Below are 57,671 nucleotides of genomic sequence, written 5' to 3'. Positions count from 1 at the left end.
AACCTTGGCTGGTCAGTAAATCCGAATTATCGATTTTTTTCTCGGGTATTACTTCGGCTTCCTGAACAGTGGCTTCTTCCTCATTAATTTCCAGCATCATATTAGACTCAAGAGCCTGTTGAATCTCCTGCTGCAACTCTAATGTCGACATCTGCAACAACTTGATCGCCTGCTGCAATTGCGGCGTCATAGAAAGCTGTTGACCCAGTCGAAGATTTAAGGATTGTTTCATTCGGTTACGTTTTTTAGTAAGGATAATTCCCGGTGGACATTCTATTTTTGTTTAGTCGAGCGGGCAATTGCAAAAGATTGCCTCTGCATTAAAGACTAAAATTATTACCTAAATAAACTTTACGCACTTCCTCATTGGCAACGATAGCTTCCGCTCCGCCTTCTGCAATCACTCTACCGTCGTTAAGTATATACGCACGATCACAAATGCCTAGTGTTTCCCTAACATTATGTTCAGTGATCAACACGCCGATGCCGCGCTCTTTCAAATGCTCTATAATTTTTTTTATGTCATCTACCGATATAGGATCAACACCGGCAAAAGGCTCGTCCAACAGTATAAATTGCGGATTGGTCGCCAATGCTCTGGCAATCTCGACACGTCGCCGTTCACCACCCGATAAGCCCAAGGCAATTTGGTCGCGCAGATGGAGGATATGGAACTCTTGCAACAATTCCTCGATCACCAGCTCTGCCTGTCCCTCAGATAAATCCGAACGAATTTGCAAGACTGCGCGTAAATTATCCGCCACACTCAGCTTTCGAAAAACAGAAGGTTCTTGAGGCAAATAACCTATTCCTAACTGCGCCCTCAAATGCATCGGATGATGGGTGATAACTTGGGAATCGAGAGTAATGTCGCCTTCATCGGCTTTGATCAGCCCTACCATCATATAAAAGCTGGTGGTTTTTCCAGCACCGTTAGGCCCCAGTAAACCAACGACTTCACCGGTATCGACATGCAATGAAACGCCGTTAACCACGTTGCGCTTATTGTAATTTTTAATCAGCTGTTTTGCGGCTAGTCTGGTCATGCTTAAAAGGTCAACGGTAAAAAATAAAAAGATATATCTTGTGCCCTGCACCTTATCATTTGCTGCCGTCCTTCGCGGCCGGTTGCTGCTCTTTTGTTTTAGGTTGTATTACGACGTGGACACGTTTAGTAGCCGATTCTTTTTCTCCCGCCTTAACCAGCGAAGTTTTCAGATCGTATTCAATAAAGTCACTGGAATAGGCTCCAGTGCCTTGCCAGACGGTGGCTTGATCAATGAGAATAAGCAAATTCTTTTTAGGATAATACTCACCTATTAACGCTTCACCTGTTATATCTTGGTCGCCCTCGTGAGGGGTTTGCTTAAATTTTGCCTTATTACCGGTAAATATCATTTTGTCAGCTTCACCGTCTATGAAGTAAACCACCAACTTGTCCGAGTTCACTCGAATGCTGCCTTGAATGGAGATCACATTACCCGTATAAGTACTGATGGCTTTTACATCATCGTAAGTCGCTGTATCGGAGTCGATGACTATCGGTTGATCGCCGTCGCTTTCCAAAGCGTAAACACCCGCGCTAAAAAAAACCAATAACAGTAAATACCAGCCACTCCCACGTAGCGCACCGCCGAGAGATTTTTTATTTTGTTTCATAGTTACCCTTTACATGAGAGAGCAATTCCAGATGAATCGGCTCTGCAAAAACCAGTTTCATACCGATCCCTGTAGTCCAGCTCGGCAAACTGATAAGTTCTGCCCATGCATCCGTTTCTGCATAACTGGTCGCCGGTTTTACTTTTAAATTGAAAGTGTAGATTTTAAGCTCCCTGACGCCTTCGGCTGCAGCCCTGTCGACATAAACCTTGCCGTTTAACAATAAATCATTGCCATCGGCAGACAAAATGCCAGTTTCCGATTTAACCACCCACGGCGGTGTTTTCTCGTTATAAAAAAACATTAATGGATTTACCATATGCGTGGTGAGATCATCGCTGTAATGAGTCATTTGATCGGCAATTAATTTACTCTTTGGTTTGCCAAGCTCGCTCATTTCCCATTTCGTATAGCCCTTGCTGAAATAATCAGGACTGTGCGGGGGAACCGTTATACGGCTAAGTTCATCCGAACCGGTTAATTTAACCAGCCACCAGCTCATTAATGCAATAATGATCAGGTACAGATAATTATAGTTGCCATTTAACCTAGTCATTTTACTTCATGCTCTAGCAGGTCAGGTAAGTATTCAAGACTTCATCAAAACGCCCTTGCGCCTGCATAATAAAATCACAGACTTCCCTAACCGCGCCCTGTCCTCCAGGCAATGTCGTACACCAATCGGCGCGTTGTTTAACGGCAAAGTTGGCATCATTAACCGCAATTGCCAAGCCTACTCTAATCATTATAGGCAAATCCAACAAGTCATCGCCGACATGCGCTGCCTGTTCGTGAGTGATACCCATCAGCCCAATAATCTCGTTAAATGCAGCGACTTTATTTTCATGGCCTTGATACACATGTTCAATGCCCAGATTTTTCATACGTAGCGCAACCGAGCTCGACTTACGTCCGGAAATGACCGCAACCTCAACACCGGTCTGCCGCAGCAACTTGATGCCGTGACCGTCCCTCGCATGAAACGACTTGTATTCGTTGCCTTCACTATCGAAAAACAAGCGACCGTCCGTCAACACCCCATCCACATCCAAAATCAGTAATTTAAGTTTTTTGGCTTTTTCCAAAATGACTAAGCCATGTTCCATGTCGGTCATCATACGATCCCTGCGCGAATCAGATCATGCATATTTAAAGCGCCTATCGCTCTTTGCTGCTCATCAACAACAATTAACGCATTAATCTTTTTCCGTTCCATAATTTGCATGGCTTCAGCCGCTAAAATATCCGCCGAAATAACCGCACAATTAGGGGTCATGACTTCAGTAATGGAGGTTTTGTGTACATCAAGGTTTCTGCTCAGCATCCGCCGCAAATCGCCATCGGTAAAAATACCAGTGACGCGATTATCCGCATCGACAATCGCTGTCATGCCCAACTTTTTTTCGGTCATTTCCAACAAGGCATGACTAATAAGCGCAGACTCCGATACTGAGGGCACTTTTTCGTCGGCATGCATAATATCACCCACCATCAGTAATAGTCGCCTGCCTAAACTCCCTCCGGGATGAGACAAGGCAAAATCATCGCGAGTAAAGCCCCGCGCTTCGAGCAAAGAAACCGCCAGCGCGTCGCCCATCACTAATGCCGCGGTGGTGCTGGAGGTAGGCGCAAGACCCAGCGGGCAAGCTTCTTGCTCAACAGCCACATTGATATGGGTGGTGGCAAACTTGGCCAATGTTGAGGCCGGGTTTCCGGTCATAGCTATTAACGGTACGCCCAGCCGTTTAATAATCGGCAGTATCGTTAAAACTTCCTCGGTTTCCCCGGAATTTGATAGGGCCAGCACGACATCCTGCCGGGTAATCATACCCAAATCGCCATGACTAGCTTCACCGGAATGCACAAAAAAAGCGGGCGTTCCGGTACTGGCCAAAGTTGCGGCAATTTTGCCGGCAATATGCCCTGATTTACCCATACCGGTAACCACAACACGACCTTTGCAGTTGAACATTAACGTGCAGGCGAGCACAAAATCATCATTAATCTGATCGGCTAAGGCGGCAATCGCCTGCGTTTCCACCTGGATAACAGCTAAGCCCAATTTACGGAGCTTTTGATCATGTAATTTCATTTATCTGTATAAAATGTATTCAAGTCGCTCAAGTTCAGCGCTTCTCATGTTTCCTATAAATTGCAACAACCTGGAAACTTAATTAATTTGTGTAATGATAAAACATTTACGGTTTTATAGGGCAGTTGAATGCAAATTTAAAGCGATTTCGAATGATAATAGTCGTGCTCGGCAAACCGGTCGGTTACGGTAACCAACGCATTGACCATTTCCTTACCTTGAGCAACATGCCCTGCATTGGGCAATACGACATATTCGGCATTAGACAATACTTTATGCAAGCTGTAGCCTGCTTCCATCGGACAAACAAAATCCTGACGCCCATGAATGATAACCGTTGGAATTTTAGCCAAGCCGCTACAGTTATCCATGATCTGATTTTCCTCAATAAAATAATGATGCCTGGCATAATGCAATTCCATGCGCACCTGTTTGACCATTTTCTCCGTCGCATGTTCGCCTTTCGGGCTCGGCTGATAATCATTGCCTAATGATACCTGCCCGCCCCAAGCCATCCATTCCTTGGCAGCCCGTCTTTGCGCCACCTCGTCTTCGCCCCATAATACATCGCACAGACCTTGCACCAAATTACCCTGACTCTGTTCAGGAATGCTTTCAACTAACCGTTGCCATTGCTCAGGATAGATCCTGCCCGCACCATCTTTGGCAAACCAATCTAAATCCTGCTGCCGCGCCAAAAATACTCCTCGAATAATCAAACCTGCTACTTTATTTTTATGCTGCTGAGCATACAACAAAGCCAACGCCCCTCCCCACGATCCGCCAAATACCAGCCATTGATCAATAGTTAAATGATTACGGATACGCTCCATATCATCAATCAAATCCTGAGTAGTATTATTTTCCAATTCGCCAAAAGGCAACGACAGGCCGCAGCCGCGCTGATCAAACAAAATAATGCGGTAAAGCTCGGGATTAAAAAAACGCCGATGATCCGGCTTGGTGCCAGAGCATGGCCCGCCGTGAAGAAAAACAACAGGAATACCGTCAGGATTGCCGCTTTGCTCTACATACACGACATGCTTGCTGCCGGTTTCGAGAAAAAATGTTTGATAGGGCTGAATTTCAGGATAAAGGGTTTTCATGGCTTGTAGCGTCTAATTTAATTTATTTCCCGGCAGAAACCGGAAAAATGCTATTTTACCTTGAGCTTTTGCCATGCACCTCTTTTTAATTCTGCAGGCATAAAAAAAGGGAGGGGTTGAGCCCCTCCCTTTTGTCGGATTTGTTTTTAAGCGTTTAGCTTAGAAACCAAGTCCAATGTAACCGCCAGCAGTAACTCCGTCTGTTCTAACCCCATCAATATTACCTGTAGTAAGGTGATAACGAGCATCAGCACCAACGAAGATATCTTTCCATATTCTGTAATCGGCACCTAAACCAAACTGCATACCTGGACTCAACACGGTAATTGCATCGGATGGTGGACTGATCACATTAACTTCAAAACCTACAGGAATCAACCAAGGTCTGAAAGGTTTATTTTTCAGGAATTTGATTTTTGGCGAAGCCGCTAAAGTAAACTGGCTGACAGTTGCAGTTTCGGAATTTGCAGCAGGCAACCCTGTTACCGTTGCTAAACTGCCGATACCTAGGCCATTCCCTGTTGCAGTGGCATTTATGCCATTTTGTTTCCGTGTACCAATTTCTTTATAGTCAAACATCAGTTCACCCAACACTTGAGTATTATCCATCATACCCCATACATCATCAGTCAGACTAAAATCAAAGCCGGCACCGAAATACCATGCGTCCTTATCGCTTATCGGACCATTTACCAAACCATTTTGGTTTCCGAGAGCTCCTAATGATGTTGGATCCAGCGTACCGCCTCTTTGTGCATTAGAATGTGCATAACCGCCACGGAAGAAAAGAGTATTATCGTGGTGATCTTTTTTAGCCGGTTTGCTTTTAACCGATGTCATCCACTGATCCAGCTCCTGAACTTTGGCAGACTCTGCACTAGAATGGGGACGGCTTGCTTCCGCTCTTAAACGGCTTATTTCTGCCTGCATGGCTTGCAATTGCGCTTCCAATGCATCAACTTTACTGCTCACACCTGCTACTTCAGCATGATGCTGCGCCTTTGTGCCGGCAACAGCTTGTGGAGAAACCATTGCACCGGTCATTGTTAATGTTGCTGTCGCAATGCCCAGCGCTAGTTTAGTTTTATTGATCATTTATCCCCCTCATGAGGTTGTTATTTTACAAAAATTTGCTTTAATACAACAAAGCCTATCTTCCGGTGTCAATAGTAGCAGTTAAATCATTTCCCTACAAGTTTAAACGTCATTTTTTGAATATTAATTATTTCTTATTTATCAACAATTAAAAGATAATATCCGCTCCAAGACTCCGACTGTATGCAAAAAACAACAAATTATTCAGTTTATTCATCCAGACCACAGTTATTATTTTTTACGCTTTTTTCAAGCAAAATAAAGCAAACCTATCGTTAGCCAACATATAGAATCAACACTGATTTAAAGATGATATTCATTATAATGATTATAGAGTCACTGCTTTCTCACTAAGTCAAAGCCGCCTATTTGATACTTGTTTCTCAAAAAAACACATGAAGTTGAATGGATAGATTTCCTGCTAACATAAATTGGCAATAATCGTGATTTATTCTAATTAACTGTTTAGCCCTACCTAATTTATTTTTACCCTGATCTTTTTTATATATCATGATTACAACCCCGGACATCACCATCATTGGCGGCGGCATTATCAGCTTACTAACAGCCCGCGAGTTTATCAAGGCTGGCGCGACCGTCACGATTATTGAAAAAAATGAACTGGGCCGGGAATCATCCTGGGCGGGAGGCGGTATTTTGTTGCCGCTTTATCCATGGCGGCAACCGGATGCGATTACCCGTCTGGTGATACAAAGCCTAAAACTGTATCCGGCTTTGGCCTCGCAACTAACTGCCGAAACGCAGATAGACCCGGAATGGAATCCCTGCGGCTTGCTGATCGTTAAAAATCCCGATGTTACTGCGGCTGTTGAGTGGTGTAACACTAACAATATTTTATGTCGGCCTGCCGGCGCGGACTTTTTTAATATGTTGAATACCGTCCCCGACCAGCCGCTTTGGCTGCCCGAGATTGCTCAAGCGCGCAATCCACGGCTGGCCAAATCATTAAAACAAGACATGATCAATAAAGGCGCTACGCTAATAGAACATTGCGAGTTAAAAGCCGTTAACGTCACTAAAAACCGCATCACTTCTATAGATACCTCTTCCGGCCAGTTCACCGTCAACCAATTGATTATTGCTGCGGGCGCCTGGACAGGGCAATTGTTTCGGCAGTTTTTGTCGACCGCCGGCGATGCGCCAAAAATTGCTCCCGTTAAGGGACAAATGCTGTTGTTTGACGCCCAGCCGAAAACACTGAGCTACATGGTGCTGGATGGCGATCAATACCTGATTCCGCGACGCGACGGTAAAATACTGGCGGGCAGCACGGTAGAGCAGGATAACTTCAATAAGACGACTACGACAGAAGCCCGAGACCGGCTACAAGCTTTTGCGCTAAATTTGCTACCGCCGCTTAAGAACTTCCCCATCGTTAAACATTGGGCGGGGTTAAGGCCGGGTACCGAACACGGCATACCGTATATCTGCAAGCATCCCGAAATCGGCAATTTATGGGTCAATGCCGGGCATTTTAGAAACGGCCTCGCGATGGGGCCGGCATCGGCGCAACTGATGGCCGATCTGGTTTTGCAGCGTGCGACGCAGGTAGCGCCGGAACCTTATCAATTAAACAGCGAACATTAATGGGCGACCAGCCGGTCGCCCCTACACGGTCACAACCTATGAACATTTATCCATTACTTCGCCCTTTATTATTTTCCCTGGATCCTGAAACCGCTCATGAAGTGACGCTTAAACTGCTGAATGCGGCGTATATTTCGGGCTTATCAAAATTAGTCTACCCGAAAATTGACGATAAGCCTGTCAACGTCATGGGGCTGAGTTTTAAAAACCCGGTCGGCCTTGCCGCAGGTCTGGATAAAAATGGGGATTATATTAATGCGCTGGCCGCATTGGGTTTCGGCTTTGTAGAAATCGGCACGGTAACGCCGCGCCCGCAACCAGGTAATCCCAAGCCGCGCCTGTTCAGACTGCCTGAGCATCAGGCGATCATCAATCGCATGGGCTTTAATAATTTAGGTATAGATCATCTGCTGGCCCAGGTAAAACAAAGCGGTTACTCCGGCATTCTGGGCATTAACATCGGCAAGAATTTCGACACGCCGATTGAAAATGCGGCTGACGACTATTTGATCGGTTTACGCAAGGCTTATACACCTGCCAGCTACATTACTATTAATATCTCTTCGCCGAACACCAAGAATTTGCGCCAATTACAACAGGGCGACGAAATCAAAAGCCTTATTTCCGTTTTAAAAGAAGAGCAACTGAAACTGCAACAAGAACACGGCAAATACGTGCCTTTAGTCCTGAAAATCGCACCCGATCTGATCGACGATGAAATAACGCATATTGCCAGACTGTTGCTGGAATTTGAGATTGACGGCGTAATTGCGACTAACACCACCATTGCCCGCGACATGATTAAAGATCATCCGCTTGCTAATGAAGCTGGAGGGTTAAGCGGTGCGCCGGTTAAGGAAAAATCTACTTTGGTCGTGCGGAGATTGGCTGCGGAATTAAACGGCAAGATTCCGGTTATTGCGGCAGGCGGGATTTTAACTGCGAGCGATGCACAGGAAAAATTAACGGCGGGAGCGAGTCTGGTGCAAGTATACAGCGGCCTTATTTATCGCGGGCCGCAGTTGATAACCGATATTGTGCGAGGCCTTTAACCGCAAATTACTGTTGCGCCTGTTGTTCTTGAAAGTAGGAACGAACCTCATCATTGTCGACGCGGGCGTAGATTTCTTCAACGGTCAGCATCAAATCGATCGCGTCAAACCGCACACTGTCGCCCATAAAATAATGATTGGAAACCCAGCCTTCGCTTTTCCGGCAGACTTCAACATCGACAAAATCCTGCTCGATCAACACAAACTCTTTGAGTCCAGGGATACTTTGATAGGCGATGCGTTTGGTCGTTTCATCCATACGCCGCGAGAATTTCGACAGCACCTCGACAATAATTACCGGCGACTCGGTGTAATAATCATGCTGCTTGTTTTCAGCGCAAACAACCATCACATCGGGATAGAAAAACCGGCTGCCGGTCTTGATTTTTAGGCCGGAGCTGAACGGTTCGCACGGTTTGTTTTTTAGAAAGTTACTTAATTCGCCAAAAACATTACCGGCGATTCTTTCATGATTCCGGCTGGCTCCAGCCATCGCATAAACATAGCCGTCAATATATTCATGCTTGATTTCGCTGGCTAATTCACCTGCCAAGTAATCTTCCTCGCTGATCCAAGTTCCGGTCAATTGTAAAGTTGCCGACATGATTCAACCCCTGCTATCAAACTACCGAAGATGATGATTCAATGCGAGTCATCATAACAATAGCTTTATTCCCCGGCAATCGACATCCGCTCAACCAGTATCGAACCAGTGCGAATATTGCCGCGGTAATCGACGTCATTGCCCACGGCGACGATGTTTTTAAGCATGTCTTTCAGATTACCGGCAATTGTGATTTCTTCAACCGGAAATTGGATCACACCGTTTTCCACCCAAAATCCGGCCGCGCCGCGCGAATAATCGCCTGTCACCATATTGACTCCCTGCCCCATCAATTCGGTAATCAATAAACCGGTGTTCAATTCTTTTAACATGCCCTGGTAATCAAGCTTGCCTGGGTCGATCGTTAAATTATGCACGCCCCCGGCGTTGCCAGTGCTGCGCATGCCCAGCTTACGGGCGGAATAAGTACTCAACACATAACCGCGCAAAATACCTTCGCTGACTATATCGCGCGTTTGGGGGGCTACGCCTTCACCATCATACGCACAACTGCCTAAAGCCCCTTTTAAATACGGCTGCTCGTGAATGCGGATAAATTCCGGGAAGACCTGCTTATCCAATGCATCCAGCAAAAACGACGATTTACGATACAAATTGCCGCCGCTGATCGCGCCGACAAACGAACCCAGCAAACCGGAAGCCGTTTCCGCGCAATACAGCACCGGGCACTGCCGAGTGCTTAAGCTACGCGCCTGCAAACGCCGAAGTGTCCGCTCGGCTGCTTTTTTACCCACTTCAACAGCGGATTCCAAATCGCGCGCATTTCTTGCTACGGTATACCAGTAATCGCGCTGCATACTGTCGCCGCGTTGCGCCAATACTGAGCAGCTTAAAGAATGACGGGTTGAAGCATAGCCTTGAAGAAAACCGAGAGAGTTTCCCATCACGCGGATGCCTTGGTGAGTATCCACCGAAGCGCCTTCGGAATTGCTGATTTCTTGATGGTAAGAGCGCGCCGCATCTTCGCATTCAATGGCCAACACAATGGCTCCATCGACCCCGATATCCCACGGATGGTTAAGGTCGAGATCGGGGAATTCGGTAGCCAACAGTTCTTTTTCCGGCAGCCCGGCATATTTATCTTCGCTGGTGTAGCGGGCAATACTGCATGCCGCGCCGACCGTTTCCTTAATTGAAGCGATCGACAAATCGGTGGTGCTGGCAGAGCCTTTGCGCTGACCGAAATAAACGGTCACGCCCAAACCCTGGTCGCAATGATGCTCTATGGTTTCCACATCGCCCAGACGCACCGATACGGACAAGCCGTTTTCCTGGCTCAGGCCTGCTTCCGCGGCACTGGCGCCTTGTTTTGCAGCTTCGTCCAAGATGTCCTGAACGATGTTTTTTAAGTGGTTTATATGTTCGTGATTTTGCACTGTGTTCTCTTAATCTATTTTCTATGCAACTTGGCGATTTATCTGCTGAAATGAAACTTCATTAATATTTGCTTGCGACATTGCATGCTCAATGGTCATACCAATCAAATTTCCATGTTCATCCAAGTCCAGATAAATATTTTCATTAATCTCTCTAGTCTCGAAAACCGGATGCTCTGAAAACTCCAGCAATGCTGTATCGGTATCTTCAAAATATTTAATTTTCATCGTCTACCTCTTTAAATCCTCTGTCGAAGAAAGCATTATGAAACGTCTCTTTATCTTCCAGCAAAATAACCCTTAGATATTTTTCCTCTTCCTGAATAAATCCCCATTTTTTAAACCGCCCATCTGCTTGTCTTTGGGTCTTAATCGGGAAGGCAACAACATTTTCAATCCATTCAAGTTTTATGGCTGCCCTGTCCGCCCTATTTCTTGTATAAAGAAAATATTGAGTGAATTTTACTTAAACGCTAGTTCCGCCAACCGTCAACCCATCAATCTTCAACGTAGGTTGCCCGACGCCGACCGGCACGCTTTGTCCGTCCTTGCCGCAAGTACCGACGCCGCTATCTAGCTTCAAGTCGGAACCGACCATAGACACTTTGGTTAACACATCAGGCCCATTGCCGATCAATGTCGCGCCTTTAACGGCACGGGTTATTTTGCCGTCTTCGATTAGGTAAGCTTCGCTGGCGGAAAATACGAATTTACCCGAGGTAATATCGACCTGCCCGCCGCCGAAGTTTTTGGCGTACAGGCCTTTCTTTACCGATTTTATAATTTCTTCAGGATCGTGCTGCCCCGGCAGCATATAAGTGTTGGTCATGCGCGGCATCGGCAGATGCGCATAAGACTCGCGCCGGCCGTTTCCGGTAGGGCTGACGCCCATTAACCGGGCATTGAGTTGATCCTGCATGTAGCCTTTAAGTATGCCGTTTTCGATCAATACGGTTTTTTCGGTAGGCGTGCCTTCATCATCGATAGTTAACGAGCCGCGCCGTCCCGCCAAGGTACCGTCATCGACTACCGTGCATAAATCGGACGCCACGCGTTCGCCGACGCGACCGCTGAAAGCCGAAGTACCTTTGCGGTTAAAGTCGCCTTCCAGGCCGTGGCCGATCGCTTCATGCAACAAAATGCCCGGCCAACCCGAGCCCAGCACGACAGTCATGTTACCGGCAGGCGCTTCGACGGCTTCCAAATTAACCAATGCCTGCCTTACGGCTTCGCGGCCGTATTCAAGTGCGGTATCCCGGTCGATAAAATAACTGTAATCGCTACGTCCGCCGCCACCCATACTACCTTGTTCGCGCTGCCCGTCCTGTTCTACTATGACGGTTACATTCATCCGCACTAAAGGACGGACATCGGCAACCAAAGAACCGTCTTGCCTGGCCACCAGAATATGTTCATGGACGCCGATTAAACTAACGATAACTTCTTCAATCCGGCTGTCCAGTTTGCGTGTTTCGTTTTCAACCCGGTGCAATAAATCGATTTTCTGCTGATCGGCTAGCGACTTTAGCGGGTTTTGCGTTGCGTAATACTTCGGCCAGTCGATTGGTTTTGTAGAGACCTTGCAATGCAAGGGATCGGCTTCCTGACCCTGCCGCACGATAGCTTTAACATTATTAGCCGCTTCCAACAGTACCGGCAGTTCAATCCGGTCGCTATAAGCAAAACCGGTTTTCTCGCCGAATACGGCTCGGACTCCGGCGCCCTGCTCGATATTATGGCTGCCTTCTTTAATGATGCCGCCTTCCATGACCCAAGATTCAAAATGGCTGGATTGAAAATAAATATCCGCCGCATCAACCGGCGAACTAAGCAATCGGCCCATAATTTTTTCAATATCGCCATCCTGTATGCCGGCAGGCATCAGAATAGCTTGTCTTGCAAGATTTAATATTTCCATCGACGAATCATAATAAAAGATTTAAGTGCAAGGCTAAAGGTGCGAAACAATTTGCACCTTTGCCTTCGTCATTCTTCTTCCAGCTTGTCACGTAGCGTCTTAAACAATACTTGTAACAGATCTTCCGCGCCTTCGGCAGAAGGTTGCGGCATGTCATCTTTAGCTGCACTACTTTGTTCAGTCGCATTGGCCATGGTCGCAGTTACCGTTGTTTCTTCTCCGTCATCCTTGACGGTTAGCAGATAAATAGTCGGATCATCGCTTAAAAAAGCAGTCGCTTTTGCAAAAAAACTGGTTCTATCTGCTGTATCCTGAGTAACGTAATACTGGCCTTTATCTCGCTCATGATCGGTTATTTTGATGCCGCTTTGCTTCAATGCCCGGCCTAAAGTGTTCCATGCCTCGCCAAAAGGCTGCTTGATTGTCAGTTGCGTTGGCGTATTTTGGTAAACATCCGAGCCTAAGCCAGTGATGTCTTTTTTCTTCGGAATTGAGCTGTCGTCGACAGTGCGCTGTTCCTTGGCCGTGCTGCTGATTACTGTTGGCGGACGTTCAAGGGCTTCAGTGTCGCGATAGCGACTTTCTTCGGTGGTTCCGCAAGAAACCAGAAAACCGATTAGCAATAAACTTTTAACTATTACACTCATAATTACTCATTATTCACAAAAAAACGACGATGGCTCAAAGCCGGAAATGCGCCTCGCACTTTTTCCAAACGCTCCAGATCTATTTCCGCAGAAACAAAGCCGCCGCCGGTTTTATAGCAATCCAACACCACACCCCATGGATCGATAACCATGCTATGTCCGAACGTTTTTCGCCCGTTAAGATGAAAACCACCCTGATTCGGCGCAATTACATAACACAGGTTCTCCACGGCACGCGCCCGCAACAGTAATTCCCAATGCGCAGCTCCTGTTTCTGCGGTAAATGCAGACGGGATAACCAGAATTTCCATGCCCATCTTGCGGAAAAACTCTGGAAAACGCAGATCATAACAAACCGCGACGCCCAGCCGGCCAAAAGGAGTGTCAATCACCAGCGGATCAGTACCCGGCTCGATAGAGTCGGATTCGCGGTAAACATCATTGCTGCCAGGAACACTGACATCGAACAAATGCACTTTATCATAACGCGCCACCCGCTCGCCTTGGTCATTGTAAACCAAGCAAGCCGCCCGCACTTTATTGCTATCGTTACCGGCAATCGGAATGGTGCCTCCAACTACCCAAACCGCATACTTTTTAGCGACCGATGACAAAAAACTCTGGATAGGACCTGATCCGTCGACTTCTTTTGCTTTGATTTTGTCCAGTTCATGATCGCCCATTAACGCAAAATTTTCCGGCAAAGCCACCAGTTTTGCACCCGCTTTAACCGCTTCTGCTATCAGCTTTTCGGCTTCCAGCAAATTGGCGCTGACATTAGGACCTGATGCCATCTGTATGGCTGCACATCTATTCATAGTTATCTCTCATTATTGTTCTTCTTGCTGCTGCAACCATGGAAAGTCGGTAATACCATTCCAGGTTTTCTGCAACAATCCGTCATTTTTATGCATCGGTATGATTTCTGCATTTCCCCACGCGCCTTTTACCAGATACTGGGAACCGAAGAAAAACCCTTCCTGATCCTTGCCGGTTAAAGACCGTCCAACCAAAGCCGCTACCTTACCCATAATTGTACCAGCAATAGGCACGGCATCGGCACTTTTAGGCGTGACATCGACAATGTGGTCAACAGATTGATTAACAAGATCGGTATCCCCGCTAATAGCGATTTTTGCCGGAACGGCATCGACGACCAAGTCATGAGTCGATGCAATTCCGTCCGCTAAGTTAAAGTGCCCTTTAATGCCGTTAAAGGTCAGACCTTCCTGGTAAACATCGCTAAAGTCGAGCTGCGCCCGCTTTATCCACTGAGCCAGCGCCAGCATGCCCAGTATCCGGCCGAATCCGGGTTCTATACTTAAGATGCGCCCGTTTTTAAGTTTAACGTCCACTTGACCGTTCAAATCCTCCAGTGAAAATTGATACGGCGCCGCATTCCAATTGACGATGAAATCAATGGCCGCATCGGTTTCTGTCATATCCTTGGTAATGCCCAGTTGTGTCAACAATTGTCCAAAACGAGGGACTTCTATATGGCCTTGGGTATGCGTTATCGTTTTTTCGCCGCTTACTCGCCAGTCGCCCGACAAGGCCAATTTTTGATTTTCTCCGATCAGCTCTACCTGATCAAGATTCATGCCGCCCGGTATGCGCTCGGTTTTCAAGGACAACCGGCCTAGATCAACCGACTGCCACAGCGTTTTTTGACTGGTGAGCGTCAATAAAGGCATAAACTCCGGCGACAATATCTGCGGAGCCGAAGTATCTTTCGGCGCCGCTTGCTTTAGCGCCGAAATATCCAATAATTCCATATCCAGACTGATCCTGTCAGTGCTTTTAAAATCGGCAGGTATCTGAACGCTTCCCTTTGCGAGAGGACTGGCTAATGTCCCAGTCCAATAGTTGCCATCGTGCTTTAGGGATAAATCGAAACCACCTATATCGGTTTTCTTCCATAAAGCATGAGCGCTATGAATCTTTAGTTCCTTAACACCATCGCCTGCGCCTTGAGCCGTTGCCAAGCCTAACCAGTCTTGCAAAGCCAAGCGGTCGCGGTTGATCTCCAACTTTAATCCTGCATCCTGGATCTGGGCAGCTTCACCGTTACCCACCACAACATGCCCTGAATATAGGGATCTTTTTTCGGTATCCAACTGAATCGCCGCTTTCAGTTTATTGTCGTAATTTAACAGCACCGGCAATAACACTTTATCGCCCAGGCTAAACTTCAATAATAAAGGCAAACTTTGTTCCCGGGTTTTGGCCAGTGATTCGGGTAAATCCAACGATACTCCGGACAGCGTCGAGTCCACCACCAATTCAGGGGCAACATCCCCATACGGCAACTCCAGCTTTAACCGATAATCTGCCGACCCTTGGGCGATTTTCCACCACGGCATGTCGAATTGTTTCTGTAAATCCTCAACTCCAACATTTCCCTCCACGTTGACTGTGGTTTGGCTATCCGAACTTTCAATGTTGATTTCTATACGATGCCCCAAGGCCATAGCGTGAATCGTATCGCTATAAACCCCCAGCTCATTGAACTTGAGTTTGCCGTTAATCTTGCTGACCGGCAAGTCCAGCGATTTCACGTTCAGTCTGGCGTCTTTCAACTGCGCCGTTCCATCGACCTTGGTTGGCGCTCCGTCAACCAGAGGAATTTTAAGATCCAGTGTTACTTGAGTATTTCCTTGCGGGGTAATAGACTCCAGCAACGAATCCACCGGTGAACTTAGCGGCGTCTGCTGCATATACGCCAAAACCTGATCGATTTCGCCTTCAGCATCGCCCTGAATCAGTACGTGTTTGCTTTCATTCAAATTTGGAATAGTAACTTCGGCTTGTTTAATGATCACGTTCGCCGCGCCAGCTCCCGACTGGCTTGCAGCATGCGCACTATCTCTGGCGATCGCCGCGCCCGCTCCCGGCGGACTTGCGGCATACACACCATCCCTGGCGATACCGGATTGCCCTTGCAGAATATTAACCTTGAGACCTTCCTGCGAAAACATGACCTCGGCATTCATGCCGGTTATATGAGGCCATTCCGGATCGAATGACAAATCGAACTGCTCTCCATTAAATACAGCCTCGAAAATACCTGGTGCTGTGTTAAACGGAAAATCGTTCAGATTACCGTAAATCAACAAGCCGCCGTTGGTCATGCGTCCGCTAACAAATGCGCGATCCAGCCAAGCGACGACTTCCTCGTCCATAATGCCGACCGGTAAATAATGTTTGACTTCGCTTGCGTCCTCACCGGCAAATACACTCTGTAGATCCATAAAAATCGGTTTGTCCGTTTCGGGAATATCGATACGAAACTGGCTTTTGCTTTGGAAGCTCAATGAATCCAATTCAATCGCCTGGCTCGATACAGACCAATGATCATTCGCTTGCAGCCAATCAAGCGTACCTTGAAGACTGCGGACCGGCAAGGATTCCCGGAACAGGTCCGGCGCAACCAGCACAGCGTCTTTAGTCGCAAAAGTAATAGCACCCTGCTTTTCACTGCCCTTTATGTGGCCGGTCAAGTTCTCTATACCGGGAACCGACAACAATGGAGCAACACTGATATTGGTAAACCTGCCGTTAATTGCAATCGCTTTTGCATCGATATCGGCAAACAAAGAAAGATTCTCCAACGCTCCTTTTAACTGGGCTTTCGCCAGTATTTTGTCCTGCTCATCAGGCAACGGGACGAAGAACTGCGCCAATTCTGACACTTCCTGCAAATCAAGCTGTTCGACAAACAGCGCCGCCTCAGATAAAGAATTATCATTCATGCGCTGACCCGCAACGCTAAACACGGCGTCCGGCCATTTTTTAACGAGACGCTCCGGACCAGCTAAGGTTTCCAGGGAAAAGTTGCTGACATCGAATTGCCACTGCTTGCCTGCATCGTTGGCAACATCATTCGCCCTCAATCGAAGCCGGGTATTCAGGTCGTTGACGAAAAACTCCTGCTTATCCTGCCGAACCAGCGCCAGCTTTTTAATATGAGCCGCTACATCCATAGATACCAATTGCGATTGCTTCCAATCGCCCCAGATTTTGAAATCGCCGGCGCCGGAATTGATATTTATCCGCCGCCCGGCTTCAGCTTCGCTCAGCCATCGGCAATTAAGACAAACCGCTGGCTGAACGGAGCTAAAACCGGCAGCCAACTCAGACAATAAAACGGCTTTTCCTTCTATATAAATGCTCCCTTGAGTGGTCGCTGGCTCAAAAACATTGCCTTCAAAATCTGCCGACACCCTTAGCGTATCGCCGACTTTTTTCGGCAACTTGATCAGCATATTAAGCCTGTGGCGCTCGCCATCATTGCGAATAGCTAGATCTACTCCATTAAACAACAGTGGTCTGCTATGGTTTGTTTCATCCTGCCAGCTAATTTCGCTTTGCAGGACTTCGTATTTTCCTCCCTGCAACAGCCATTGCGGCTGCCCATCGCTGGATTTTAAGCCAACAATAACAATACTCCCATCCTGCTGCCGTTTAATGGCGAGCTTGGCGCCCACTAAGGTCACCCAGGACGATGACAGTAAATCCCGTTTAACCAGCATATCCAGCACATTAATACCCAGACGTATTTCGTTAAACTCGATAGCGGGTTTGTTATTGCAGACAGAAGCGGATAACAAATCCGCTGCGGGCGGGTTTGTATGCATAGCGCCCAAAGGGGGACAGGCAGGGACAGCTTGGGATGAAATGGCGATATCCTTTAATACCAGCTGAGGATTAAAGCCGCGCATTTTCGCACCCAAGCGGCCTATGGTTACCGGCGTGCCAACCAATTCGCCGATGTGGGTCGCCAAATCAACCTTATAATGTTCAATCCCTGATAATAACAGCCGTACACCGGTCAAGCCGACAGCTACCGAAATTAATGACCAGAAGATGAGATGTCGCGTTGCACGCTTAATATGATGGATCACTAAGAAAGATTAAAGACGAAGGGCTAAAGGCAAAAGATTCATGACTAAGGGCTAAGGGCTAAGGGCTAAGGGCTAAAAATTGTAACTACATTTTATCTTTCCCATAAGAATAAAACCATGGGGACAAAACCGCGGGATTAGGAATAGCATTGAAGGCGTTTGCTCTGTGCTAAAAGTCTTGCACCTTTCGCCCTTAGTCCTTCGCCTTTCGTCTCAAAGCAGCACCACATCATACTGCTCCTGATTATATTCAGCCTCAGCTCTAAATTTGATGCGTACACTCAAAAAAACTTCCAATTCAGCCAGCATATCCGCTTCTTCATCAAGCAGCATTTCCACAACTTCGTTGGATGCCAAAACCAAAATCTTTTGAACTTTGTACTGCCTGACTTCGCGAATAATCTCCCGGAATATTTCCAGGCACATCGATTCTGCGGTCTTTAAAACGCCCCGGCCGCCGCAGGCGCTGCAAGGCTCGCAAAGTATATGTTCCAGACTCTCCCTAGTTCTTTTGCGGGTCATTTCGACCAGACCCAGCACCGATACTTCGGTAATATTGGTTTTTGCATGGTCTTTTTCCAAATGCCGCTCAAAGGCCTGCAACACTTGCTTTTTATGATCCGGACTTTGCATATCGATGAAATCGATAATGATAATACCGCCGAGGTTTCGGAGTCTAAGTTGTCTCGAAATCGTCTGTGCCGCTTCGAGATTGGTTTTAAAAATAGTCTCTTCCAAGTTGCGGCCGCCGACATAGCCCCCGGTATTCACATCGACGGTGGTCATCGATTCAGTTTGGTCGAATACCAGATGCCCGCCCGATTTCAAGTTGACTTTACGATCTAGCGCTTTTTGAATTTCATCTTCTACGCTGTAAATGTCGAACACAGGGCACTCGCCGGTATAATGCTCGATCACCGGCACGATTTCCGGCACAAAAATCTCCGCAAACTCAACCAAGCGGTGATAGGTTTCCCTCGAATCCACCCTGACTCTTTCTATGCCTTCCCGGTATAAGTCTCTCAACGTCCTGATGCTCAGCGGCAAATCCTTATGGATAAACTGCTTAGGCTTGGCTCCTGCAATTTTGGCGGCAATCGATTCCCATAGCTTCAGCAAAAACGTCATATCGGCAATCAATACTGTCTCATCCACGCATTCCGCCGCTGTTCTTGCAATAAAACCGCCGCATTTATGTTCCAGCCTGAAAGCGTCGAGGCACGTCCTTAACCGGACTCGTTCCGTCTCGCATTCTATCCGTTGGGACACGCCGGAATTTTGCGCATAAGGCATATAAACCTGGAACCGGGATGGTATCGATATTTCCGTCGTTAACCGTGCGCCTTTGGTGCCCAAAGGGTCTTTGACCACCTGTACGACAATATGTTGGCCTTCATGCAGATAATGCTCGATATTTTCCGAGCCTTTTTTTTCCAAGTCTTTGGCACACAAATCGGAAAGATGCAAAAACGCCGCCCTGGGCAAGCCTATATCGACAAAAGCCGCCTGCATTCCGGGCAGAACCCGACATACTTCGCCTTTATAGATGTTGCCCACTAAGCCCCGTTGTCGGGTTCTTTCAATGATCAATTCCTGCAAGACGCCGTTTTCAATAACCGCAACACGCGTCTCAGGCGGAGTAACGTTAATTAAAATTTCTTCACTCATTTGAACAACTCAATACCTTGCCTGGATAAAAGTTCCGAAGTTTCAAACAACGGCAAACCCACCACTCCGGAAAAACTGCCATTAATCGACGCTACAAATACCCCGCCTAACCCTTGGATTGCATAACTGCCTGCTTTGTCGACCGGTTCGCCGCTTTGCCAATAGGCCTCTATTTCCCACTCTGTCAACTGCCTGAAAGTCACTTCGGTAATGCTTACCGCCTGACCATGTTCCTTGCCTCTAAGCGAAATTGCACTATAAACCCGGTGCATTTTACCGGACAACTGTCTTAACATGGTAAACGCATCATCCCGATCTTTAGGTTTTCCCATAATCAAGTCGTCCAAAACCACAGCAGTATCTGCCGCCAGAACCGGCAAGTCGGCGCCCAACTGCGCGATACATGCCGCAGATTTCTCAGCTGCCAACCGCTGCACATACTCCAACGGCGCCTCATTGGGCAAAGGCGTCTCATCAAGATCGACCGGATGAACTCTATAAACGACCTTAATCTGATCCAGCAGTTCCTTTCGACGAGGAGAAGCTGAGGCAAGAATAATCTGCACAGTCATTGTCGATGATAGGGATGGTTGTGGAGAATGCTCCAGGCGCGATAGAGCTGTTCGGCAACAACGATACGCACCAACGGATGGGGAAACGTAAGCGGCGACAAACTCCATGACTCCCGCGCCAGCTGTTTGACAGAATCAGCCAGGCCTTCCGGCCCGCCGATTAATAATGAGACATGCTGCCCGCTTTCCAACCAACGCCGCATCGCTTGCGCCAATTCTGGAGTTGTCCATGATTTACCGGGTATATCCAAGGTTACGATATGCGCGCCTTGAGGGATCGCTGCAATCATGCGCTCGCCTTCTTCTTTGATGATTCTTGCGACATCGCTGTTTTTGGTTCGCTTGCCCGGCGCAATTTCCTTAAGTACCAATTCGCATTCACGGGGCAGGCGTTTGGCATATTCGTCGTAACCCTGCCGCACCCAGCCCGGCATACGGTTTCCTACTGAAATCAGATTTATTTGCATGCGGTGCAGGATACAGGAGAATAGGCTTGCGATGCAATGCGGCTCGAGCGCAAAAAGAAGTTTGCCGTCTATGCTGGATTAGGCGCTAAATAATTTAAGTAATTAACTTATCAGCCGCTACATTGGCAAACTGACACAGGAGTAGTACCGTGAAAATTAACCACTTAAAGCCCGCATTTATTGCGCTTGTTTCCAACAGGCTTGGGGCATACTTATCATCCCTGGCGATAGCGGGATTAGTCATCAGCTTATTGACGACTGCTTGCTCGACTCAAAAAGCGCCGCCCACACCGATTGTGTCCCTACCGTATAAAACTTTAAGCGCCATAGGCTATGGCACTGTCGAAAAAAGCGATCGGTATTCGCGCTCGCAAATTAAACTAATGGCCATGAGAGCATCTAAAATGGATGCTTACAGAAGTTTGGCCGAGCAGCTTAATGGCATTCAATTGCGCGGCCAAACCACAGTCGGGGATATGGAAGTCAGCCATGATAATTATCAGATTTATCTTAATGCTTACCTACGTGGAGCAAGAGTGAAAAGAACTTCAGCCATCGGCAGCGACATCTATGCTGGTGACGATACTTTTGAAACAGTTGTGGAGCTTGATTTGACGCCAAGATTCTATGAATGCATTAACGGCCCAAGCGAACTGATTAACCAGTGTCTTCAGCAAAATACGGGAAATCCGGCACCCGATTTCGAGCAAAAACCACCTACAGTATCGAGCATTAATTCAGGATGTAATGGAGATGATTGTTACAATTATTCCAATACCAAAGGATTCCGTCGCAAATAACCGGGTCAAAATTATCTGAACCTTGTAATATAAGGTATAAGCTAAGCGGTTATCGCCACATGCATTACTCTTAAAAGATGATTATGCGCCGTCGTAATTATTCACAGCAACAAACCGGTTTTGATGAATGGCAAAAATATTATTCAGATGTATATGGGTATCGCTTATATTATTAAGTCAATCCTGTGCCAACAGTGTCCAACCTAGCGCTAATGTAGCAACCAATGCTCAACCTCGCACTGATGTAATAACTGCCGAAGGTCAAGCTGCAATCAACAATGATATGCCGTTATTGGCAAGAAAGCAGGCCTTGCAAGACGCTATCCGCCAAGCCTCTATGCAATCCTCTGTTAATATTCATAGCCGGACTTTGGTCGATCAAAATGATGTCTCGTTGGATACTTTTGCCCTCAGTACTGCTGCCTCCGTAAACAACACTACAGTTGTCAAAGAATGGCCTGCCAACAATATTTATCATGTTATAGCCATGGTGGAGCTATCTGCCGACAATTCCTGTACAACCCATTATCGCAAACGCATTATCGCAACCGGTTTTCCTTTAGCTAAACAAGAACAGGTGACCGGTTACGAAACGCAGGATTTATCCAGCGGCATTCCACGCGAACTTAATAATCTTTTAATTGAGTCCGGCGATTTTATCGGCAGTAATGCCACTAATATCAATTTATATCCAAGAGCCGACTTGGCTCCGGCATTACAAGACCAATCAGCCTATCGTTCGTCAAACTTTGGAGCTGGTGCATCCGGTACTGGTATTGTGGAATTACAAAGCAATACAGCCTATCGTCCGTCAAAAGTCATGCAACTGGCTGTATCAAACGGTGTGCAATTTGTACTTTCGGGCGTGATTAGGGATCTGGAAGTCGAATCCACCGAATACATGAGAGGTGCAGGGCCGTTGGCATACGTCAGAAGTTTGGCGCGCGAGGTTGTAGCCAAACGCGGGATTGGAATCGATGTTTTTGTACATGATGGATTTTCCGGCGCATTAATATACCAGCAGCGCTATGTCGATACCGTGGATGGCGATGTATGGATACCCGCATCTTATACAGTGGGCAGTGAGCGTTTTAATTCCACCTCGACCGGCGAGAAAATTGCTCAGATTATAGATCGGGCAAGTGTCGATATTCGCCACTCTTTAAGTTGCTACCCTTTTGCAACCCGCATTATTGACATTAAGAATGACAAGGTAGTTATTGATGCAGGCACACAGGAGAGAATCAATGTCGGTGATCAACTAGCGGTTTATACTACGAGCGGCAATGATTTAAATCTTGATGGGGGCACCAGTTTTATAGGTAGAGATAGGCAACCGACCGGCGTATTAACCATCCGCAGTGTCACTCCCCGTTACTCTACAGGTAAATTGGAAATCCCTGCTCGTGAACTGGGCGTCAAAGTTGGCGATTGGGTGAAGTCCTGGTAAACAGCTCATTATATTCAAGCCTTGCTATACTAACGGCTTTAGACTATATATTTACCTTTATCTCCACCTTTACCAGAGTTCATTATGAAAATTAAATCAAGTTTTTTCGGCGAACAAACTATTGACCCAAGCACCATCATTAGCTTTCCCAATGGAATCCCAGGCTTTGAAGATCAAACCCGTTTCAAACTATTTCACCAGGAAGGCGACAATTCCCTAGTTTTCTGGCTGCAATCTTTAGATGACGAGTCTCTCGTCTTTTCAGTTGCCCAACCGTCTATTTTCAATATCAATTATGACTTTGTATTAAATGACGCGGAAGAAGCCACTTTGGGAATTGAAAATCCTGCCGATACGCTTATCTTGATAATTTTACATAAAGACGCATCCGATCAGCCTACCATTAAAGGCTCCATCAAATCTCCGCTGGTAATTAACAGCGCAAAGAGAATAGGCTTGCAAAAAGTGCTTGTTCAAGTAGAACAAAGCATAACGCTGACCGACATTAGCAATGAAATTAATGTTTCTGAAGGCGCATAAAGCTAGTAGCGCACAAAATGTCTCTTTGAAAAAATATATCCCTGATTTTTAGCTGCATCTTAAGCAATTATATTTTGTTACTGCCGCTTTTTAGCGGCGGTTTTACTTAAGGCAATCGACAATCAAGATAAAAAACGTTAGATGCACGAGGCAATTTTGAAGTGCGGTTCTGACTTTCCGTCGGCTGATAATACTGCTTAGTAATTCAACGCATTGATACTCTGACTGACATCGTCCTCAATAATACTAACGATGACTATACGAGAGACTTAAATCAATTAATTCACTGAAATCACAGGATAAGATGGGCAATCAAACAGAGGACGGCTGAACCGGAATAGAACTGGCTGAGCGCTGAACCTCATTCTTTTCATTAAAGTAAATCAAAGTAGGCTTATGATTTTCAACCTCTTTTTGATCCAATATTGCAAACGAGCAAACAATAATCAGATCCCCGGGGCACGCCAAACGGGCAGCCGCACCGTTAACTGAAAACAACCCCGATCCTGCTTCGGCACGAATGGCATAGGTCGTAAAACGTGCGCCATTGTTGATATTATAAATCTGTATCTGCTCGTATTCTCTGATACCCGATAAATCGAGAATATTGCTATCAATCGCGCAAGAACCTTCATAACCCAATTCTGAATGGGTCACCGTAGCTCTATGTAATTTCGCTTTAAGCATTGTGATTTGCATAATAAAAACTATCTAAATACTTTTGAGAACCGCGCATTATCCATTAATTGCAATAATGCATCAACTTTTAGCATTTAAATCCCCCTGCCTGCGGCTTCCCCCTTTGCCAAAGGGGGATTGAGGGGGATTTCTGGAAAAGCAAACATTATCGATCAAGCGGGTTTTACCGAGCTTAGCCGCCACTAACAAAACCAGCTCCTTATCATTTTCGTCTGCTTTTTTTAAATCACTGGCCCTGCACACGACAAAATAATCCGGCTGAAAACCCGATTCCTGCAAAAACTGTAATGCCTTGCGTTCTATTTCCTGATAAGACTGCCCTCCCTCTAAAACAGCCTCGCGCGCGGCACATAAGGATTGGTACAGCTTTGCAGCAATCGTTTTTTCCTCTGACGTTAAATAACCGTTTCTGGAGCTCATTGCCAAGCCGCTTTCCTCCCGAACCGTTGCTACACCAACGATTTCAACAGGAATATTCAGATCCCTAACCATTGTCCGTATCACCGTCAACTGCTGAAAATCTTTTAGCCCGAACAACGCAACATCCGGTTGCACCATATTAAATAACTTACAAACAATTGTTGCAACACCGTCAAAATGGCCCGGCCTGGACGCGCCGCAATACCATTCGGACAAGCCGGTTACTGACACGAGCGTTTTGGCATCCGGCGTATAAACATCTGAAACAGCCGGCTGAAACAACAAATCCGCACCGGTGGCATTGAGTTTTTGCTGATCTTCATGCTCGGTACGAGGATAAGTCTCAAAATCTTCACCAACACCAAACTGGGTAGGATTTACAAAGATACTGACCACCACTCGATCTGCTCTTTTTTTAGCCTCATTCACCAGCGCCAGATGCCCCGCATGAAGATTGCCCATCGTCGGCACCAATGCAACGCTCTGTCCTGATGAACGCCACGCCCGGACGGCATCGCGCAATTCCGATACGGTTTTAACTATGTGCATAAATCTTAAAAACTATGTTCAGCAGCTGGAAATCGGGACTGTTTGACCGCCTGATGATAGGCAATAATGGCTCCCTCGATATTTGTTGCGTCACTCATGAAATTCCTGGAAAAACGCGGACGCTTGCCAATGCCGATATTAAGCATGTCATAAAGCACCAGCACCTGTCCGTCGCAGTCTACACCGGCGCCAATACCTATAACGGGAATCGTTAACTGTGCGCTGATATTCTTAGCCAAAGTTGCAGGCACGCATTCCAACACCAACAGCCCTGCACCCGCTTGCTGTAATTGCTGGGCATCGGCAAATATTTTATCGGCAGCCGCCTGTTCCTTGCCTTGAACTTTATAACTACCCAGCTGATTAATCGATTGCGGCAACAAGCCCAAATGTCCGCAAACCGGAATGCCCTGATCGACCAGAAAACGGACGCAATCGATTCTCGGCCCTTCCAGCTTAACCATTTGTGCGCCGCCTGCCTGCATCAGTTTGGCGGCGTTTTTGGCCGCGATGATTGGCGTAGCATAAGTCATAAACGGCAAATCAGCGATTACAAACGCCCGCCGTCTGGCATTGCTGACGCAGCGGGTATGATAAACCATATCTCTAATAGTAACCGGGAGCGTTGTATCACGCCCTTGAATAACCATGCCAAGAGAATCTCCGACCAGCATCATATCGACCCCCGCTTTGTCAATTACTGCGCTAAATGCGGCATCGTAAGCGGTTAAACAAGAAATTTTCTCGCCGCGTTGTTTCATCGCGGACAGATCGATAATTGACAACGGCTTTAGCGTATCTATGGAAGAATATTGATTCATTTTATTCAGAAGGGTTCCTGATGGACTTGGGCAAGAATCAGTCCAACCGTCTCAGTTCATTCATGGGGCATTTGGCAAGCAGATCGGCAATGTCGCCTTTTCCGGGCACCTGCAATTGCGGAGCAATCTCATACAAGGGATACAGGACGAAAGCCCGCTCAGCCAAACCGGTGTGCGGCACGATTAAATCAGGCAACTCAATGATCTGGTCGCCATAGATCAGCATATCCAAATCCAGCGTTCTCGCTCCCCAACGCTCGCCTTTTCGCACCCGCCCCTGCTCGTTTTCAATGCGTTGCAGACAATGCAGTAAATCTATCGGCGGCAAGTTGGTTGCGATGCACATCACTGCATTTACGTAATCAGGCTGGTCCTGCGGACCCATAGGCGAACTATGATACAAGCTGGAAAACGCCAGTTCCTGCACTCCGGCGATTTGTGCTATTGCAGTGCGCGCTGATTTTATTTGCTCTACAGGGTTTTCAAGATTACTACCTAGGCCAATATAAGCGGTAACCAAGTCAGTTGTTGGGTTTTTCATGGTTAATGTTGAATAAAATACTTTAAGACTCTGTTTTTGGCGCACTATCTTTAGCTTTTCCACGATAGTTTCTTTTGCGCCCCGATTTATTGTTTTGGGCTCGACGTGGCGGCTGAGTCATTTTTCTTTGTTCATTTTCATCGGCATTTTGGTACCGGGTCCACCACTCAGCCAACTCCTGATCGGCTCCTCCGGTTTCTGCGCGTAATAACAAAAAATCATAACCCGCTCTAAAGCGAGGATGACCAATCAAACGGCTGGGTTTAGAACCGATACGCGCATTAAATTTGGGCTGCATATTCCAAACTTCACGCATAGCCATGCTGATATGACGAGGTAGAGCCGTACTTTTAATCTGTCTGGCGATAACCTCACTTGCCGCATCCTGATAGGCAATATATTCAACCTCGCCTTGAGCCATTTTTGCTTTAGCCAGCATTTGCACTGGCTCCCACAAAAAGGCCGCTAATAAAAAGTAGGCTGTAACTGTTTTACCCTCAGCTATCCTGTTATCCGAATTTTCCAGCGCTTTAATCAGCAATAAGCGGGGAAAACCGTCTTCTTCAATCTCCAAACTGTTTTCAGTAGCAGGGAACAACACTTGAAAAAGTCCGTAATGTCTGAGCATCTCAAAAGTTTGCAGCGCATAGCCGGATAAAAACAGCTTTAAAACTTCATCATAAAGCCTAGCGGACGGTATGCTGGCCAGTAACGGAGCGTCGTTATGTATGGATTTCTCGCAATCGAGATCCAGCCTAAAACCGAGTTTAATGGCAAAACGCACCGCCCTTAACATACGCACGGGATCTTCGCGAAAACGCATATCGGGGTCACCGATAAGCCTGATTGTCCCAGCTTTATGGTCGGCCATGCCACCGACATAATCGACTACCGAGAAATCTTTGATATTGTAATAGAGTGCATTAACGGTAAAATCCCTGCGCCAAACATCTTCTTCAATCGTACCGTAAACATTATCCCGCAGCAGGCGGCCTTCTTTGTTGAGTAGCTGATTGTCGTTTTGCTCCTCTCCTGCTCCCCGAAAAGTGGCGACCTCGATGATTTCCCTCCCAAAATGCACATGCGCCAGACGAAATCTGCGCCCTATTAATCGGCAGTTACGGAATACTTTTCTAACTTGATCCGGATCGGCATTGGTGACGACATCAAAATCCTTGGGTTCCCGTCCCAACAGCAAATCACGCACACAACCGCCGACAAGATAAGCATCGAATCCCTCCTTTTGCAATCGATACAAAACCTTCAACGCGTTCTCACTGATCTGGGAGCGTGAAATATTATGCTCCGCGCGTGAATATATTTTGACTTGTGCGGAGATAGGCTCAGCATCATTTTTGGCTGAATTAATAATTTTTTTAAAGAAGTTTAAAATAGTCTTTACACCTTGTTTATTTTTCTAATTATCTTAATTATATCATTGGTAATGGATTCTAACCCAATCAGCAAGTTTCTTTTACATTCCCCTTTTGAATGGAGTAGAATCACCATTCTGATTTTTTACATGCAATTCTATGCTTGCCCCAATTGCACACACTAAATATAAAGATCAGATAACCATTTTTTAAACACTCGCACAAACATTAGCGTGCTTGACAGGAATTGTTATGTTCAAAAAGATTCTTAATAGCTTAATTGACCAACCTTTGTTAACCAGCCTTTTTGCAACAGATTTCTTCATTCTTCTGTTCCATAGACCGCCATTCTTATTTTCTCTCGTAATGCTGGGAGCACTAATGGCGATGTGCATGTATTTTGGTCAAAAACTAGCCTTATTTAAAATTTAATTGGTCGGGTCAACAAAGAATATACTACAAAAACTAGGTAATGATCCTATATCAAAGCCTGGTTTTTTGCGTCGCCTGACAGTAATATTCTACGACCTCCTGTTGCTGATCGCCCTTTTATTTGTCGCGACTGCAGTATTACTTCCTTTAAATGCGGGCGAAGCTTTCACTGACCAACAGTTTTTTTTTCCCATTTATCTGCTGCTAGTCAGCTTCTTCTTTTACGCCTGGTTTTGGACTCATGGGGGACAAACCTTAGGCCTGCGTGCTTGGAAAATAAAAGTGCTCACTCTAGACATGAAACCGATCAGCTGGAAACAAGCTTTGCTTCGTTTCATAACAGCCATCATATCGTGGAGTTTTTTCGGACTGGGCTTTTTGTGGATTCTTATTGATAAAAATCAACGCAGTTGGCACGATCATCTATCCCAAACAGCTGTTTTTTTTGACACTCAGGATACACATCATTGAGCGGCTACCATTACAAAACTCCAAACTGCATATTTTTCAAACAATAACGCGTGATGTCATCATGAATTGGTTTACTAAAATATTTTCTCAGAAGCCCAAGAAAACTCCACTCGAAAAAGAACCAGACATCGCCCCCCTCGCCAGCACAAACAATCCGCTTACCTATTCGGAACCTGTTTCCACCGAATATAAAAAACTACCGCTCACAACTCTAAAAAGACTGGCCCCACTTCGAGACATGGATGATGCCTATGTTGAGCAACTGGCCCACACGATACTAAAGTATACTCAAGGTTCTGTAATTTTCAGATTGGGTCAAAAAACCAGTTCAGTTTTTTATCTGCTTGAAGGAAGTGTTGAACTTCAACCGGATAGCGACAACCGCTACACCTTATCGGCAGAGTCATCGCTGGCTAACCTGCCGCTTAATAGCGGTAAGGTATGCGGAGCAACGGCATTCGCTAAAACAGACATTACTATTTTGGCGATTTCAGGAGAATTTATCTGTCGATGGTCGGGTAAAAGTCTCCAAGAGCCTGCTTCCGTTGAGCTCATTGATATCGAGTTACCTGAACAAATTGCCAACAACCGTTTTTTTACCAGTTTTTCAAAGGCCTACCGGGAAAACAGATTAAGCCTGCCCTCATTACCCAATGTCGCCTTAAAATTGAAAGAAGCGATGGAAAAAGATTTAGGCATCAACGAGGTTGTAAGAATTATCGGTGTAGATGCGTCTATCGTAGCCAAATTGATTCAACTTGCGAACAGCCCACTTTACTCGCCCATCTCGCCGATTACTAATTGCCATGCGGCTGTTACCCGATTGGGTCTGGATCAAACGCGCAAACTGGTCATGGGCATCAGCTTAAAGCAATTATTTAGCTGCCAGAACCCGCAACTGATGGAAAAAATGCAAAACTTGTGGAAAAACAGCCTCTATGTCTCCAGCTTGAGTTTTGTGCTTGCACAGGAAAACGGCACGGTTAATCCGGAAGATGCCTTATTAGCCGGCCTGGTCAGTGACATAGGGACGATACCGGTATTGCATTTTGCCGAGCTGAATCCGAATGAATACCCGAACATGGACATATTGGAATCGGCCATCCCGTTTTTGAGTCCGTCGGTCGGCTCCCTGGTACTGCACACGTTGGGCTTTACTCCGGAATTAACCGACATCCCTAAATATGCCGAAAACTGGTTCTATGAAAGCGATAGAGATAAATTGAATCTGACTGATATAGTCATACTAGCCAAATTGCACAGTTATTTCGGCACCTCGAGAGCAAAGGAAATACCATATATGAACTCGATACCTGCCTACGTTAAACTTAACAACAGCAAACTAACACCCGACTTTTCTTTGGATATACTGCACAAAGCCAAGCATCGCATCAATGCAGCCATGAACTTTCTTTCTTAATACCACTATGAACAATCCTTTATTAGCTAATTCCACGCTGCCATTGTTTTTCCAAATAAAACCGGAACACGTCGTGCCGGCTATCGACCAATTACTGGCCGAAGCCCGTGCCTCGGTCGAACAACACCTCCAAGCCACACAGCATTACACCTGGGAAAACCTGGCCGAGCCCTTGGAAGATGTAGAAGATAAGCTCAACAAAGCCTGGTCCCCGGTCAGCCACATGAATTCCGTAGTCAACAGCGATGAACTACGTGATGCATACAATGCTTGCCTGCCCAAACTCAGCGCCTACTCGACTGAAATGGGGCAAAACGAAGCATTGTTTAAAGCTTATCGCTTTATTGCCGAAAGCGATGAATTTGCTGCACTGGACATAGCCCAGCAAAAAATCATCCGCAACGCGTTAAGAGATTTCAAATTATCCGGCATAGACCTGGATAACGAAAAAAAACAACGCTATAAAGAAATCAGTCAGGAACTGTCCGCTCTCGCCAGTAACTACGAAGAAAACCTGCTGGATGCTACCAACGCCTGGAGCAAGCTGATCAGGGACGAACAGGATTTGGCTGGATTGCCTGAATCCGCTTTGGCTCAAGCCAAACAGACCGCCGAAAGCCATAATGAAGACGGCTGGATGATCACACTGCAATTTCCATCCTATATTTCGGTGATGACTTACGCCGACAACCGCGAATTACGCCGCGAGCACTATGAAGCCTTCGCAACCCGCGCTTCCGACCAAGGCCCTCATGCCGGACAGTGGGACAACAGCGAAAACATGGAAAAAATCCTGGCCTTGCGTCATGAAAAAGCCCGTCTACTGGGGTTCAACAATTACGCGGAACTGTCGCTGGCGACCAAAATGGCCGAAAAACCGGATGATGTCGTCCATTTTCTTGAAGACTTGGCCGACCGATCCTGGCGGCATGCACGCAAGGATCTGGCCGAACTGCGTGAATTCGCCAAACAACACTACGGCATTAACGATCTGCAATCTTGGGATATGGCCTATTATTCGGAAAAAATGCGCCAGCATTTTTACCAACTATCGCAAGAAGAAGTTAAAACTTACTTTCCGATCACCCGCGTCTTGCCCGGCCTGTTTGCAATCGTAGAAAAACTGTACGGCTTGCAAATCTCCGAGATTAGGGATTTCGACAGCTGGCATCCCGATGTGCGTTTTTTCCAAATCCATGACCAAACCGGCCAATTGCGCGGCCAGTTTTATCTCGATCTTTACGCCCGCGCCAAAAAACGCGGCGGCGCCTGGATGGACGATTGCGTTAGCCGCAAGAAATTCGACAACACTATTCAAATCCCGGTCGCCTACCTGACCTGCAACTTTACCCCACCGGCCGGCGACACCCCGGCATTACTGACCCATGACGAGGTTACCACGCTATTCCATGAATTCGGCCACGGCTTGCACCACATGCTTACCCAGATCGATCATCTGGGCGTCTCCGGCATTAACGGCGTGGAATGGGATGCTGTCGAGCTGCCCAGCCAGTTCATGGAAAACTGGTGTTGGGAAAAAGAAGCGGTCGCGTTGATGTCGGGCCATTATCAAACCGACGAGAAATTGCCGGATGCGTTGTTTGATAAAATGATCGCGGCAAAAAATTTCCAGGCTGGCATGATCATGGTCAGGCAACTGGAATTCAGCCTGTTCGATTTCAGGATTCACCGGGACTATGACCCTGAAAAAGGCGGCCGCATCTATGAAATTCTGGAACAGGTCAGGGAACAGGTTGCCGTTGTCCGTCCTCCCAGGTTCAACCGTTTTGCACACAGCTTCTCGCATATTTTTGCCGGCGGTTACGCGGCGGGCTATTACAGCTATAAATGGGCGGAAGTTCTGTCCAGTGACGCTTTCTCGATGTTTGAAGAAAAAGGTATTTTCGACCCAGAAACCGGCAAAGCTTTTTTAACTAATATTCTTGAAAAAGGCGGCAGCCAAAATGCGATGGAACTATTTATCAGCTTCCGCGGCCGCAAACCCACTATTGACGCCTTGCTCAGACATAACGGCATCGCGACATGATCTACAAAGACCTGCGCGATTTCATCAAACAACTGGAAAAACAGGGCGAGCTAAAGCGCATTACCGTTGAAGTCGATCCGTACCTGGAAATGACCGAAATTTGCGACCGCACCCTAAAACGGGCTGGTCCCGCTTTGCTGTTCGAAAATCCCAAAGGCGCCAATATTCCGGTGCTGGCCAACCTTTTCGGCACGCCACGCCGTGTCGCGATGGGCATGGGCGCAGAATCCGTTACCGAGTTGCGCGGCATCGGCGAGTTACTGGCTTACCTGAAAGAACCCGAGCCACCCAAAGGCATGAAAGACGCCTGGGAAAAATTCCCAGTATTCAAGCAAGTGCTGAATATGGCGCCCAAAATAATCAGCTCTCCTCCATGTCAGGAACTGATTCGGGAAGGCGATGAAATCGACCTTAGCGATTACCCTATCCAAACCTGCTGGCCGGAAGATGCGGCACCATTGATTACTTGGCCGCTGGTCATCACCAAAGGCCCGAACAAAGAACGGCAGAATCTGGGCATTTACCGCATGCAGGTCATCGGCAAAAACAAAGTCATCATGCGCTGGCTGGCGCATCGCGGCGGCGCATTGGACTTTAAAGAATTCCAGTCCGCCCATCCCGGCCAGCCCTTTCCGGTTTCCGTGGCCTTAGGCGCTGATCCTGCAACCATATTGGCCGCCGTCACACCGGTGCCGGATTCCCTGTCCGAATACGCGTTTGCCGGATTATTACGCGGTAGCAAAACGGAAGTCGCCAAATCGCTGACTAATGATTTGCAAGTCCCGGCCAGCGCCGAAATCGTGCTTGAAGGCTTTATCTATCCCGGCGAATTCGCGCCGGAAGGCCCTTACGGCGATCACACCGGCTATTACAACGAAGTCGCCGATTTTCCTGTGTTTACCATCGAACGAATCACCCAGCGCCAAGCGCCGATCTATCACAGCACCTACACAGGCAGACCTCCCGACGAACCAGCCATCCTGGGCGTCGCGTTAAACGAAGTCTTCGTGCCAATTCTGCAAAAACAATTCCCGGAAATTGTCGATTTCTACCTACCCCCGGAAGGCTGTTCCTACCGCATGGCCGTGATCAGCATGAAAAAGCAATACGCCGGACACGCCAAACGCGTGATGCTGGGCACTTGGTCGTTCCTGCGCCAGTTCATGTACACCAAGTTCGTGATCGTCGTCGATGACGATGTCGATGTCCGCAACTGGCAGGATGTGATCTGGGCGATGACCACCCGCATGGACCCCGCCAGGGATTTGACCATACTGGAAAACACGCCGATCGATTATCTCGATTTCGCCTCGCCGGTTTCAGGCTTGGGCTCCAAGGTGGGATTCGACGCGACCAATAAATGGCCGGGCGAAACCAACCGGGAATGGGGCAGGACTATTGTGATGTCGCCGGAGGTGGTTAAGAAGGTGGATGATATGTGGGATAGTTTGTTTTAGCGTGCGGGCTGCCGACTTAAAACGAGCAGTTTAAGGTTAAGCCGTTCGTGGTGAGCTGTCGAACCATGATCGGCTTAACCGTCCATTCCGGGATTGCCGGAACCTAGCCATCAATCTATTCTAGCAAGACCATAAAGCATGCTATATGATTACAAACAAACCTCAATAAACCGGAGCGGCAATAATGGCAACCGAAGCATTTACTATTAGCGCTGAAACAGAAATCGTACATAAACTGGACGACCTAGCTGGATCGCTAGATAAATCGCGGAATGACCTCGTCAATCAAGCCATAAAGGAATACCTGGAAACTCACGCTTGGCAAGTTGAGAAAATCACCCAAGGCAGCGCTGCGGCAAATCGAGGCGAGTTAATCGATCATGCCGATGTCATGAAAGAAATGGAAGACTTAATTGAGCGTAAAGCCAAAACTAATGCATGAAAATCGTCTGGTCCGAACCAGCCCGCCAGGATTTACGCGACATCTTTCTCTATATTGCCGAAGAAAACCCAAACGCCGCCCGCGTTTTACTTTCCGAAATTAAAGAACGAGCCATTCTGCTTCAAGACAACCCGCTCATAGGACGGATTGGTCGCATTGATGAAACGCGAGAGTTGGTAATTACAGGAACCCAATACATTTTGCCGTATCGTGTGAAAGAAAACCAAATTCAGATTTTGGCCGTTTTTCATACAGCAAGAAAATGGCCGGTGACTTTTGAATAAACCATAGAGAGAATATAAAGCCAAAATATTGGGCAACGAAAAGTTGTTGCTCGACCTACTCGGCTTAAATGATATTGTAGATCGAGCGCCACCACAGTATGACGATACTGTTAATTTTAGAAGAACTGTTGTGGGGGTGCATGGAGGCCGAACTAATGATATTCCAAATAGACTCGAGATTTGGAATGGAATCAATGCTACTATTTACGAGCAAAATGCTCACGGTAATATGAGTGAAATACTTAAGGTGGCTGGTATTAATACCGAGGCTCGAAAATATTACAATACCCAATTTGGCATTACTCTTAATAAGCATAGATTAGAAACAATTACGCCTAAAAGGCTCTTGGCTGAAGACGTTTCTATATCGCAACATCAATCTGATAGCGCAAATATACAACCATCGCAGTTGCAACAGATTATGACTGCATTCGATATACAAGTAGGAGAAATTGATATGCTATTAATGGATACAAGTTTTATTGATGCGGAGTCGGCGCAGACTCATACAGTCTTAGTTGCAGCATCGACCGCAAAACCAATATCAGATGATTTGTATGGCACGGTGGGGGCATGTATTCCAGCTTCTAGTGCAAATGGTGGGTTTTCTTCATTGGCAACTAATTATGTGGCTGCATCTGCTTTTGAGTCTAAGCACTTTCCTTTGGCGGTGCAAAACTTTCCTAAATTCGCCGACCTCATCGAAACAGGCGAGACTAAAATTATACAGAAGCCCAAGTTCGGTGTTCTAAGGACATCGGTAGATGATGGTGGTAATGTTACTTATGAAAATAATCCGGCAGCTGGACAATACAAGCTAAATGCTAATTATGAGTATGTACCAAATGCCGGTTATGTAGGTAACGATAAGGCTGTATTTTTAGTTAAGTTTGGTGATTATAAAGTCAAGGTTATTTATTACTTCAAGGTCATCAAGGATGAGATAAGGATTTCCAACATTGATGAAGTTAGCCAAAAATATTGCCATGGCTCTACGCAATGGCTGATTTCATCTATTCCAAATGGTATTGGTGCTGATTTAACAGCTAGTGATTATGTGTAATAGTTCAGACTTAACCTGACACCGCTCTTGAAAAGAGAGAGGGTTAATGGTGAGATAGAAGTGTCGAATTTTTATCAAACCAAAAGAGGTAACCCTCATGCTTGAGAATAACGTAAGAATCATTAAACACAAAGTAGGCTTATTGAATCTGGCTGAAGAGCTAGGCAATGTGTCCAGAGCCTGTAAGACGATGGGCTTGTCCCGTGATACCTTCTATCGCTATAAAGCAGCGGTTGAGCAGGGTGGAGTTGAATCCCTGTTCGATAAAAGTCGAAGGCAACCGAATCTGAAAAACTGAGTCGATGACCTGACGGAACAGTCTGTGTTGACTCATGCCATTGATTACCCGGCCCACGGCCAATTACGGGTCAGCTCGTAGGATAATGGTATGGACTCCTCCTCTTCCCAGCGGCATCGCGATGTGCCAAAGTGGAAGAACGTAACAACCACTTAAATGAAAAAGAGGAATCCGCCATGAATGTTACGACAATCGGTTTAGATAGTGCAAAAAACGTTTTTCAGGTTCACGGCGTGGACGCGAACGGCAAAGTCGCGATGCGCAAACAACTCAAACGGGGGCAGGTGTTGGCTTTTTTCGCTAACTTGTCGCCTTGCTTGATTGGCTTGGAAGCCTGCGGTGGGGCGCATTACTGGGCGCGAGAATTGCTCAAGTTGGGGCATGATGCACGGTTAATCAGTCCGCAATTCGTCAAACCCTATGTCAAAGGTAATAAGAATGACGCCAACGATGCGGAAGCCATCTGCGAGGCAGTAAGTCGGCCAAGCATGCGTTTCGTGCCGATAAAAAGCATTGAGCAACAAGACATCCAGATGCTGCACCGGGCGCGTAGCGGCCTAGTTAAAGAACGCACGGCGCAAGCCAATCGCTTGCGGGGCTTATTGAACGAATACGGGATAGTCAGTGGTCAAGGCCTAACGCAACTACACAAGCGCCTGCCGGCGGAGATAGTGAAAGATGCCGAAAATGGCTTGACGAAAGCGGCGCGGCAAATCTTTGCAGACCTGCACCAACAGCTAATCGAACTGGATAGACAAGTATCGGCTTACGGGGAAAAAATTCTGGTGCTGCACCAGTCAAGCGCCGTCAGTAAAACGCTCGGTACAGTACCAGGCATTGGACCGATCAGTGCCACGGCGCTACTGGCTTCGTTGGGCGACGGTAAGGCCTTTGACAAGTCGCGGCAAGTTCCGGCGTGGTTGGGTCTGGTTCCTAAGCAAGATTCCAGCGGCGGCAAACCGAAGCTGCTGGGTATCAGCAAGCGCGGCGACGCCTATTTACGCACCTTGCTGATCCACGGGGCCAGAGCGGTAGTCAAAGCTGCGGCAAAGAAAGACGATGCACAGAATCGTTGGATCAACGATTTGGTAAAACGGCGCAACGCCAATATCGCGGCAGTGGCGGTCGCCAACAAAAACGCCCGAATCGTCTGGGCGCTGCTGACTCGGACAGAGAGCTACCACACCCCGGTATCGGCCAGCATCTAAACAAAGGGGGCACGCAATACCCCATTTTTTTAAACATTTAAAGAGGTTTTAACAGTCACTCCCCAGTTGTGAGGCATTTTTCAACACGATGGCAAACCGGTCAGACCGGAATGGCACTTACTTAAGCTTTTTCGGATGCCCATATTTTTTCACTTGCTCCCTTGCCAAAGGTCTTGTTCTTGTCAGTAGCGGATAGGGTTTGGGTCGTCGCTTGACGGCTCTCGGCTCAATTCGCCCGCGTCGGTTACCAATAGACTGCTCAGCCACCAGAACCAGCAGTCTGATGATATTGCTTCGATTATCGGGTTGATTCGGTGTTCCGCTCCAGGCCAGCCAAAGTTGGAGCGTGTGTTTGAAACTCAGGGTGCGTGGCAATACATCGGCCATTAATGCGGATTGCGCCATAATCAGGCGAATCAGATTGTAGGCCAACAGATAAACCCACATCTCTTTCTCGCCCATCTGCGGTGTTTTGCAGCTCAGGGTTTCCATGCCCAGCGTGGTTTTGATGTTGCGAATATCCAACTCCACCTGCCAGCGGCGCTGGTATAAATCCTTCAGGGCATCTTTGGGGATAGTGTTTGGGCATGTCCGTGTCGTTACCAATATTCTGCCGCCGACTTCCAGTTCGCGAATGGTGAGCGTATCCGGCGCAGCCACATACTGCTCCGCCGTCATCCAATGTGGACGCACTTTCGGCTTTGTCAGCGTAATCAAATGATCCCGGCTGCCCAGCGTTTTGCCTTGGCGGAAGTCGGTCGAGCGCTTGCGTGAGCCATGTTGTTCAAATAATGCATCCACGCTACGTGATTGGAGTTCTGCCAGCAGGAAGTAGGCGCTATAGAAAGCGTCCCCCAGCATCACATCGCCTGACTTAAAGGTATCCAGAAGCGTCCGCAGGAGCGCTTGTTCACCACTGCCTTTGCCTTTGAAGTTGCCCATGGAGGCATCAAGCACTGCGCCACTGGACAGGCAGGTTACCCCGACAATGCGGCAGATAGGGAAACCCAGTCCGGGCTTCTGGCCGTTCTGTTGGGGATAGGCGCCTTGGTTGGCTTGCGTATCCGGCAAGGTGACGGTCATGCCGTCCACCAGTCGTACACGCCGTCCGTACCAGCGCCAGGTCTTGGGGGCTCGCGCAGCAATCAGGCTGCCGGTGTGACGCACTATTGTTGATACCATGTCCAGCGGTAAGCGCTGACGCGCCTTGCAGTATCCGCCTGTTTTCGTGCTGCATTGTGGCAAGCCATGGGTCAGCCGTTTCACAGCGGCATCATTGACGATGTTCTGACAGGAACGATCCGGTTTCAGGGCTTGTGCGAGAAACATGGACAGTGTTTCGGTCGGAGGAAATAGCCGCTCACGGTGTTCGGGCAGTGTTGACTCCAGTGTGTCCAGTAGTTCTGGCGAGGTGAGCTGGTTGAAAAAACTAAATGCGTCGCTGGCAGCCGCGTAACGTTGAATGCGATGTTGTTGGGATAACACGGAACGGTTAATATGCATAGGGGCTGGCTGTTGGGTGGTTACGATGGTTTGGTGACTAAAGCTTATCACCAGGCCAGCCCTTTTATTTTATTAATTCATAGAGTTATCTCTTAAGTAAGTGCCATTCCGGTCAGACCGGTGTTTTCAAGAATCCGTTTAGCGCATGGGCCTTCGAGGCCGGTAGGATGATAGAGATGAAAATACGCGGAAATCCATCAGGGCCAGAGGCGGCAAAGGCCTCATTAACAGGCCGGATATATGGCAGCAACTGCGTTGACTGACTGTAGTGATTGAAGAGAAAAAGCTTGCAAAACGGAGGAGTCCATATATGGGTAGAGGCTATAGCCGAAACCCATCATACTCAATCATCTATGCGATGGGTTTCGCGTTGCTCTACCCATCCTACTTTGCTGTTGCCCAACCTACCCGGCTTCGGCCATTTTGTATTTTCATCCGAATGAATTGCTGATTGACTTTCTCCAGGGTATTGGCAATGTATTACCGGAAGAGGATACTTAGGATGACCCTTTTTCAAAATAGGCATAAATCATGACCACGACTAAAAAACTCAAATGGCTTTTATCGCTGGTGCTAATTTTCGGCGGATTTACGATTTATAAGTTATTTGAGGGGCTGGTCCATAATCCTGCCTACCAAGAATATGAATGGATATTCAAAATCATTTCGGAATTTGGCCTGTTCGTATCCGTCGTCGTTTCGGTTGGTTATTTTCACCACTGGTTTATCGCTGCTGAAGAGCACAAGGAGTCCGAAATCAATTTGCGTGAAACTCTTGCCAAGTACATCGATAGCATTTTGCTGAATTCCGTTAAAAGAGGATTTTCCGGTATCACCAATAAAGAATTCGATTTCAGCCAAATTATGCAAGGATTAAAATCGGGGGATTATGTCTATTGGCTGATCACTTTCGACCCTCGTTTCAAAAACAAATCGCGGGAACTGGAGAATGGGATAAAAAATGGCGTGCATTTCAGGATGTTGATTTTAAAAGCCGATTGCCACATCGGCGAATTGCGCGCAACGGAAACGACCGGCTTTAACCCGCACGAATTCAACGAATACTCCAAATTATTCAAAGTTTCACTGGAAGATGTGATTAGCCGCATAGGAGATAAGATAACGGGGTCGTTAGGCGTTTTTGTTTACGACGGTCTGCCCTGCATTCCCTTGTTTATTATCATCCGCAAAGAGTCCAGGAAAGTTGAAGTTTATAGCAGCTATTATTTAACCGAGCCGGTTTCGAAAATGCCTTATCTGCATTGGGAAACGGGGCTTAATTTCAGCGATCAGACTTCGTTCGAATCGGACTGCTGGAATATGACCGAGCTGTTTCTCGACTATTTCAAAACACGCTGGGAAATGGAAAAAGAAAAACTTTATAGCGCCACAGGAAAAGATGTCATCGAAAATAAAGATTTTATTTATGCTCCAGCCTCAGCCAGAGAAAAATGTATTGAGCTTTTTACTGAATAAAATAACCTTTTCCAAATTTTAGCCAACTTGACTGGGATCGAACAAATCCGGCAACAATTGCAGGAAGCGCTGAGCAACAGATAAAACCATATCTAACGCCGAATGCCTCTTTGGGGTCGTTAGCTGCCGAAAAGTTATAGGATGCACTAAGGCACGAAGCGCATGGTTCAAGCCGATCTCATAAACGATGCGTCTTCTATCGTCGGCGCATCCTATAACTCTTAATTAATCCGCGCCAAAGATGGTGCATAAATTTAGGACGTACCCATGAGCAATATAAAAATTCTAGTCAAAACTAACAACTACATTGAAGTTACTCCGGAAATGCTGGCCCTTGTGGTGGCTGCCGATCAATACAAACAAGAATATTCGCAAGGCCATCAATACACAACTTATGTCAAAGACAAAAGCCATATTGAAATACAAACCATAACAAACGAAGAAATCATAACCCCGCAAACAGTGGATATTCAGGAAATCATGGGTGTGAACAACCGCCTTGCACGAGAAGTCGACATTCTGAAAGAAAAGCTGGCAAAACTAACCCCGACCAACACGAGCAAGGATCAAACAATGACCAATCAAAATAACTTTTGAGGCTGTTTTCGCCACGACTGTCCATGTCTACAAAAACCAAGAACTTGATGATACCCGCCAAGCTAATTAATCAGTTGGCTGCCACCGTAGCTGAATCGCAGCTACGCATGACGGTTAGGGCTTGATCTAGAGCATTAATTTATCTCTATAAAGTAAAAGATCGGTCATATCCTACTCTGAATTAAATGTAGGTTGGAATATGATTTTTCGATTTACAGGGCGTTAAAAATTCGGAGCTGCGAGTTTAATAGTTGATACGACGGGTTACTTCGTGCTTTTACACGTCGCGTAGCTCCCCCTCCTGTCGCTTATCCTGATATTAAATCAATCCGGCTGACAATCTCACTAGACGCCAACTCCAAACCCTGCTTATAACACTCGCTAGCTCTGTCTTTATCGCCTTGGGCAAACAGCAAATCGCCGAATATTTGATAAGCCGAAACAGTAGGTTCTATTGACAGGCTTTTGGTCAGGTAAGTTCCAGCTTTTTGGTTATCGCCGCATTTCATGCTCAACTTGCCCAGTACGGTCAAGAACACGGCATCCCGAGGATGCATCGGCAGCCACTGTTCGGCCGTTTCAAGTTGTCTTGCGACATCAATCGACTGGACATTGCCGAACAACACGACCAGCGTTTGATCCCAGGTTGTCGACAAGGCTCTGGCCAAGCCGCCTTCGACCTTTGCGCCCGCTCCGGCATCAATCATCGCGGCAAAATAGATCGCCGAAACGCCTTTCATATTTCTTATGTAATCGGGTATTTCCGACCACAGCGAGTCGATTTCATCAGCGTTGCCTCGCTCGGCCGCCTGCTTTAACAATTTGCTGAATGCTTCGGTCTCCAGCAATTTTATCTCGGCTTCCATCAACACCTTGTTGTTGTTCAGTGACGGGATCAATTTGCGGACGCCTTCCCAATCGCCGGCTTGTTGATAGGCTTGGTGTAATAATTTTAAAACGCTGGCGTGAGTCGGGTCGATCGAATGCAGGCGGGTCAGCGTTTCCAGGGCTTGTTCGAATTGCTTTTCCGATAAATGCAATTCGGCTTGAGTCAGGCCTATCGCGACATCGGAACCCGGCGCTTGATCGGCTGCTTTTCTTAGGTATTCATCCCTTTTGTCATATGCGCCACGGGATTGTGCGGCTCTTGCTGCGGTCAAATAATGAATCAAAGGCGCGCCGCTGTGCGAGGCATGTTTGATTAATACTTTTTCGGCTTTTTCCCAGTTGCCTTCGGCGGAATCGACCAAGCCTGCAATCAAGGCTTGCTGCGAACGGTCAAATTTGATGTTTTTGCCGCGATTTTTGATTTGGCCCGGCAATCTGAGCAGCCAGCCTAAAAATCTGAAGAAGATATAAAATATAAAAAATCCCATGATCAGGCTAACCGCAAAAACGATTAACGAGGTTTCCATGGACCAATGTCCAATACCTATCAGTACATAGCCGGGATTTTCAAACCCGCCCAGCCATTTATAGGCTAAAAAAGCGGTAACAATGGCAAGAAGCAACGAACCCAGGAAATACATTATATTTTTCATTATGTACTCTCTGGATTAGTGTGTTGCAGGTGCTGCTTCAACCGGTTTAGCTGGCTCAGCGGACGGCGCTGTTTCGGTTGGATTAACTGCCTCTGCCGGTTTTACTGGTTCAACGGGTTTATCTTGTTCGGATTTGACTTTTTCAGCAGGCGGCATAGCTTTATCGGCTTCCAATCTCAGCTTGGTAATGTCTCTAAGCATTTTCAATGACAAACTGATATCAGGGAAGTGGCTGCGGATTTTAATAGCGTTAAACTTGTCCAGCTCGGCAATAAAATTGCTCGTTTCCGGATTCTTTGCAAAATTTTGTTCGGTCCATTTTTTTGCATCGGCCAGACTGGATTGATAAAGCCGCTCGTTTTGCTGAACCAGAGCAATTTTGACCATTTCCAGCTTTACTCTTAACTGTTCACGAATAAATTGGGCTTCTTCCGGTGTTAATATTTCCTTGATGGGGTGTTCGGTGTGTCTAAGAGTTACTACTCCTTCGAGTTGTCCCAATGCAGAATCAAGCAGATTTTGGCTTTCTTTATCGGCAGGCTCCTGTGGTGGCTTGGGCTGTGTCAATGCTTTTCCCGTATAAGGTAAAAGCAAGGTTAAACCATCGACCTGATCTTGCCGCGCTTGTATCGAGGCATACATGCCCACAATATCGGCCACAGCTACATTACGGATGGCGGTAATATCCTTGGCGATTTGCTCGCGTATTTTAAACGCCCCTGCATCGCCGCTTTCTCTGAGACGTTGATCCGCTGCTTCCAGCGCTTCACGTGTGGTATTGACATCGCCCATTAGATATAGACGTTGATTGGCTATGCTTAACAGATATTCGGCATCGGCAATTAACCAGTCGCCGCGTGTCTTGCCTAATTGGCGTTGTACCTGCGAAATTGCAGTATTTAATTCATTGCGCGTGCTGTCCAGTTTTTCGGTGTGCAGTTTGGAAAAATCCGCCAAGGTTTTGGAAAAATGGGCTTCTTTTCCGGCAACATCGGCTTCTACGGTGGCCAGTTGGGATTGAATGGCTGCAAGTTGCGTTTGATAACCGCTAATTTGTTTCGACAACTCGATTAGTTGCATATCGCCTTTGTTAACTTCCCCGCCTAAATCGGCCTGTTGAGTTCTTAATTCCTGAAAAAGATAAAAACCGATGCCTGCCACAGCTAAAATGATGAGCAGCACAATGATGCCAAACCAGAGTCCGCTACGCGACCTGTGAGCTTTTTTATTTTCACTCACATTCTGTTCTTGTTGTTCACTCAATTCGGCCACTCTATTCCCCTGTCACACACGTTATTACTGTCTCAAGAATTGCTTTATCGGTAGGACTATCCGTCACAGCAATTCGATTAAATCCCATATCGGCAGCTATATACCTAATCCTATCGCTAACTACCACCAAGGGTATTAATAACAATAGCTTACTATTTCTTTCATCCAACATTGCACTTAAGTTTTGCAATGCTTCTGCACTGGTCACGGTAATGGCATCCAATCTGCGTTGTGCAAGCAGTTGGACCACTGGCGAGTTATCAATCCGGGGCGTTATCCTTTTATATACTTCCAGATAATCAACTTCTGCGCCTCTGCTGCGTAATGTTGTTGCCAGCTGCTCACGTCCGCCTTCACCGCGAATAATTAAACAATTTTGTCCTTCCACTTGCTGTAATTGAGGCATCGCCAGCAACGCTTCGCTGTTATAACCATTTTCAGGCACTAAATCGACGGGTAATCCGGCCACTTTCATGGCTTGCGCCGTAGCCTGCCCAACTGCGGCAAATCCCCCCCGGCCCCCTTTTTGCAAAGGGGGGGCGGGGGGGATGATTATACGGGCTATTTTGCCACTATTCGCCTTTAGAGCAAAATTTACTGCATTGGCGCTAATAAAAATTACCCATTGGAACTTGTCCAGATTCGCCAACGTGGCTTTTATCTCGCAGGCATTATCTCTCGACGCGATTTCCAGCGTGGGAAACCTTACGGCTATCCCGCCTTGCTCTTCAATTAAATGGCTCAGGTTATCCGCCTGATGCTCAGGCCGCGTCACTAAAATATGCAAGCCGTTCAAAACCATATTTAATGAAACAGCGCTTGCAGAATTTTATCTGCGCCTTGGGCTAATAAGTCTTCAGCAATCGTTTTGCCGATAGCTTCCGCCTTGTCCAGGCTATCCGTCCGTTCAGACCGGTAAATCAGGCTGCCGTCAGGGCTTCCGACCAATCCGCGCATGAACAGCCGCTCACCCTGCAACTGTGCAAAGCCTGCAATCGGCACTTGGCAGCCGCCATTCAGGCGCGCATTCATCGCTCTTTCCGCTGTCACGCACAACCCTGTTTCGCTATCGTGCAACGCAGCCAGCATCTGGTTGATTTCAAGATCATCGCTCCGGCATTCTATGCCTATAGCACCCTGCCCTACCGCCGGCAAACTGATTGATGTATCCAAGTATTGGGTAATACGTTCAGCCATGCCGAGTCTTTTTAAACCGGCTGAGGCAAGAATAACAGCATCATATTCTCCTGCATCAAGCTTGGACAGACGGGTATTTACATTACCCCTCAACGATAATATCTCTGCATCGGGATAAAGTTGTTTAATTTGACACTGCCTGCGCAAGCTGGACGTGCCGATTTTGGCATTAACCGGCAAGTCATGTAACGTCGGGTAATGTTTGGAAACAAAGGCATCGGTCGGATCTTCGCGAGTTAAAATGGCCGCCAAATGCAAACCGTCCGGAAACTCTACCGGCACATCTTTCATCGAATGCACCGCAATATCGGCTAAACCTTCCAACATGCCCTGCTCAAGCTCTTTTACAAACAGGCCTTTGCCGCCAACCTTGGCTAAAGGCGCATCAAGGATCTTATCGCCTTGAGTAGTCATTTTAACCAGTTCAGTCCGGCACCCCGGAAATGCGCGTTTCAACCGTTCTGCAACATGTTCTGCTTGCCACAAAGCCAAAGGACTCTTGCGCGTTGCAATACGAATAATTTTTTCAGTCAAAAGAACACCTTTCATTTTCAACAATAAATAACGGTATTGTAACCTGTGTAAGTTGATGGCGGTTAATCGAACTTGAATTCTTTGCCCACAGGAATCTAGACAAGGAGCGTTAGCAGGAGCGGAAGCTTTAGCTGTATAATTTGACTATTTAAGCCAATTCGCAAAAACCACCATGTCTAACGTTAATTCCGATAAACTTTCCAGCGCCCGTTTTGCCCAAGCAACCGATGCCTTTGTCGAGGTATTCACCGCTTCTGTCGATTTTGACCAACGCATGGCGCAACAGGACATTGATGGTTCAATCGCTCATGCCAAAATGCTTAGCTCTTGCGGCATTCTGACCGAGCAGGAACGCGACGCTATTATTAATGGTCTGAGCCAAATCGCTCAGGAAATCATTAACGGCGAGTTCGTCTGGTCGATCAAGCAGGAAGATGTCCATATGAACATTGAAGCCCGCCTGACTGATTTAATCGGCATTGCCGGAAAAAAACTGCATACCGGACGCTCCCGCAATGATCAGGTCGCTACGGATATTCGGCTTTACTTGCGCAGTGAAATCAATCAGATATTAAGCGAGCTCACACGCCTGCAAACAGCTATCCTGGATTTGGCGGAACAACATGCCGACACCATCATGCCGGGTTTTACTCATTTGCAAGTCGCTCAGCCGATTACTTTCGGTCATCACCTGATGGCCTGGTTTGAAATGCTCAGCCGAGACCGGGAAAGATTGCAGGATTGTTGTAAACGCATCAACATCATGCCGTTGGGAGCGGCTGCACTGGCTGGAACCAGTTACCCGATAAACCGCCACATGACGGCTGAACTGCTTGGTTTTAGCAGACCTTCTGCGAACTCCCTGGATTCGGTAAGCGACCGCGATTTTGCGATTGAATTTGCGGCGGCCGGTAGCTTGATCATGATGCATTTATCGCGTTTTTCCGAAGAACTGATCTTGTGGTCTAGCGCCCAGTTTGACTTTGTCGAGATACCCGATGCATTTTGCACCGGCTCATCAATTATGCCGCAAAAGAAAAATCCCGATGTACCCGAACTGGTGCGCGGTAAATCAGGCAGGGTAACCGGCCACTTGGTTTCGCTACTGATGCTGATGAAAAGCCAGCCACTGGCTTATAACAAAGACAACCAGGAAGATAAAGAGCCTCTTTTCGATACCGCCGACACCTTAATCAACTGCTTGCGGGCTTATGCGGACATGGTTCCGCACATCGAAGCCAAAAAGGCCAATATGTATAACTCAGCCAAACGCGGTTTCGCCACGGCTACCGATCTTGCCGATTACCTGGTACGCAAAGGCATGGCTTTTCGCGATGCCCATGAAATCGTGGGCTTGGCAGTACGCTTAGGATTGGAAAGCCAGCGCGATTTATCGGAGTTGTCCTTGTCAGAACTACAGCATTTTTCGGAACTGATTGCAGATGATGTTTTTGACTATTTAGCTCTGGAAGGCTCGGTTGCGGCTCGTAAACACATTGGCGGCACGGCCCCTGATACTGTTAGGCTCGCCATCCAGGCAGCACGACAACACATAGCATCCGTATAAATAGCAGCTTCATCATGACCAAACCACACCAAGAGCCGTCTATCCATTTAGGCTCGCCCGGCGAAGAAATCAGCATACAAGACCTTCAAACGATCAAACGCCGCTTTAAACGCTTAAATCAGCTTCGTGAACAACGCGTTCAGGAATTTCTACAACCTCGCCAACAAATATTTTTAGATTTATTGCCATTACTTTTTCATTGCAATCTTCCCATGCTGCCGGGATTTATTTCCTCGGCAACACCCGCAGGAATACCTGAGTACAACCCTGGCATTCAGGCAATAAATGCCGCTAAGCAACTTGCGAAAAATTTCAAATATCATACCCGCACGGCATCAGGTATTCTCCCTATCGAAGGACTGTTTTTGATGGGTAGCGTCGGCAGTATTGCCTTTTCCAAAACCAGTGACATGGATATCTGGTTATGCCATCAATCCGGTCTATCAGACCGTGCTATTGATGAACTGCAAAAAAAAGCCACTGCAATAGAGAACTGGGCTACATCTTTAGGGTTGGAAGTGCATTTCTTTCTAATAGACAGTAAACAATTTCAACTCGGTGAAAACACCCCGATTTCTACAGAAAGTAGCGGTCAAACACAGCATTATCTACTACTCGAAGAATTTTATCGGACGGCAATTTATATTGCCGGGAAAAGCCCTGCATGGTGGCTCGTTCCACCTCATGAAGAAGGCAATTACTCACGCTATATCAAACATTTAATAAAGAATCTCTTCATTCCCGAGCATGAACTTATCGACTTCGGTGGTTTTGATGCTGTCCCGGCTGAAGAGTTTACCAGTGCAACCCTCTGGCATCTTTATAAAGCTCTTCATTCGCCGCACAAATCGTTATTGAAATTGCTACTAATGGAATGCTATGCCAGCGAATATCCTAAAACTGAATGGCTTTGCCAAGACATAAAAAAAGCCGTTTACCAGGGTAGCTATATGACAACCGATCTCGACCCGTATTTGCTCATTTATCAAAAAGTCGAAAAGTACCTGCAAAACGCCCATAGTCATGGAAGGCTAGCCTTGGCTCGTCAATGTTTTTATTTAAAAGTAATAGGGGCGTCCAACAACGCCATGGACTCCCAGACGCGAGCTGACAGGGAGAAATATATGCAATATATTGCTGCACAATGGAATTGGCCGGCGGCTACTACTAATAATCTTAAGCATCTGCGGCTCTGGAATATAAGAAAAGCGACGTCAGAGCACGCCGTTATTTTGCAACAACTGACTCACTGCTACCGCATGATAATGGGGTTTGCCAAAAACCATGTAGCCCAAAATCAGGAAAACAGTGACGATCTGAAATTGATCGGCAGAAAACTTCATTCATTTTTGGAAAAAAAGCCGGGCAAGATTGAAATCATTACTACGCGCTCAGCAGTTCACTCAAAAGAGAGTACTTTATCTATCGTAGAAAATCGCTTTCCCGGAGGTAATGATGGATGGGCCTTATACGATCAAAAAAACGTACATATGGATAATGCCGCAGATTTCGAACCCATACAAAAATGCCGGACTTTAATTGAAGTTCTCTGCTGGCTGGTCGTCAATGGACTATATCACAAACAACTACAGATCCAGTTCAGTTCATATTCACTCAAAATGCCGAATGAAGAGCTGTATTCAGCCTTGGCGCAAATTAATGTTTTTTTAACACAGAACTTTAACTACGATACTCCGCTGGAGACTTATCAAACTCCCAAAGTTCCGCTGAATTCACTGATTATTATAAATATGGGAATTTCAGATGACGATGGACTGTGCGTTATGAGTGAGCGTTCCGATGCATTAAGTTACGGGATGAACCGTCAGTGCTTTATCCAATCTGCAAGCAGAATTTCATTATCCAGCTGGAGCGAGATAACAACCAGTCAAAATGAAGGCATCGAGGGATTATTTAACTGCTTAACGGACATTATTAATAATAACAAAAAACCGCTATCTTTAGACACTCTGAAATTGGTTTGCCACACGCCAGCACGAGCCAAAGGCATTATTCACCGTGTTGAGATGGTATTCAACACTTTGGTTAAGCTCTTTTCTAAACAACATCCTAATCGCTCTCCCCGTTATATTTTAACTGGCGGAACTTCATTTTATGTCTTCCAGTCCACAAACAAAATCCTAAGTTATAAAAAACTGACCACAAAAAAACTGCTATTAAGCGAATTAACCAGCCCTCAGGCAAAGTTCAGCACTATTCACTTTGATCAAGCTGTCCTTGACAACACTCCCATCCAACTAATTTATTCCCTGAACAGACCGCTAGTGATTCAGCTTTTTTATTATGAGAACAAGGCGAGCACCAGTTTATATATTGTCGATGAAAAAGGAGCTTTGTATATTCAGCAGCACAGCAAAGCAAACGCTAGCCAACTACTTAAGCAATACTCTATTTTTTTAGAATCGATCCTCAACCGCAATCTGTTTGAGACACTCTTAACTATCGAATATTATGAAATCAAAAAAAGTCCTGTCGGCGTATTTTCCTATACTCCTATACAATTGGAAACCACATCATCAAACAAGGAATTAAGCCTACGTATCACTGGAGAAAATACTCATAATGGCACTACCTATACGATTTACTGCGACGAAAAAGAGTTTTCCTCGCTAGACTACGGCAATCAGGTTTTTTACGCCGTTTACCAACACATACTCCAATTGAGGAGCGATAAGATTAATTATCCAATTCATATTACTGATATTGACCTGCCTCTTTCCACCTTCCGCGTTGACAGCCCAGAAAAACTGCAAACCATTCATTATTTAAACTACAAACAAAAAATAGAAGACAAATTTAATATCTAACAACATTAAACTTTTTGAGCCATATGCATCTTATACAGCATAAAACTTCTTGAAAAAAAACCTTAACAACGGTCAAGCCCGACCCAAAATCAATAACAGTCAAGGTATTACGATATAACTCCGATCCGTCCTCTGTGCAGATGGTGAGTTTGCACCAGTTCACGAGCAACGCATCATCGGTATCGCTTAACGGCACGACATGAGGACTGTGCGCGAATAGCTGACTTTGCCTTGCGATGGGTTTTAGATGAACAGCAGGAACCCTGAATTTTTTGCGCGAAAAATTATTGAACGCCATCCAATTTCTGCAGTAATCGATATCCGATGTGCGAAAGAGTCGATGACGCCTCTCATTGCAAGCCGTCAAGTCGAACACAATCGGGTACACCGCTCAGTTCGGTCGAATTTGATTTTTAAATTATTGTAAATTCAAAAACCATACTTTAGATAAGTGTTTTTGCAATATTCTTTATGTTGATTTATAGGGTATTTTTTGACATGGCGCGATTGCCTTGCTGGGTTTTCTACGTCAATAGACTAATGATCTTAAATTTTGATATAATTAGTAGGATTCTCGGAAGCTTTAGAGTTATCCGTTTACGTTTTCATTTCATCACTCTGGAGAATATCTATGCCAATTAAAGTTGCAATCAATGGTTATGGTCGTATTGGACGTAATATCGTTCGTGCATTATACGAAGCAGGCCGTACCAATGAAATTCAAATTGTTGCAATCAATGATTTAGGCGACGCTACAACAAATGCTCACCTGACTCAATATGACTCAGTGCATGGTAAATTTCCTTTTGAAGTGAGTGTCGATGGCGACAATATCGTTATTAACGGCGATAAAATTAAGGTTTTCTCAGAAAGAGACCCATCAAAATTGCCATGGGGAGAGCTCGGTATTGATGCCGTTCACGAATGTACCGGTTTATTCACCAGCAAAGCCAAAGCATCCGCGCACATTACTGCCGGAGCAAAAAAAGTTATTATTTCCGCACCCGGCGGCAATGATGTCGATGCAACTATCGTCTACGGCGTAAATCATGATGTTTTGAAAGCTTCAGACACCGTAATTTCTAATGCCTCATGCACAACCAACTGCTTATCACCTTTAGTTAAGCCTTTGCTCGACACAGTCGGAGTGGTGCATGGTTTAATGACCACTATTCACTCTTACACCAACGACCAAGTTCTGACTGACGTTTATCACAGCGATTTACACCGCGCCCGCTCAGCCACACAATCAATGATCCCTACTAAAACCGGTGCAGCTGCGGCTGTTGGCTTAGTATTGCCTGAACTGGTTGGCAAAATGGATGGTTTCGCAATGCGCGTACCAACTATTAACGTTTCTGTTGTCGATTTAACCTTCCAAGCAGCCAGAAATACCAGCAAAGAAGAAATCGACCAAATTCTAAAAACCGCATCCGAAGGCTCATTAAAAGGCATTCTGGACTTCAATACAAAACCTTTGGTTTCAATCGACTTTAATCATAATCCTGCATCGTCAATTTATGAAGCGTCATTAACTAAAGTCATGAATGGTACCTTTGTAAAAGTTTTATCTTGGTATGATAACGAATGGGGCTTCTCAAACCGTATGTTGGATACCACAATTGCTTTAGTCAACGCAAAATAACGGATTTCCTATCTAATGTTAAGAAGAACCAAAATTTTAGCAACACTAGGCCCGGCTACGGATAAGCCGGGCGTACTAGAAGGCATGTTTGCTGCGGGCCTTGACTTTGTTCGCATGAACTTTTCACATGGTTCCGCTCAAGACCACATCAACAGAGCCAATGCTGTACGTGAACTTAGCCTAAAAACCGGTAGGCTGGTTGGCATTTTGGCTGATTTGCAAGGGCCTAAAATTCGTATCGCCCGATTTAAAGATACTAAAGTGTTTTTAAACGAAGGACAGGATTTTGCTTTGGATATCAATCTTGATCCGATGGCGGGAGATAATACTCAAGTCGGCATTACTTACGAACCTTTAGCTCTAGAAGTCAAGCCAGGCAGCAGGCTACTACTCGATGATGGACGTATTGTGCTTGACGTAGTCAATGTTGAAAACATGCGCGTTAACTGTACCGTTATCGTTGGCGGCGATCTATCTAATAACAAAGGTATTAACCTGCTGGGCGGCGGCCTCTCTGCAGCTGCCCTAACCGATAAAGACAAAGAAGACATTAAAACGATCGCGATAATGAAATGTGATTATGTAGCCATTTCTTTTCCGCGCACCGCCGAAGATCTTCATGAAGCACGCCGTCTGTTAGTTGCCGAAGGTTGTCACGCAGGCATCGTAGCTAAGGTTGAAAGAGCTGAAGCTTTGGATGTTATTGATGAAATTATCCTTGCATCGGATGCCGTCATGGTTGCTCGAGGCGATCTCGGCGTTGAAATTGGTGATGCCAACCTGCCTGCCGTGCAAAAAATGCTGATTAAGCGCACCCGAGAGCTCAATCGTGTTGCGATTACCGCAACACAAATGATGGAGTCGATGATCGACAATCCAATTCCTACTCGCGCCGAAGTTTTTGACGTTGCCAATGCAGTTTATGATGGCACTGATGTCATTATGCTATCTGCTGAAACCGCATCTGGTAAATATCCGGTTAAGGCCATTGGTGCAATGAATCGTGTTTGTGTTGAAGCTGAAAAACAACCTAAAGTCCGTGTCTCAAGACATCGGGTCGATGATCAATTTGAGCGCGTCGATGAATCCATTGCAATGTCTGCAATGTATCTGGCTAATCACACTAAAATCCATGGCATTGCTGCGTTAACCGAATCAGGCTCTACAACATTATGGATGTCCAGAATCAGCTCAGGCATTCCAATTTTTGCATTCAGCCCTCATCAAGAAACACTTGGCAAAGTCACTTTATACCGCGGCGTTTTTCCGGTGCTCTTTATTCATGACCTTAGTGATCACGCCGCAGTTAACAGAGCAATTATTGTAGAATTGAAAAGACGAGGTGTTGCTGCGGATGGAGATACATTTATTATTACTCAGGGGGATCTGGAAGGAATTCCGGGCGGTACTAATGCTTTAAAAGTTATCACTGTTGGGCATGACTTAACTCACTAAAGTTTTGTTGACTACTGTTAACGTTTTACGTTTTTAGCAAAAATCTTTTATTAATGGCCGGAAATTCAATATTTTCAGGCCATTATTTTTGGCAGATATGTTCTGATCTTGTCCCGATCTAGCGGACACTCGACTAAGAGAGTAATCTCTAAAACCGAGATCAATAATGAAACCCAAAAAAGAATCAACAACAGCAGTTGTCCGCAACAAATACACAGCTCAGTTTAAAGAACAGGCATTGGAACGTGCCGATCGTGATGGTATTCCCAAGGTAGCCCAGGATTTGGGACTTGCCGAATCGATGCTCTATTCATGGCGGTCAAAACGCCGCCAGACAGGCCAGCCTTTTGAAGAGCAAAAGCTCCAACAAGCTGAACTGGCGCGCCTCAAACGAGAAAACGCCCGTCTTGGAAGAGTGGCTTTTTTAAAAAAGGCGGCAGCGTACTTTGCGAAAATGCCCAAGTGAAGTACGCCATGATTAAGGGCAACGAAGATCATTTTCCCGTGGGCATGATGTGCCGCATGCTATCGGTTTCACGCAGTGGTTACTACAGTTGGAAAAATCGGCCCCTCTCTGACAGAGGGATCAAGCTAACCAAGAGCTGGCGACTGAAATCAAACGTATCTTTGATGACGAAAAAAGCCGACCCGGCTCACCCAGAATCTCCCGGCGGCTTCAAGAAGAAGGCAAATCGGCCAGCCCCGGCACCGCGTGGCTAAGCTGATGAAGGACAATGGCTTGCGTGCGAAAGCCGCCAAGAAATATAAAGCCACCACCAACAGCAACCACTCCTTGCCTGTCGCGCCCAACCTGTTGGAACAAAATTTTACTGCGGATGTGCCTGATCAAAAGTAGGCGTCGGACATCACTTATATTTGGACGGAAGAAGGCTGGTTGTATTTGGCGGTGGTGCTTGAGCTTTATTCCCGCCGCCGAGTAATTGGTTGGGCTACCGGCGAACGAATGACAGCTGCTTTGGTTTGTGATGCTTTGATAATGGCATTATGGCGTCGTCACCTGCCAAAGGGTGTCATTGTGCATTCAGACCGGGGCAGCCAGTATTGTTCTGCCGCTTATCAGAAGCTTTTTACCCAACATCAATTGGTTTGTAGCATGAGCAAGAAAGGCGATTGCTATGATTATGCAGCAATGGAAAGCTGGAGCCATAGCTTTAAGGTCGAAGCGGTTCATGGCGAACACTTTTTGACGCGTTCGCAAGCCAAGTATCAAGTGTTCGAATAGTTTGAAGTGTATTACAATCGCAAACGGCTTCATTCCAAATTGGGCTAATCGCCCAGAAACTTTTGAAGCTAAAAAAGTCGCTTAGTTCAGTGTCCGTGAAATCAGGGCAAGATCACATTTGTATGTTAGCCAACCTACGTCTTACACTGAATATTGAAGTGCAAGGCGGCACAAACAAGTGACTTCCAAACACAGCTCCTCCTCCGGGCTCTAGTCGTTGCTGAGCCGGCTGCCCCATGAACACTGTCCGGCCTCATCAACAGTCCGAAACCATCACCAGCCCCCCCCCATGCAGAGGTTGAAAAAGTGGAAAAGCGCCACCCTAACATCGCCGCCTTCTTCAAAGAATTGTGGAGCGGTTGACGCTCTTGCAGCACTGATGTCTTATTCTAAAGATTGGCACTTGTAACATCCTTCGTGGTCAATTGCGCGCGCCCCCAAAAATCTGTCTGCTGATCTCTGTTTAAGCAAAGGCAAGTGCTTTTATATTTAGGTTCATTAATCTGAAAAACTTTTAGTGACAGTTATGTTGACATTTATCGCTACTAAAAGACCGATTCGGTATTTCCCAAATAAAACACAAAAATTTCCAAAAAAAAGCCCCTGCTACCTATTGGTAACAGGGGCTTCAATTCCTTAACTGACAACAAAAGTCGCCAGTTAATTATTTCATTAAATGAAAGATGGAATTAATGGAGCATCTACCATAACCATTTGACGGTTGCCAGCTTCATCAAAGAAGAATAACAAACCAGCAAAACGGCTGTCTGGATCATAGATCAAGTCAGCTAAACGGTAAACTTCCCAAGCAGCGTCAGAAGCAGTAACTTGTACTGTTCTTGATGTACCTGGAGCGATTGGGCTGTTATCACTAACAGTCAAACCTTCTTCAGCCAACAAGTCATCTGGATAGCCTGTTTCATCTACATGAACTTTAGCATCTAAGAAACGAACACCAGCAGTGTTGAACTCGCCCAAACGGATTGAAGAATCGCCATTATTAGTGATAGTCAATGTCATTTGCATTGCACGACCTGGTACACGATAAGTTGCATCTTCAACTTTAACGTTAACAGTTCTTGCAGGAAGTTCAATTGGCTTCATGCCACGTAACAAACCAGCTTGTAATGGAGTTGTTACAGGGTATGCTGCATTTGTGCTGCTCATAGTAAATGCAACGATTGCCATTGTAGCTACTGCAAAACCAACACCAACTTTCTTATCACCAGCAGTAATCAAAGAATCTGCTTTTCCTGCTTCCATAGCAATGTGACGTGGAACGAAAATTGGTTTACGAGCCCAATATCCCAACCAAGCCAAACCTAAGGCATACCAGAAAGCGTGCCAGAAGTAAGTGTTGCTCAGGTTATACGTTTCCAGGTTGATTGTATCACCTAACAGCGTAGTAACTGGGTTAACAAATGATCCCATAGAACCAGTAACAGTTACCCATTTACCTGGACCGATGATTGGACCACCGCCTTTTACGTTCATCATTGTGTGTACGTGCCAGTCACCTGGACGACGTGCTTTCAACAATACTTTGAACTCATAAGTATCGCCCAGTTCCAGAGTAACTGAACGAGGAACCAATTGACCACCGATCCATGAACCTTGACGAATAAATACAGGTCCTGGAATACCGATGTTCAAAAATGAGATTTCTGGTTTATCAACAGTTTCAGGCCATCCAGCGAAAACGTGGAATTTACCAGAAATTGTCATAGTATCGTTAACAGCAACAGTGTCTTTTGACCAGTTCAGGTCAAACCAGTGAATTGTACGCATACGCATAAATGCAGCTTGCGACTTTTCACCATGAGCAGATGCAGTTGGTGCGTAAAACATCGCTGCTGTAACAGTTACCAGCAGTGCGACAAAGGATAATTTAGCAACCTTGTCTTTTATTAATTTCATATATCCTCCTCTATAATAGAGAATCTATAGTTTTCAGAGTATCTGATGTCAACAGCATATTTTCTCTTTTTGACACCAGTCTTTTTGTGTGATTTCCTACAACCAAGCTCTTAAGAGCCTTGGGTGAATGAAGTACCACTGAACCATCTACCGAAGAAATGCCACAAGAAGTAAATCAAGATACTCACGAAAGCAGAGAAGAATGCTGATACTGGAGCAACGTCTTTACCAAAAGTTCTTAATGTGCCTTTTTCAACCATTCTGATGTACTCAGGTGTACCAGTTCTTACGTAGTGGTAACCTTGTAAATCAGCCAGTGTCATCATCATGCCATTGTATTCAACAGGAACATGTAATGGAGCTATAACTGGCCAGTTGCCTGGATAGAACAACAGGCCCCATGCCATACCGCCGATCACTGCTGTAATTGTCATACTGTTTGACAGCATTAACACAACATCAAGAACGATAGCACCTGGTACTAGTTGTGAAGGGAAGCAAAAACTTACTGGGAAATAAGTCCAACCCCAGAAGTTAATATATCTGTTGATCCACTCACCTAAAAGCAGACCTAAAACACAAACTACCGCGCCAAAAGGCAAACGGTAACGCCACCACAAGCAAGCTTGAACAGCAGCAGGGAAAGTAATACCAACTATAGGCACAACAGTAACCCATAGACGTCTATCTTTCCAGTCGGTCCAGAAATCCCAGTCACCACCAGTTAACATAAAGTGAACGTGATAACCACCAAGTACAACGAAGAACAATGTAAACAGAATTAGCCAATCGAACGTACGTGAAACTTTAATTGCTTCAGCGCGTGAACGTACAGCTGATTGAGATGCGCTCATTAGCTTACCTCCTAAAGGATTTAAATTATTTTTATTAATTGACTATCTTACCCTTTGCTGTTCCGCCCCGAAAAAGGCGAAACAGCGAGGAGATAGTAATTACAACCAAAGACTTAAATTAAGCTAAGTCTTTTTTCAGAAGCTTAGCAATTGCCATAACTTCTGTATTCACAACACCCAATACACCTAAAGCTGCCCATCCGAAGAATACGAAACCATAGTGTAAAGGAGCAACAAACAACTCTTCCATAAACCAGAAAGTGTGACCCCATTCATTCAAACCAACATTTGGCAGAATCATGAAAGGACCAACAGTCGCTACCATATACTGAAGGTGCAAACCTTGCTGATAAGTAGGAAGTCTTGTTTTTGCATATAAGAAGCAAGCGCCACCAGTGATGATGTAGATTGGATAGCTCAAATAGAATTCAATAACATGACTTGGTGTAAAGTCAGTATCACGAACGATTGTTTGATGCCAAGTACCATCTTGCTCTGTGAAGTAGCTAGCGCCATAATAAATAGCGATACCGTACATTGCCAACCAAGTCCAATGAGTAAAATGTCTTCTTAACTCTTCTCTTGGTGTGATTGACATCACTTTACGATCACGAGTTTTCCAGATATAACCCCACAAAATACCTGCGGTTGATACTTCCAAAACAAACTCAATATAAAGAAAGTTCATCCAATATGTTTCGAATTCAGGAGCGAATGAATCTAGACCAGCTGACCAGCCATAGACACCTTCATACCAACGAACCCAACCATAAAACACTATATAAAGCAGTGCTCCAAGGATCAAATTTTTCTTATTTAACAGCGGTGCTTCCGCAGCATCAGCTCTCACTGATTCAGTTGTAGCTGCCATTTCTACCTCCAAAAATTATCAAATCCCTAACTTGTTACGGCTAGGGGCTAAGTTACAACTCCATTTT

At 46.2% G+C, this 57,671-nt stretch carries 51 protein-coding genes and 2 pseudogenes (1 of these 53 running past the window's edge); 22 read left to right on the top strand and 31 right to left on the bottom strand.

The window, feature by feature from the left end:
- The 8 genes from EPO18_RS06310 to EPO18_RS06275 all read right to left on the bottom strand — a co-directional run.
- Window positions 1-232, bottom strand: partial view of an RNA polymerase factor sigma-54 gene (locus EPO18_RS06310; protein WP_292432100.1) — the 5' end (the start) only. It extends 1,214 nt beyond the left edge of the window; only the first 232 of its 1,446 coding nucleotides appear in the window; it begins with the start codon at window positions 230-232; its stop codon lies off the left edge, out of view.
- 88 nt (window positions 233-320) lie between these two features.
- Window positions 321-1,046, bottom strand: a complete 726-nt coding sequence (lptB, locus tag EPO18_RS06305) for an LPS export ABC transporter ATP-binding protein (RefSeq protein ID WP_292432097.1) — start codon at window positions 1,044-1,046, stop codon at window positions 321-323.
- A 55-nt stretch (window positions 1,047-1,101) separates the two neighbouring features.
- Complete coding sequence (gene lptA, locus EPO18_RS06300) at window positions 1,102-1,659, bottom strand: lipopolysaccharide transport periplasmic protein LptA (protein WP_292432095.1); 558 nt, start codon at window positions 1,657-1,659, stop codon at window positions 1,102-1,104.
- A complete protein-coding gene (lptC, locus tag EPO18_RS06295) occupies window positions 1,646-2,215 on the bottom strand; it encodes an LPS export ABC transporter periplasmic protein LptC (RefSeq protein ID WP_292432094.1) in 570 nt (189 codons plus the stop codon). Before lptC ends, lptA begins: the two co-directional genes overlap by 14 nt.
- Window positions 2,216-2,228: 13 nt before the next feature.
- The gene (kdsC, locus tag EPO18_RS06290; RefSeq protein ID WP_292432161.1) at window positions 2,229-2,774 is read right to left on the bottom strand and encodes a 3-deoxy-manno-octulosonate-8-phosphatase KdsC; all 546 of its coding nucleotides are present in this window, start codon (window positions 2,772-2,774) and stop codon (window positions 2,229-2,231) included.
- A complete protein-coding gene (locus EPO18_RS06285) occupies window positions 2,774-3,751 on the bottom strand; it encodes a KpsF/GutQ family sugar-phosphate isomerase (RefSeq protein ID WP_292432091.1) in 978 nt (325 codons plus the stop codon). Before EPO18_RS06285 ends, kdsC begins: the two co-directional genes overlap by 1 nt.
- A gap of 137 nt (window positions 3,752-3,888) precedes the next feature.
- Window positions 3,889-4,857 (bottom strand): prolyl aminopeptidase, encoded by a 969-nt coding sequence (gene pip / locus EPO18_RS06280; protein WP_292432088.1) that lies wholly within the window; start codon window positions 4,855-4,857, stop codon window positions 3,889-3,891.
- 159 nt (window positions 4,858-5,016) lie between these two features.
- Window positions 5,017-5,952, bottom strand: coding sequence for a porin family protein (locus EPO18_RS06275; RefSeq protein ID WP_292432086.1), 936 nt, complete (start codon window positions 5,950-5,952; stop codon window positions 5,017-5,019).
- A gap of 510 nt (window positions 5,953-6,462) precedes the next feature.
- Here EPO18_RS06275 and thiO point away from each other — a divergent pair.
- Both thiO and EPO18_RS06265 read left to right on the top strand, forming a co-directional pair.
- Window positions 6,463-7,560: a glycine oxidase ThiO gene (gene thiO, locus EPO18_RS06270; RefSeq protein ID WP_292432084.1), complete on the top strand. Its 1,098-nt coding sequence runs from the start codon at window positions 6,463-6,465 to the stop codon at window positions 7,558-7,560.
- Window positions 7,561-7,598: 38 nt separating this feature from the next.
- The gene (locus EPO18_RS06265) at window positions 7,599-8,612 is read left to right on the top strand and encodes a quinone-dependent dihydroorotate dehydrogenase (protein WP_292432081.1); all 1,014 of its coding nucleotides are present in this window, start codon (window positions 7,599-7,601) and stop codon (window positions 8,610-8,612) included.
- Between the two features lie 7 nt (window positions 8,613-8,619).
- Here the strand turns inward: EPO18_RS06265 and EPO18_RS06260 are convergent, their stop codons facing one another.
- The 10 genes from EPO18_RS06260 to rlmH form a co-directional block, all read right to left on the bottom strand.
- Complete coding sequence (locus EPO18_RS06260) at window positions 8,620-9,216, bottom strand: Uma2 family endonuclease (RefSeq protein WP_292432079.1); 597 nt, start codon at window positions 9,214-9,216, stop codon at window positions 8,620-8,622.
- A 65-nt stretch (window positions 9,217-9,281) separates the two neighbouring features.
- Entirely contained in the window at window positions 9,282-10,613 is a 1,332-nt protein-coding gene (pmbA, locus tag EPO18_RS06255; RefSeq protein ID WP_292432076.1) for a metalloprotease PmbA, read from the bottom strand.
- Between the two features lie 21 nt (window positions 10,614-10,634).
- Entirely contained in the window at window positions 10,635-10,841 is a 207-nt protein-coding gene (locus EPO18_RS06250; RefSeq protein WP_292432074.1) for a DUF2283 domain-containing protein, read from the bottom strand.
- A 238-nt stretch (window positions 10,842-11,079) separates the two neighbouring features.
- A complete protein-coding gene (gene tldD / locus EPO18_RS06245) occupies window positions 11,080-12,531 on the bottom strand; it encodes a metalloprotease TldD (RefSeq protein ID WP_292432072.1) in 1,452 nt (483 codons plus the stop codon).
- A 68-nt stretch (window positions 12,532-12,599) separates the two neighbouring features.
- Window positions 12,600-13,178: an outer membrane protein assembly factor BamC gene (bamC, locus tag EPO18_RS06240; protein WP_292432069.1), complete on the bottom strand. Its 579-nt coding sequence runs from the start codon at window positions 13,176-13,178 to the stop codon at window positions 12,600-12,602.
- A 2-nt stretch (window positions 13,179-13,180) separates the two neighbouring features.
- Complete coding sequence (locus EPO18_RS06235; protein WP_292432066.1) at window positions 13,181-13,996, bottom strand: carbon-nitrogen hydrolase family protein; 816 nt, start codon at window positions 13,994-13,996, stop codon at window positions 13,181-13,183.
- Window positions 13,997-14,008: 12 nt separating this feature from the next.
- Window positions 14,009-18,082 carry a YhdP family phospholipid transporter gene (locus EPO18_RS06230; protein ID WP_292432064.1) on the bottom strand — a complete coding sequence of 1,358 codons (4,074 nt, stop codon included), beginning with the start codon at window positions 18,080-18,082 and terminating at the stop codon, window positions 14,009-14,011.
- 213 nt (window positions 18,083-18,295) lie between these two features.
- Window positions 18,296-19,750 (bottom strand): ribonuclease G, encoded by a 1,455-nt coding sequence (gene rng / locus EPO18_RS06225; RefSeq protein ID WP_292432061.1) that lies wholly within the window; start codon window positions 19,748-19,750, stop codon window positions 18,296-18,298.
- Window positions 19,747-20,322 carry a Maf family protein gene (locus EPO18_RS06220; RefSeq protein ID WP_292432058.1) on the bottom strand — a complete coding sequence of 192 codons (576 nt, stop codon included), beginning with the start codon at window positions 20,320-20,322 and terminating at the stop codon, window positions 19,747-19,749. Before EPO18_RS06220 ends, rng begins: the two co-directional genes overlap by 4 nt.
- Window positions 20,319-20,789: a 23S rRNA (pseudouridine(1915)-N(3))-methyltransferase RlmH gene (gene rlmH, locus EPO18_RS06215; RefSeq protein WP_292432055.1), complete on the bottom strand. Its 471-nt coding sequence runs from the start codon at window positions 20,787-20,789 to the stop codon at window positions 20,319-20,321. Before rlmH ends, EPO18_RS06220 begins: the two co-directional genes overlap by 4 nt.
- 149 nt (window positions 20,790-20,938) lie before the next feature.
- Between rlmH and EPO18_RS06210 the strand changes: the two genes are divergently transcribed.
- From EPO18_RS06210 to fliW, 3 genes are all read left to right on the top strand, one after another.
- Window positions 20,939-21,589: an LPP20 family lipoprotein gene (locus EPO18_RS06210; protein ID WP_292432052.1), complete on the top strand. Its 651-nt coding sequence runs from the start codon at window positions 20,939-20,941 to the stop codon at window positions 21,587-21,589.
- A 127-nt stretch (window positions 21,590-21,716) separates the two neighbouring features.
- The gene (locus EPO18_RS06205; RefSeq protein ID WP_292432051.1) at window positions 21,717-23,039 is read left to right on the top strand and encodes a flagellar assembly protein T N-terminal domain-containing protein; all 1,323 of its coding nucleotides are present in this window, start codon (window positions 21,717-21,719) and stop codon (window positions 23,037-23,039) included.
- Window positions 23,040-23,123: 84 nt separating this feature from the next.
- The gene (gene fliW / locus EPO18_RS06200) at window positions 23,124-23,579 is read left to right on the top strand and encodes a flagellar assembly protein FliW (RefSeq protein ID WP_292432048.1); all 456 of its coding nucleotides are present in this window, start codon (window positions 23,124-23,126) and stop codon (window positions 23,577-23,579) included.
- A gap of 312 nt (window positions 23,580-23,891) precedes the next feature.
- On the opposite strand, the gene panD is transcribed toward fliW, so the two are convergent.
- From panD to pcnB, 5 genes are read right to left on the bottom strand one after another with little or no spacing between them, the layout of a single operon-like run.
- Window positions 23,892-24,278 (bottom strand): aspartate 1-decarboxylase, encoded by a 387-nt coding sequence (gene panD, locus EPO18_RS06195; RefSeq protein WP_292432045.1) that lies wholly within the window; start codon window positions 24,276-24,278, stop codon window positions 23,892-23,894.
- Between the two features lie 60 nt (window positions 24,279-24,338).
- Entirely contained in the window at window positions 24,339-25,247 is a 909-nt protein-coding gene (panC, locus tag EPO18_RS06190; protein WP_292432043.1) for a pantoate--beta-alanine ligase, read from the bottom strand.
- 5 nt (window positions 25,248-25,252) lie between these two features.
- The gene (gene panB / locus EPO18_RS06185; protein WP_292432040.1) at window positions 25,253-26,068 is read right to left on the bottom strand and encodes a 3-methyl-2-oxobutanoate hydroxymethyltransferase; all 816 of its coding nucleotides are present in this window, start codon (window positions 26,066-26,068) and stop codon (window positions 25,253-25,255) included.
- A 37-nt stretch (window positions 26,069-26,105) separates the two neighbouring features.
- Complete coding sequence (folK, locus tag EPO18_RS06180) at window positions 26,106-26,609, bottom strand: 2-amino-4-hydroxy-6-hydroxymethyldihydropteridine diphosphokinase (protein ID WP_292432037.1); 504 nt, start codon at window positions 26,607-26,609, stop codon at window positions 26,106-26,108.
- Window positions 26,610-26,631: 22 nt separating this feature from the next.
- Window positions 26,632-27,981: a polynucleotide adenylyltransferase PcnB gene (gene pcnB, locus EPO18_RS06175; protein ID WP_292432158.1), complete on the bottom strand. Its 1,350-nt coding sequence runs from the start codon at window positions 27,979-27,981 to the stop codon at window positions 26,632-26,634.
- Window positions 27,982-28,234: 253 nt separating this feature from the next.
- On the opposite strand from pcnB, the gene EPO18_RS20795 reads away from it, so the two are divergent.
- The 10 genes and pseudogenes from EPO18_RS20795 (at window position 28,235) to EPO18_RS06125 (ending at window position 37,104) form a co-directional block, all read left to right on the top strand.
- The gene (locus tag EPO18_RS20795; protein WP_006891830.1) at window positions 28,235-28,414 is read left to right on the top strand and encodes a hypothetical protein; all 180 of its coding nucleotides are present in this window, start codon (window positions 28,235-28,237) and stop codon (window positions 28,412-28,414) included.
- Window positions 28,415-28,885, top strand: coding sequence for an RDD family protein (locus EPO18_RS06165; RefSeq protein WP_292432028.1), 471 nt, complete (start codon window positions 28,415-28,417; stop codon window positions 28,883-28,885).
- A gap of 61 nt (window positions 28,886-28,946) precedes the next feature.
- Window positions 28,947-30,305: an HDOD domain-containing protein gene (locus EPO18_RS06160; RefSeq protein WP_292432025.1), complete on the top strand. Its 1,359-nt coding sequence runs from the start codon at window positions 28,947-28,949 to the stop codon at window positions 30,303-30,305.
- A gap of 7 nt (window positions 30,306-30,312) precedes the next feature.
- Window positions 30,313-32,352, top strand: coding sequence for an oligopeptidase A (gene prlC / locus EPO18_RS06155; RefSeq protein WP_292432023.1), 2,040 nt, complete (start codon window positions 30,313-30,315; stop codon window positions 32,350-32,352).
- Window positions 32,349-33,809: a 4-hydroxy-3-polyprenylbenzoate decarboxylase gene (gene ubiD / locus EPO18_RS06150; protein WP_292432020.1), complete on the top strand. Its 1,461-nt coding sequence runs from the start codon at window positions 32,349-32,351 to the stop codon at window positions 33,807-33,809. The genes prlC and ubiD overlap by 4 nt, the downstream gene beginning before the upstream one ends.
- A 184-nt stretch (window positions 33,810-33,993) precedes the next feature.
- The gene (locus EPO18_RS06145) at window positions 33,994-34,251 is read left to right on the top strand and encodes a CopG family ribbon-helix-helix protein (RefSeq protein WP_292432017.1); all 258 of its coding nucleotides are present in this window, start codon (window positions 33,994-33,996) and stop codon (window positions 34,249-34,251) included.
- On the top strand, window positions 34,248-34,535 hold the full coding sequence (locus EPO18_RS06140) for a type II toxin-antitoxin system RelE/ParE family toxin (protein ID WP_292432015.1): 288 nt from the start codon (window positions 34,248-34,250) through the stop codon (window positions 34,533-34,535). The genes EPO18_RS06145 and EPO18_RS06140 overlap by 4 nt, the downstream gene beginning before the upstream one ends.
- A 46-nt stretch (window positions 34,536-34,581) precedes the next feature.
- Complete coding sequence (locus tag EPO18_RS06135) at window positions 34,582-35,598, top strand: hypothetical protein (protein WP_292432013.1); 1,017 nt, start codon at window positions 34,582-34,584, stop codon at window positions 35,596-35,598.
- Window positions 35,599-35,695: 97 nt separating this feature from the next.
- Window positions 35,696-35,974 (top strand): annotated as a pseudogene (locus EPO18_RS06130) (helix-turn-helix domain-containing protein); the annotation flags it as partial.
- 98 nt (window positions 35,975-36,072) lie between these two features.
- Window positions 36,073-37,104 carry an IS110 family RNA-guided transposase gene (locus EPO18_RS06125; protein ID WP_292432010.1) on the top strand — a complete coding sequence of 344 codons (1,032 nt, stop codon included), beginning with the start codon at window positions 36,073-36,075 and terminating at the stop codon, window positions 37,102-37,104.
- Between the two features lie 117 nt (window positions 37,105-37,221).
- Here EPO18_RS06125 and EPO18_RS06120 read toward each other — a convergent pair whose 3' ends face one another.
- Entirely contained in the window at window positions 37,222-38,607 is a 1,386-nt protein-coding gene (locus EPO18_RS06120; protein ID WP_292432007.1) for an IS4 family transposase, read from the bottom strand.
- Window positions 38,608-39,138: 531 nt separating this feature from the next.
- Here EPO18_RS06120 and EPO18_RS06115 point away from each other — a divergent pair.
- Together EPO18_RS06115 and EPO18_RS06110 are read left to right on the top strand one after the other, a co-directional pair.
- A complete protein-coding gene (locus EPO18_RS06115) occupies window positions 39,139-40,083 on the top strand; it encodes a hypothetical protein (RefSeq protein WP_292432005.1) in 945 nt (314 codons plus the stop codon).
- Window positions 40,084-40,350: 267 nt separating this feature from the next.
- Entirely contained in the window at window positions 40,351-40,680 is a 330-nt protein-coding gene (locus EPO18_RS06110) for a hypothetical protein (RefSeq protein ID WP_292432002.1), read from the top strand.
- Between the two features lie 308 nt (window positions 40,681-40,988).
- Here the strand turns inward: EPO18_RS06110 and EPO18_RS06105 are convergent, their stop codons facing one another.
- From EPO18_RS06105 to hemC, 4 genes are read right to left on the bottom strand one after another with little or no spacing between them, the layout of a single operon-like run.
- A complete protein-coding gene (locus EPO18_RS06105; RefSeq protein ID WP_292431999.1) occupies window positions 40,989-42,221 on the bottom strand; it encodes a heme biosynthesis HemY N-terminal domain-containing protein in 1,233 nt (410 codons plus the stop codon).
- 15 nt (window positions 42,222-42,236) lie between these two features.
- Complete coding sequence (locus EPO18_RS06100) at window positions 42,237-43,493, bottom strand: uroporphyrinogen-III C-methyltransferase (protein WP_292431996.1); 1,257 nt, start codon at window positions 43,491-43,493, stop codon at window positions 42,237-42,239.
- 1 nt (window position 43,494) lies between these two features.
- On the bottom strand, window positions 43,495-44,295 hold the full coding sequence (locus tag EPO18_RS06095) for a uroporphyrinogen-III synthase (protein WP_292431994.1): 801 nt from the start codon (window positions 44,293-44,295) through the stop codon (window positions 43,495-43,497).
- Window positions 44,296-44,297: 2 nt separating this feature from the next.
- Entirely contained in the window at window positions 44,298-45,239 is a 942-nt protein-coding gene (gene hemC / locus EPO18_RS06090) for a hydroxymethylbilane synthase (RefSeq protein ID WP_363331481.1), read from the bottom strand.
- A 157-nt stretch (window positions 45,240-45,396) separates the two neighbouring features.
- Here hemC and argH point away from each other — a divergent pair, with 157 nt between their 5' ends.
- The 5 genes and pseudogenes from argH (at window position 45,397) to EPO18_RS06065 (ending at window position 54,047) form a co-directional block, all read left to right on the top strand.
- A complete protein-coding gene (argH, locus tag EPO18_RS06085) occupies window positions 45,397-46,791 on the top strand; it encodes an argininosuccinate lyase (RefSeq protein ID WP_292431988.1) in 1,395 nt (464 codons plus the stop codon).
- Between the two features lie 14 nt (window positions 46,792-46,805).
- The gene (locus EPO18_RS06080; protein ID WP_292431986.1) at window positions 46,806-49,619 is read left to right on the top strand and encodes a class I adenylate cyclase; all 2,814 of its coding nucleotides are present in this window, start codon (window positions 46,806-46,808) and stop codon (window positions 49,617-49,619) included.
- Between the two features lie 631 nt (window positions 49,620-50,250).
- Window positions 50,251-51,264, top strand: coding sequence for a type I glyceraldehyde-3-phosphate dehydrogenase (gene gap, locus EPO18_RS06075; RefSeq protein WP_292431983.1), 1,014 nt, complete (start codon window positions 50,251-50,253; stop codon window positions 51,262-51,264).
- A 15-nt stretch (window positions 51,265-51,279) separates the two neighbouring features.
- Window positions 51,280-52,719 carry a pyruvate kinase gene (gene pyk / locus EPO18_RS06070; RefSeq protein ID WP_292431980.1) on the top strand — a complete coding sequence of 480 codons (1,440 nt, stop codon included), beginning with the start codon at window positions 51,280-51,282 and terminating at the stop codon, window positions 52,717-52,719.
- Between the two features lie 166 nt (window positions 52,720-52,885).
- Window positions 52,886-54,047: pseudogene (locus tag EPO18_RS06065) on the top strand (IS3 family transposase).
- A 587-nt stretch (window positions 54,048-54,634) separates the two neighbouring features.
- Here EPO18_RS06065 and amoB read toward each other — a convergent pair.
- From amoB to amoC, 3 genes are all read right to left on the bottom strand, one after another.
- Window positions 54,635-55,879 carry a bacterial ammonia monooxygenase, subunit AmoB gene (amoB, locus tag EPO18_RS06060; RefSeq protein WP_292431977.1) on the bottom strand — a complete coding sequence of 415 codons (1,245 nt, stop codon included), beginning with the start codon at window positions 55,877-55,879 and terminating at the stop codon, window positions 54,635-54,637.
- A gap of 110 nt (window positions 55,880-55,989) precedes the next feature.
- Window positions 55,990-56,733, bottom strand: a complete 744-nt coding sequence (gene amoA, locus EPO18_RS06055; protein WP_292431972.1) for a bacterial ammonia monooxygenase, subunit AmoA — start codon at window positions 56,731-56,733, stop codon at window positions 55,990-55,992.
- A gap of 118 nt (window positions 56,734-56,851) precedes the next feature.
- Entirely contained in the window at window positions 56,852-57,604 is a 753-nt protein-coding gene (gene amoC / locus EPO18_RS06050; protein WP_292431969.1) for a bacterial ammonia monooxygenase, subunit AmoC, read from the bottom strand.
- Between the last annotated feature and the right edge of the window lie 67 nt (window positions 57,605-57,671).

Origin of the sequence: Methylobacter sp. (assembly GCF_004322395.1) — a bacterium.
GTDB lineage: Bacteria > Pseudomonadota > Gammaproteobacteria > Methylococcales > Methylomonadaceae > Methylobacter_A.
The sequence above is the reverse complement of the archived record's forward strand: the minus strand, read 5'-3'. Positions and strand labels throughout refer to the sequence as shown.

Bases quoted from the DNA above. Each gene is read 5' to 3' on its own strand.
- EPO18_RS06235 (WP_292432066.1), bottom strand. From the start codon at position 13,996: ATGAATAGATGTGCAGCCATACAGATGGCATCAGGTCCTAATGTCAGC.
- EPO18_RS06220 (WP_292432058.1), bottom strand. From the start codon at position 20,322: ATGACTGTGCAGATTATTCTTGCCTCAGCTTCTCCTCGTCGAAAGGAA.
- rlmH (WP_292432055.1), bottom strand. From the start codon at position 20,789: ATGCAAATAAATCTGATTTCAGTAGGAAACCGTATGCCGGGCTGGGTG.
- amoC (WP_292431969.1), bottom strand. From the start codon at position 57,604: ATGGCAGCTACAACTGAATCAGTGAGAGCTGATGCTGCGGAAGCACCG.
- pip (WP_292432088.1), bottom strand. From the start codon at position 4,857: ATGAAAACCCTTTATCCTGAAATTCAGCCCTATCAAACATTTTTTCTC.
- bamC (WP_292432069.1), bottom strand. From the start codon at position 13,178: ATGAGTGTAATAGTTAAAAGTTTATTGCTAATCGGTTTTCTGGTTTCT.
- ubiD (WP_292432020.1), top strand. From the start codon at position 32,349: ATGATCTACAAAGACCTGCGCGATTTCATCAAACAACTGGAAAAACAG.
- EPO18_RS06095 (WP_292431994.1), bottom strand. From the start codon at position 44,295: ATGGTTTTGAACGGCTTGCATATTTTAGTGACGCGGCCTGAGCATCAG.
- tldD (WP_292432072.1), bottom strand. From the start codon at position 12,531: ATGGAAATATTAAATCTTGCAAGACAAGCTATTCTGATGCCTGCCGGC.
- rng (WP_292432061.1), bottom strand. From the start codon at position 19,750: ATGAGTGAAGAAATTTTAATTAACGTTACTCCGCCTGAGACGCGTGTT.
- fliW (WP_292432048.1), top strand. From the start codon at position 23,124: ATGAAAATTAAATCAAGTTTTTTCGGCGAACAAACTATTGACCCAAGC.
- EPO18_RS06125 (WP_292432010.1), top strand. From the start codon at position 36,073: ATGAATGTTACGACAATCGGTTTAGATAGTGCAAAAAACGTTTTTCAG.
- EPO18_RS06265 (WP_292432081.1), top strand. From the start codon at position 7,599: ATGAACATTTATCCATTACTTCGCCCTTTATTATTTTCCCTGGATCCT.
- EPO18_RS06080 (WP_292431986.1), top strand. From the start codon at position 46,806: ATGACCAAACCACACCAAGAGCCGTCTATCCATTTAGGCTCGCCCGGC.
- EPO18_RS06110 (WP_292432002.1), top strand. From the start codon at position 40,351: ATGAGCAATATAAAAATTCTAGTCAAAACTAACAACTACATTGAAGTT.
- EPO18_RS06205 (WP_292432051.1), top strand. From the start codon at position 21,717: ATGGCAAAAATATTATTCAGATGTATATGGGTATCGCTTATATTATTA.
- panB (WP_292432040.1), bottom strand. From the start codon at position 26,068: ATGAATCAATATTCTTCCATAGATACGCTAAAGCCGTTGTCAATTATC.
- EPO18_RS06120 (WP_292432007.1), bottom strand. From the start codon at position 38,607: ATGCATATTAACCGTTCCGTGTTATCCCAACAACATCGCATTCAACGT.
- lptA (WP_292432095.1), bottom strand. From the start codon at position 1,659: ATGAAACAAAATAAAAAATCTCTCGGCGGTGCGCTACGTGGGAGTGGC.
- EPO18_RS06115 (WP_292432005.1), top strand. From the start codon at position 39,139: ATGACCACGACTAAAAAACTCAAATGGCTTTTATCGCTGGTGCTAATT.
- amoA (WP_292431972.1), bottom strand. From the start codon at position 56,733: ATGAGCGCATCTCAATCAGCTGTACGTTCACGCGCTGAAGCAATTAAA.
- kdsC (WP_292432161.1), bottom strand. From the start codon at position 2,774: ATGACCGACATGGAACATGGCTTAGTCATTTTGGAAAAAGCCAAAAAA.
- lptC (WP_292432094.1), bottom strand. From the start codon at position 2,215: ATGACTAGGTTAAATGGCAACTATAATTATCTGTACCTGATCATTATT.
- prlC (WP_292432023.1), top strand. From the start codon at position 30,313: ATGAACAATCCTTTATTAGCTAATTCCACGCTGCCATTGTTTTTCCAA.
- EPO18_RS06105 (WP_292431999.1), bottom strand. From the start codon at position 42,221: ATGAAAAATATAATGTATTTCCTGGGTTCGTTGCTTCTTGCCATTGTT.
- amoB (WP_292431977.1), bottom strand. From the start codon at position 55,879: ATGAAATTAATAAAAGACAAGGTTGCTAAATTATCCTTTGTCGCACTG.
- EPO18_RS06260 (WP_292432079.1), bottom strand. From the start codon at position 9,216: ATGTCGGCAACTTTACAATTGACCGGAACTTGGATCAGCGAGGAAGAT.
- EPO18_RS06160 (WP_292432025.1), top strand. From the start codon at position 28,947: ATGAATTGGTTTACTAAAATATTTTCTCAGAAGCCCAAGAAAACTCCA.
- EPO18_RS20795 (WP_006891830.1), top strand. From the start codon at position 28,235: ATGTTCAAAAAGATTCTTAATAGCTTAATTGACCAACCTTTGTTAACC.
- EPO18_RS06140 (WP_292432015.1), top strand. From the start codon at position 34,248: ATGAAAATCGTCTGGTCCGAACCAGCCCGCCAGGATTTACGCGACATC.
- argH (WP_292431988.1), top strand. From the start codon at position 45,397: ATGTCTAACGTTAATTCCGATAAACTTTCCAGCGCCCGTTTTGCCCAA.
- panD (WP_292432045.1), bottom strand. From the start codon at position 24,278: ATGCAAATCACAATGCTTAAAGCGAAATTACATAGAGCTACGGTGACC.
- EPO18_RS06250 (WP_292432074.1), bottom strand. From the start codon at position 10,841: ATGAAAATTAAATATTTTGAAGATACCGATACAGCATTGCTGGAGTTT.
- gap (WP_292431983.1), top strand. From the start codon at position 50,251: ATGCCAATTAAAGTTGCAATCAATGGTTATGGTCGTATTGGACGTAAT.
- panC (WP_292432043.1), bottom strand. From the start codon at position 25,247: ATGCACATAGTTAAAACCGTATCGGAATTGCGCGATGCCGTCCGGGCG.
- thiO (WP_292432084.1), top strand. From the start codon at position 6,463: ATGATTACAACCCCGGACATCACCATCATTGGCGGCGGCATTATCAGC.
- folK (WP_292432037.1), bottom strand. From the start codon at position 26,609: ATGAAAAACCCAACAACTGACTTGGTTACCGCTTATATTGGCCTAGGT.
- pyk (WP_292431980.1), top strand. From the start codon at position 51,280: ATGTTAAGAAGAACCAAAATTTTAGCAACACTAGGCCCGGCTACGGAT.
- EPO18_RS06145 (WP_292432017.1), top strand. From the start codon at position 33,994: ATGGCAACCGAAGCATTTACTATTAGCGCTGAAACAGAAATCGTACAT.
- hemC (WP_363331481.1), bottom strand. From the start codon at position 45,239: ATGAAAGGTGTTCTTTTGACTGAAAAAATTATTCGTATTGCAACGCGC.
- lptB (WP_292432097.1), bottom strand. From the start codon at position 1,046: ATGACCAGACTAGCCGCAAAACAGCTGATTAAAAATTACAATAAGCGC.
- EPO18_RS06275 (WP_292432086.1), bottom strand. From the start codon at position 5,952: ATGATCAATAAAACTAAACTAGCGCTGGGCATTGCGACAGCAACATTA.
- EPO18_RS06285 (WP_292432091.1), bottom strand. From the start codon at position 3,751: ATGAAATTACATGATCAAAAGCTCCGTAAATTGGGCTTAGCTGTTATC.